A 56,248-nucleotide genomic window follows, 5' to 3' on the forward strand; every position below is an offset into this window, starting at 1 on the left:
GTTCACAGCGAGCATGAATCCGATGATCGGCGAGTAGGTCGTCATTCGCCGCGACCATATCGACGATGTCGCGCGCGAGATCAGTGGAGCGATCGTCCTCGGGTGCGTCTTGGAAGCTGACCGCGTGACATTTCGTAGTGACGCCGGCCGCGACGTTCGCGCGGTCGGCGGCGTCGAGTGCAAGCGAATCGGCTGTTCGAGCGCCGGAACGTGGAAAGACGTGGTCTTCGATATCGTCGCCATGTAAGTCGATGAGGCCGGGAAGGATGTAGCGGCCATCTGCGTCAACAACCGTGTCGGCGTCCGTCTGGCCAGTTTGGTTTGTGGTAATGGCTGCGATTCGATTGTCCACGGCCGTCACGTCGCCTTCGATGACGCCGTTGGGTGTGACGATTTGACCATTCGTGATTGCGAGTGTCGCGACGGATTGCTGGCGACTCACGTCGATTCACCCCCGGTTGGGCGGACATCAACGACGCGCGCGTCGTCTATCGTGAGGACGCGATCAGCGACGCGCTCAACGACATCGTGGTTATGGAAGACGCCGACGACGGCCGTGTCGTCGCCGAGGTAGTCACGGAGAAGCTTCAGGGCATGCTCGCGGGTCTCCGGGTCGAGGGCACTCGTCGGCTCGTCGAGCAACAGTAGTCGTGGGCGTGGCGCGATGCCGCGAGCAAAATTTACGCGTTGGCGCTCACCGCCACTGAATGTCGCTGGATAGGCGTCGAAAAGCTCGCGTGGGAGTTGGAGGCGTTCAAGGAGGCCGCGTGCGGTTTCACGCGCTTGTTCGGGTGAGCTACCGGACTCACGGAGCGGTCGTGCGACGACGTCCACCGCGGGGACGCGCGGGATCTCGCGGAGGAACTGCGAGACGTAGCCGACATCCGTTCCGCGCAGCGAGAGGATGGTACGTTCATTACAGGTCGCCAAGTCGACGACGCTGTCGCCCGTATCATATTCGATGGTGCCGTCAGTCGGCTCGTAGGTCCGATGGAGACACTTCAGCAGTGAGGATTTCCCGCTGCCGGATTCGCCGACGACAGCGAGGAACTCGCCGGCTGCAACGTCGAATTCCACGCTGTCAAGGCCGACGACTTCGCGGCCGTCGACGACGTGCATCTGGAAGCGTTTCGAGAGGTCGGTGACGGCAAGCCGCGGCTGCTCGCCGTCGCTGTTTGTGGACGTGCTCATATTATTGAATTGATGAGAGTTTGGGTGTATTCGTGATGTGGATCTTCCATGACGCGGTCCGTGAGGCCGGCTTCAACGATGCGGCCCTGCCGCATGACGAGCACGCGGTCAGCAAGCAAGCGGACGACACTGAGGTCGTGACTCACGACGACGGTCGCGACATCTTGCTCGCGTTGCAGGCGTCGGAAAGTGTCGAGGACACGCGCCTGTACACTTACATCGAGGCCGGTTGTCGGCTCGTCTAGCACGACCAGCCCGGGGTCATTCGCGATGGCTTTCGCGATTTGGACGCGGCGCTGCATCCCACCGCTGTACGTTTCGGCGGAGTCGTCCATTCGGTCAACCGGGACTTCGGTTTCCTCGAAAAGTCCGCGGACGCGTGAGCGGATATCACCGTAGTGGCGCCAGCCTGCGGAGAGCAGTTTCTCCGCGACATTTCCCCCGCCTGTGAACGAGAGGTTGAGGCCGTCGTGGACGTGCTGGTGGACCATGCCAAGGTGTTCGTCTCGAATCTCGCGGCGGCGTTGATAGTCTGCGTCAAGGACGTCGCCGTGACCGCGAATCGTGGCGGTCCCGGCTGTTGCGTCCGCATCGAGTGCGAGTATCTCTGCGACGCTTGACTTCCCGCTGCCGGATTCCCCGACGATACCAAGGACTTCGCCGTCGCGAACCTCAAAGGAGACATCCGCACATGCAACGACGCTGTCACACTCTGGACAGCGATTTCGATCGTACTCGGGGCCGGTCGTAGCGAGACATGCCGAACAGCCCTCTCCGTAGACTTTCGTCAAGCCATCAGCGTCGAGAAAAGTCAAATATCTTCACCCCCGTCGCCGACAAAACCGTTCGGGTCGATACCCGTTCCCGGACCCCATGCGATATCCGAACGCTCCAGATGGTCGTCCTTGGCACAATCGGAGTTGCGCTGGCGTTTCTCGCAAAAACTCGTGTCATTGCAGGCGAAGCGGCGTTCGCCGTCCTCGCCCTCGACTTCCGTGAGGAACGTGTCGGTGCTCCCGCAGGCGTCGCAAGCCTCCTCGTCGAAGTGTTCGACGCGGAACGAGCGATCCTCGAACGCGAGCGGCTCGACGTCTGTGTGTGGTGGGATCGCGTAGATACGGGCTTCGCGGCCCGCGGCGAAAACAAAGAGATTGTCCGCGTCGTGGAGCTTCGGGACGTCCCAGCGCGGAATCGGCGATGGGTCCATGAGATAGCGGCCCTCAACCATTACGGGATAGCGGGCACCGATGTCCACTTCGCCCCACTGGACGACGCTCTCGTAGAGCGCAACCCACATTTTGCTGTAGTCTGCGTGCGCGTGACGAGTCCGATTTCGGTCGTCGCTTCCGTCGACGCGCCGGAGTGCGTCCGTCACCGGGACCTGGAGAACGAGAATCTGATCGTCGGTTAGTACCTCTTCGGGAATCCGATGCCGGGTCTGAATCACGGATGCCGCCGTAGTGTCCGTCGTCGTCTCGATGTCCGCCGTTGTCTCCGCGAGCCGTCGAATGTTCGCGGCGTTGACGGACGCGTCACTCCCTTGGTCAATAACCTTGAAGACGTCGTCGGGGCCGAGCAGGGAGAGCGACGCCTGAATCCCGCCAGTCCCCCAGCCGCGTGCAAGCGGCATCGCCCGAGACGCGTACGGGACTTGGTGACCAGGAATCGAGATTGCCTTCAGCGTCGCACGTCGCACCTCACGCTTCGTATGCTCGTCGAGGTACGCGTAATTATACCCTTCCAAGCCCTCCGAGGACGGGTCGTGAAGTTCTTCAAGCGACTCGGGTTCGGCGTCAGTCATCGCCACCCACCTCCGCGAGCTCGGCGTCGACCTTCTCGTCCGTCGTGGTGTCGCGCTCCTGGATGGAGCGCACCCGGTCGAGGATGCTTTGGAAAGTCACGTAATGTGGGAGTTTCAGGTGTTCGATGAAGCCGAATGAGTCGAGGCCGTCAACGACATCAAGGACGAACTCAGCGTCCTCAGCGGGCGCGTCGCCGTCGAGTTGGATGGACGCATCAAGCATTGTCATCCCGATGGCCTTGCGTTCGTTCCGACCAAACGTCACACCGTAGCCAAACGCGAAGCGCGCCTCATCTCGCGTCTCGTACGCAGGAACGACGCCCTGACACTCTGAAACGTCCGTCCCAGGGAGCGTCGCCGTTTCACCCGTGTAGGGATGCTTGACTCGCAGCGGGAGGCTACCAACGCGGACCTCGGCGAGCGTCGGATGTACCTGGCCGTAGCCCCGTAGCGCGCTGTAGCCCAGTGCTGTTACCGCACCTGTTTCGCCACGTGAGAGCTCTTGGAGGATTGCATCCCGCGGTGCCGGATGGGACAGCGGTTCTCGCGTTGTGTCCTGTGGTCCGTCCTCCACGTGGTCGTCGATGGCCGCCGTCTCCGGGTCGGCGACAAGTTCCTCCTCGCGAAGCAAGTCGACGACACCCGCGAGCGACCCGGGCTCCTCGTCGTTGATGTCAACGTCGTGTTCAGGATCGAGGTCCCATGCGTCGATCGGGTTGACGGGGTCGTCCTCGCCGTCAAGGTCGAAGTCGAGGAGTCGCTGTGTGTAGTCCTTCGTCCCGCCTAAGATCTGGCCACCGGGGACATCCTTGAACGCCGGAGAGACGCGTCGCTCTACGTCGAGCGCGTCCGTGCTTGGCGCCTCAGCGTACCCCCAGAGCTCTAGCGTGGAGCGGTAGGCACGCAGGAGGAACGCCGCCTCGACAGCATCACCCTGCGCCTGCTTGATGGCGAGCGCCGCGAGTCGCGGGGCGTACAGCCCGCTTTCTCCCATCACCTGTCCGGTGAGGCGGCCGAACTGATCGGCGACTTGGTCGACAGAAACCGTGTCACTCTCACCCTCGATGCGCGTCTTCTCGTAGAGGTCCTCCGCACGTCTGATGACGTCCTCGCCGGCAGAAACCGCGACATACCCCATTTCACGCCACCTCCTCAACGGTGAGGTTCACCGACCGCGGGAATGCGACCAGATGGGTTCCGTCGGTCACGTAGGCGTCGATGCCACGCGGGTAGTCGCTCTGCGCATCCACGAGGGCCACGAGTTCAGCCGGCGGGAGCGCCACTGCGACTCTCCGCTCGCCCGGTACTCCCGGGCCGGAGACGGTAACGTTGGTCGCTGCATCCGACGGCGTCGAGACTGTGTCGACGCGATAGAGGACGGTCGCGCCCTCGCTTGGTTCCTTGAGCGTACCGCGCGACGCGTCCGTGATTGCGCCGTCAGTGCTCCCGTGCACGTGGATGATGTCCGCCGTTTCGAGCGATGCCGCGACGTAACGCCCCTCGTCGGAGAGTGTCTCCCGAACGGCATCGTCGTCCGTGTGGAGCGCAGTCTCCTCATCGACAAGCGTCAGCAACACCGTCCGATCGGCGGGCGATGGTGTAACTTCGTGGATAGTGCCGGGGTGACTCGTCGAATCGACGAGTGCTCGATAGCACGCTTGCGTGTCGTGCACGCGGTCAAAATCATGAATACTCATGCGGGGTCCTCCATCACATCAAAGTCGACCGTCGTCGCCCGACTCTCTGCCCATGCACGTTGGCGGCGCTCGGCGCGGTTGGCGGCGTCGTCAGCGAGCGCCGCGCGGAGATCCCTACTTACAGGGTGGTCGGCCGCGACCGCGGCGTCAACGACTGCACCCGCGAGCGCCTTCCTCTCGGCCTTCCCGGGTACCATCGCAAATCCCTTCACGTCGCTGAGTTCAACTTCGGAAGTCGTCACCAGTACCTCCCCAAGATTGAACGGTTGTCCGGAGACCGGGTCCGTCGCTCGCTGCATCACCAGCTTCGGCGACGGGGACTGCACAACTCGGACGTCAGTCTCGCCGTCGAGAACTGCTTCGGCCCCGTCAAGCAGCGTTGCTGTCTCGCTGGCGGCGATTCGCTCGAAGCGTGCCGTTCGGTCTTCGAGGGTAGTCTCGTCTGTGTCGTTCACGGATATCTGTCGGGTTAGAAGGGCCCTAAGTCTACTCTGGGTACTCTACAGTCGACGCACGATTCCCTGTCTCGAACCCACTATTTCTTCGCTACGTCTGGACTCTAATAGCCGGAAAATGATTTGGTCAGTACTATATCTGAACGTCTGGACGCACCCGGACTAGTGTAACATGGGACGGGGGAATGTCGTCCTACTCGTGACGCGACGTACTATACCCAGACAACGTTCAATGACTGATACAATCGTCTTTGACGTGCATGTCGGAGTCAGAATCCAGCACCGAGGTATCGACGACGTCGAGCCGCCGAGCGTTCGTAGCAACGGGTGGGGCAGCGCTGACCGCGCTCTCCGCCGGCTGCTCGGGGATGACCAACAGTATCGCAGGCGCCTCGAAGACAACGGTCACTGTTCTCCTGACGCCCGCAGAGAGCCCTGCGGATGTCAAGAAGCAGTATCAGCCGATGGTGAAGTATCTTGAGAACTCCGTTTCAGGAATTTCCATCACGGTGGATGTCGCGACGGACTACTCGGCGATTTGGCCCGCGATTCGGAGCGGCCAAGCAAATATCGCCTTTGACGACGTCACACTCATCCAGTTCCCTGATAAGGTGGATGTTCTCGGGACGAGCGTCACTGCGAACACGGCCTACTACTTCTCGATGCTGCTTGTGCAGGCTGATAGTGATATCCAGTCGCTCGACGACCTCCAAGGAACGTCCATTAGCTTCTGTGATCCCCTTTCCACGAGCGGTTCCATCTATCCACTGTCCGCGCTCAAACAGGCTGGCCTTGACATCGGCGACGCCCCAACCGGGAAGCCGGTCGACTTCAAAGGTTCTTGGTCGAACCACGACACAAGCCTACAGCAACTCTTCAACAGGGAGAAACTCGATGCAAACGCCAACAGCGGCAAGTTTGGAATCCCGCATATGGAGTCGATTCCGAAGCGCGTCAGGGAGCATTCGGCGTTCCGCGACCAGGTAAACACGAAGTCTCCCTCGCTTCGTGCGGTTTGGGTTTCGGAGAAGGTGCCGAAACAGCCGGTCATCACGCACTCTTCGTGGAACCCGCCGGCGCGCTCAAAGATTCGTGACGCTCTCGCAACCATGACGAAAAGCGACCTCGAACAGTACATGGACGGGAACGTCTCGTTCCCGTTCACCTCGATGAAGAAGACGTCCATCGACGACTATCAGCCGGTCATTAATCGAGTGAACGAACTCGGCCTGAAGCTTCGGTGACCCTTCGATGCTCGAAGTTACGGACCTCACGAAGCATTACGGGGATGTCCGGGCGCTCGAAGATGTCTCGTTTACGCTCAACGACGGGGAGTTCACGGTGCTTCTCGGGCAGTCTGGCGCGGGGAAGTCGACGATGCTCCGCTGTCTGAACGGCTTGACGTCGCCGACAGCGGGGTCGGTGGCGCTCGATGGGGCGACTCTCGACAACTCGCGTGAGGACGTCGCGATGGTGTTCCAGCAGCACAATCTTGTTGAGGGGTTCTCGGCGTATACGAACGCGCTAACCGGGTCGCTCGGCCGCCACCCTTTCCTGCGAAGCGTGCTCCAGCTTGTCGGTCGCAAAGAGAAACTTACGGCTCTGGACGCGCTTGGTACTGTTGGGTTGCTCGATGAGGCGGACCAGCGTGTCGCCACGATGTCTGGTGGCCAACAACAGCGCGTTGGCATCGCCCGCGCGTTAGTCCAGCAGCCCGATCTCTTGCTCGCCGACGAGCCGGTGGCGTCGCTTGACCCGGGGAGTGCGGAGACTGTCATGCATTACCTGAAAACCGCGGCGAACGAATACGACATCACGACGCTTGTCAGCCTTCATCAGGTGAATATTGCCGCGTACTTCGGCGACCGCTTCCTCGGCCTGAAAGACGGCGAACTCATCTTCGACGGTGGTCCGGAAGAGTTGACCCCTGGAGTCGTGGACGAACTCTACGGAGACGTCGAAACTGTTGCGCTCGCCGAAGAGACGGCACCGGACCGGAAAACGACCACAGACGTGACGGAACCACGTCTTCAGGAGGTGCGTCCGTGACTCTCCACCCCGAAACTGAGAGTGACGAGGACGACGAACTAACGCCACGAGAGAAGCTGTCCGAGCAACATCAGCAGCGTCGGTACCGTCTCCTCAGGGGTATTGTCGGTGTGATCGCACTCATTGTAATTCTCACATTTGCGTACGGGCAGGTTGGTTTCTCCGTTCGTGAACTCATCAACTACTGGCCAGAGTTCGTGACCGCGGCACACGATTACTTCCCGACGACGACGTACTTCGGGATTGTGCCCTTCCTCGACTTCGGGCGATACTGGCAATTCATCGACGCCGCGAATCTCTTCTCACTCTCTGTCGTCACTGTTTCAATGGCTGTCGGTGGGACAGCACTCGGGATTCCAGGTGCACTCTTGCTCGGTACGCTCGGCTCCGAGCGCGTGACACCGTTCCCACTGAACTTCGTCTTTCGAGCGTTGATGAGCACGATTCGTGCGATTCCCGCGCTCGTCTGGGCGCTCCTCTTCATTCCTCTTGGTGGCGTCACGCCGTTTACGGGTACGCTTGCCATTGCGGTTGATACAATGGGGTATCTCGGGCGGCTATTCACGGACGAACTTGAGGAGATAGAGTCCGGCCCCATCGAGGGCGTGGAGTCAACAGGGGCGAATCAACGACAGACGGTCTTCTTTGGGATGCTAAGCCAGGTGTTCCGTCAGTATATTGCGTGGGTGCTGTTCATCCTCGAATTGAATGTTCGTGTTGCGATTACGCTTGGCCTCATCGGGGCGGGCGGCCTCGGCTACCAGTTGATGATTCAGCGCCAGACGTACCAATACACAAATATGATGGCGGCGGTCATCGTGACCATCCTCCTTGTCAGTAGTGTCGAAATCGTCAGCCAGCGCGTCCGCGCTCGCCTTCGCAACGACAAGGAGGCACCAGGGACACTCGAATATCTTGCCGGGATGCCCGACCGGTTTGCGCAAAGTGTATTCCGATGAGCTACCACGTCGAGGACCACGGCTCCGATCAGACGCCGACCGTTAGCCCCGAACCTGCCATCCATCCCGACGCCCGCGTTGTCGACAGTGACCTCGGCGCATGGACTGAGGTCAATCGTGGTGTCCGCATGGTGAACACGACGTTTGGCGACTACAGCTACGCGATGGCGCGCTGTGAGTTTGACCACGCGACCATCGGGTCGTTCTGCTCCATCGCTTCACACGTCCGCGTCAATCCCGTCAACCATCCCATCGAGCGGCCGACAAGCCACCACTTCACGTATCGCTCTGCAGAGTACGGCTTCGCCGAGGCGGACGGCAATACCATCTTTGAACGTCGCCGTGAGAATACCGTCGAGGTCGGTCACGATGTCTGGCTCGGCTACAATAGTGCACTCATGCCCGGTGTCAGAGTTGGGACAGGTGCTGTCGTTGGAACGGGTGCCGTTGTTACGAAAGACGTACCGCCATACACAATCGTCGCCGGCGTTCCCGCTGAACCTATTGACCATCGATTTGATGATGCGACCGCTGATCGCCTTCTCGACATCGCCTGGTGGGAGTGGGATCACGAAACGATCGCTGAGCGCTTCGATGCCTTCCACGACCTCGACACGTTCCTTGACGCCTACACCTGACCACTCGCCCACCAACAGTTATCCCTCCTGTAGCCGTCCGAAACGATGTCTCGATCCCCTCAGATCTCGACGTGTCCGGCATTAAGACCGACGTGGAGTCGTGTCGCGGTCTCTGCCGTATTCACCCAGTGATGGAAGATTCGTTCGATCGCATGCGTCACACTCGCGAGATAGCCATACCCATTCTCGCTATACGCCGTCGTTAACTCAAATAGCTCCGCGAGATCGTGATGGACGTCGCTCTCGACGGCATGTAGTGCCTCCATCCGGTCGAGTTCTGCATCAAAGAGTACTGCTGCGACGTGCTCGTGAATCTGCTCTCCGTCTGCGAGAATGTCAAGGACACGTTCGTGTACCATTCCGCCCGGCGATCGTTCTGTCACCTCAACTGCGTCCTCCACGAAGCATGCACGATCACCAGCAATCTCGAGATTTTTCGCGATGCTTGCGAACGCGCTCGCGACGCGATTTCCCGGCCACGGCGTCGATATTGTGTAGTCTTTTACTGCCGAAAGGGCTGCTGAATACCGTTTGTTCGCCAACCCTTCGAGGTGGTTCGCGCTTGGATCACATGTTTCGTGGTCAACCGCTTGAGCCGCTGCTTGATATTGGTCGAACGTCACTTCGTCGAGCTGCTGGAGTTGTTCGAGGAGGTCGGCTCCCGTCGTCGACTGAGGCCCCGTCGCGTGCTCCCAGAGTGTGGATATATCACCGGCTCGTTGATATACTTCTGACTCGTGAACGACGTACGCCTTCGAAATAACACCGTCTGCTTTCAATTCGCGGAGAATCTCAGACACGTAGTTCGGGCTTAGATCGAGAATTTCGGCGAGTTCCGCCTTCGTATCTGGATGGTGTTCATCAACTGTCTCGATAATCTTCGCGACGGTCGTTGCCTGACTCTGCTCACCTGAGGTTGCGGGCCGGAAGTCCGTCATTACCATATCTTACTCCGACCTTGAGGTTAGCCGATATGCACGGAAATCACGGACTCAACTATATTCCTATAGAGCAGTTCGGACCCCTCATAGCAGACGCTTACCCTATCACGTCAAAACACGCGCCCGTATGGAGACACGTAAGGTCCAGCTCTCCGGCGGAACCACGTATACAGTTTCCCTACCGAAGCAGTGGGCGAACGAACACGGCGTCACGGCTGGCGACCTACTGAGCCTCAAACCACGTGATGACGGCGCGCTTATTGTCCAAGTTCTGGATAATGGACGCGACCAAGCCAGTGCAACCGTCGACGTCAGCGACTACGGACCAGACGAAGTGCGGGTCGCCATCCACGCGCTCTACATTCTCGGCTTTGACCACATTACCCTCCGGCTTGGCGACGACGAGGCGAACCTTCGCGCTGCCCGCGAAACTACCCGACTCCTCGTCGGCATAGAGGTCCTCGAACGCGACGCCGCATCGTTCACCATTCACAGCGTTATGTCCGCTGATCACGTCTCCGTCCGCAAGAGCATCATTCGACTTGAACTCATCGTCGATGCCATGCAACAAGACGCGGTTACCGCCCTTTGCGAAAACGACGCTGACCTCGCAGCCGAAGCTGCCACCCGTGACAACGAAGCTGACAAACTCCACGCACTCCTCACGCGGTGCCTCCGCCGATCACTCGGCGTTTTCGACGAAGTGCAGAAACTCGAGCACGACCGCGCCAGTCTCTTTGAACACTACCAGGTCGCTCGGCAGCTCGAACGAATCGGTGACCACGCCGAGAAAATCGCCGGCCTCTCTACCGACCTCGACGCGTCTAACGGCGAGATTTCCGCTGCAATCCCGTCTCTTGACCGACGGGCTCGCGATATTCGTAACGCCGCCACCGACGTCGTTCTCTCCGACGATCCGGTCGATATCGCCTATGACGCAATCGCCGACTGTGATGCCCTCATTGCCGACATCGACGATCGACGCCGCTCGCTCTACGACCATTCAGATTCTGGTGAAGCCTATACCTACGGAATCGTCCTCGATAGTATCCAACGAACTGCCGAATACGGCGCCAATATCGCAGATATTGCCGTTCAACGCCACTACCGTCATAGCCACTGGTAGGGTGTCTCGACTGGTTGCGTAGTCATGGTTGTACGCGTACGACCTCCCCGTGACTTCAGCGACTATGTTGTGTAGAAACAGGTATTACTGCTTGCGGAATGGGCTTAGGAGTTGGAATCGGCCTTTACACCGTTCAAGTAGAGGGCGATAGCAACTACTGTTACACTCGCACACCTACTGAGCGGCTGTTTCACGCCGAATTCGCGCTATGAAAACCCGCCTCGATGCGGTGAGTGGCTTCGATACGTACAGAGGGTTTAGTGAACGCACCCCCGTGTTCAAAATGGCGCGGGTTCAGACCACACCCCCGCTTGTAGAATGTAGAAATAACTCGGACCACCCTCCCCATGTACGAAATGGAGGTTTGATGTTACCATAACGCCTAGTTGACATACCCGTGACGTCGGCATCGCCTGTCGCTCCCAACCCCTTCGGGAATCCCCGGCGACACCCGCTTTGTCACCCGGATTGATGTCCGATACTGGCGAGCGCGTGGAAACACTTGTAGTGGTCCGAAAACCTACAATACCCCAGTAGCTACTACCCGAGTGTGTCGCCAGTTCGGCGGCAGAAGTGAGACCACTGCCGCCATATTACCTGTCATCCACCCCATCCGTCGGCGACACATCCTTTCAGTCACCACCTCTTAGATCCGATAGTTTTGCCCTTTCAGCAGCCTCGGTGAGTGGCGGTGACTGCATTTTCTGAGCTCAAAAACTCGTCTTTGACGCTGTAAGTCTGTAGACAATTGGGCTTATCCCGATGCCGTCTTGCGTTTACCAAGGCAGTATCGATGGGAAATTGGGAGTGGCTATCGGTTGATCAAGCGGTTCATGGCTGTGACGACGTCGACGGATTTCGGGCTCCGATTCTTCTACTTCGCGTTTGCGTGTCTGTTGTACTCGATTTGGCGAGCAGTCGATTTACTCGTCCAAGTCGAGTTGACGGGTGAGTACGAACGCGCGCCGATTGTGACGGCCGACAATACGCTCACGCTGCTGAAGAAGGAGGCCGGAATCGGATAAGGAGGTACTCTGTCCGGGGCCAGTGCGGATTTCTGAGTGGCAACGCTGTCAGGAATTTCGAAAATCCACCGATTTAGTTGGGAGTGCGATAGGAAGAGACGATTGAGAGGAGATTCGAAGCCGAACTAGTCACTGATTCGTCCGAGACTGCGCATCACAGTCTCGCTAAACCCCCTGTAGTCTCAACTTCCCCGACCTGGACTGTAGTTGCGAACGACAGAAATTGTGCACGGGATCGGTGACCAGTTCCCGGTCGAAATGGCCCCGTACGTGCTTCTCCATCGAGAACTCGAAATCACGACAAACTGGGACGCATACTACTCTCGGAGAATGCATACCGACAGAATCTGTGCATGAGATGTACGCATCTGTCTCTAGTGAAGCCCTCCAGATTAGAGACTAACAGTGGTGAAGCATTCGTTAGGTAGGTATGCTCATCTGACGTAGAGCTTGTTGCAGAGTGAATAGCGTATCTCCGTCAAGCACGAAGTCGAATGAGCTGGTTTGGCTTTGAGGTGGAGATGAACAGCGACTCGTCCACCAAGATGAGTTGCGAAATTCTGTCCGCCTTAACTGACTCCGTCCAGATAGTATCACCAGTTGCAGCGTCGATACACCGTACCTGGGACTGCTTAGAATCCCCTCCCACCGCAGCGTAGATTGTATTCGCACCAACCGCTATCTGTCTGGGCTGGTCCGGGAACGGTTCCGAAGACCACTTCGTTGTCAGGGTGCTTGGGGTTAGCCGGTGCAGGCGATGGTTTTGTACGGTTATTGGCTCTCCGTCTGTCGCTGCGAATCCGAAAATTCCTCGGATTGTGTTGTGGTCAAGCGGGATAATTCGTTTCCCGACGATTTCCCCGCTTGTCGTATCAATAACGGTGATTGACGTGAGTTCATCAGGATACGAAGTCCCCTGGTCTGTGGTCGAGATCGAAGGAAGAAGTCGCGCCAGGTAGAGTCGGGATTCTGTTACCATACTGCCGGTAGGATAGCCCGAGAACTCATAGTGAAAGACGGGCGTCCCATCGTGGGAGAAGGCGTCGACGTAGGTTCGCTGAATCTCTGGTGTGCCGTGCTTTCGAGTGATTTCTTGATCTCTCCGCACAATGCGAATGAGATTCTCCGAAGAGGAGAGGAGCCGGACAGTAGTAACACGTCCTGGTGATGATTGGGAGCGATTCGACGGGATCGATTGTTGCCAACGTACGGTGCCGTTTCGTGTTCCGATAAGATTTCCTTCCTCGTCAGCAGCAGCGATTGTCCCGTTAGTGAAGGCGATATGGGGCCTACTGCTCTGTAAGATGGCTTCCTCTTTTGGGACGTGCCATCGCTGCTCGCCTGTTTTCCGATCAAGCGCGGTAATCGTCGGGTCGGAGTGAATCACGTAGTCCTCGGTAACGATGAGTTGCCGGGTCAATGCGGGTGTCTCCCAAATGAACTTCTCATCGGAGAGGGAGTACGCGAACACGTTTCCATTGTACCCGTAAACGACGTCGCCCACGACACGGATCGGGTCGGCTGCCGAGATCCCGTCGTAGGCTTGACGAGTGAAGGATTGGTGGCGTGGGCCTGATGCAGAGTGGTTTGTGTGGGTTCTTTCTGGATCTGCGGTCTGTGTCGGCCACGCGTTGCTTCCGGCGGGGAGCGAGAGTGGCGTGCCAGAGTTGTTGGATCTCGGGAGCTGAGCGCATCCTGCGAGAGCCGATGAGCCGAGGAGGGCGAGGAGTCGTCGGCGTGGAACTTCCATTTCTTGTATAAGTCTTGAAATGGCTGAACTTTGACTTTGGTGGCCCCGTTCAACATCCTAGTTAAGGCATGACTGTATTTGTCCCGCTACTCAGAACATCGGTCTACTGAATCCCTGTACTTAGCGAGGCTACGCATCACATCGAGGCGGGTTCGTACCAGCGGATTCGGAATGGAACAGCCGCTCAGTAGGTGGGCAACCTTCGTGAGCATTCGATGCAGGTTCAGCTGGCATTCATAATAGATGCGATTAGGGCCCCTTTCTTTACGTCTATTTTACTATGGAATCAGACGGCAATTATTTTCATTATAGGCGCTAAGAGAATAGTAAGTATGGTGGGTGTTTTCCAACTACTGGTAGCTTTCCTCGGTCTCTATATCATATACCAGATGGATGAGATACTTGGTCGTTTCAATCTCGTATTTGGGCCAGAGACCAACGTTGAACCGCCTAATTGGTTTGTTAACTTCGTAAGAATACTAGTCGGTCTCTTCGTGCTGTATCAGCTTCGGCTAGCATTCATAAAATACATCTAATCAATCCCGACTGGGATTCTCACCAACTGCATTTGGCGTGAAACAGCCGCTCAGTAGGAATGTCCACGTATAGGCCAGCACATATGCCACAAATATAAATAAGTCAATAATGGAAATTAACCGCCGACGTATTCTCCAAATGCTCGGTAGTAGCTCAATATTCACTATTGCCGGGTGCTTACACACTGATTCACTACCAGCAATATCCATCTCTAATCAAACCAGTAATAGAATTGATGTTAAATTAGTAGTACGAGATGTAGAGGAAGAAGAGCCAGTCATAGATGAGACTTTTTCGTTAGATGCCGATGGAGATAAATCCTACTCGCAACCATTTGAGACGAGTGGCGAAAAAGAGTTGAGGATAACCGTTAACGGCAACAGAAGTAAACGACACACATGGAATGATAGTCCATCAAGTAGTGGCTCTGTACTAACTGTATCAATACTTGAACAGGATATCAATATAGAGGAAGCGGTTAGCTAATTATTGTACTTACCGAAACTCCGTACTACATCAAGGCGAATTCTTACCAGCGACTCCTGAGTGAAACAGCCGCTTAGTAGGGATGCGGACTTACCGACGTTACTCGACGCATCAGGACGGATTCGCACCAACAGGATTTGGTTTGGGTAGCCACTCACTCGTTTGAACTGCAATCAGCTGATTCAGGGTGCTTCGACGGTGAACCTTGTCGCTATCGCCTCCTCCCCTACGCCCCAGTAGAGAAACCGATACGTCCCCGGTTCGAGTGGCGTACAGACGTAATGGTCGGCGTTACCGGGATTTTCTCGTTCGAGGCCTTCTTGGTTGAACGTGAACGGCCAGTCGTAGCCGCCACCGGGCCTGACAGCATTAACGTCATCAATCCAACCCGGGTTGGGCGTATAGTACACAGGCACCCATTCGTCGCCCTCACGTCGCTGGAAGGTGTACTTGTAGATTGTTCCGACAGAATTCCGTTCGGTACCGACATTCCGGAGCGAGAACGTAATCTCATCGCCAATAGTAACTGTCTCAGTTGTCGCGGTTAGTTCAAAGTCATCCGCCCGCTTGGGATACGACTCACGGGTCAGGAAGCCGATCGGCTCCATCGCTTCGTCGCTACAGCCAACATCTGAGTCCGGTGGCTGCTGAGAGAGGGGTTTGATTTCTGCCTCAACAGTCGTCTGCTGTGGTTCTGTAGTCGTCTCTCTTGTTGTTTCGGAGGTTGATAGGCACCCTGCGGTCAACGAGACAGCAACGGTAGCGTGGAGGAGGACTTTCCGCCGCTTCATACCGAATCGCTCTCTCGGCTTCGGTAAGTGTCTTGTCTACATTTAACGATTAGCTGCATCACCCCTGCTCGTGATTGAGGAATCCAGCAGAGCCACAGAACTCTCTATACTGGTCGGTTGGACGAACTCTTGAGCGTCTCCGGGCTATTCTTCTGTAGTGGTCGCGACTCGCGAGTCTCAGCGCAGCGTCTTTCGACGAATCGCACACCAGCACGTCGAGTGGCCCGCATATGACTCGACGCCGCTGTACGATCGCTCCTCACTCGGTGGGTTAGAATCGGACGTTCGAGTCGTCTCGAGTGTCTGGTTCACGCACCCAAATCATAACTCACTCGAACAGTTCGTCTGCTCGATCCCTCTGGCCTACTTCCGCTTCGAGGCCCACGACCGCTACGGAAGTTCAACACGCTACGAGATGGACACCCTCTTTCGCATGTTCTTGCTGAAGGAACTCCACGGGTGGCAGCACGAAACAGAACTCCGGGGGTACCTTGAGAGCCACCCCGAACTTTGTGAACGCCTGAGATTGGAGTCAGCCCCTCATCAATCGACACTGTGGCGCACCTGGAACGAGCGCTTCACGGGAAATCTTCGGGAAACGATCCAGAAAGCGGCTCGCACGATCCTCATCAAAGCGCAGAAGGCGGCCGTCGCTGTGCCACGCGAACCAGAACGAACCCTCCCGAATCGAGGCGACGACGCTACTGAATCGGACCCAAACGATCAGGCCATCCTCGACAAGGCCGGGAGGGTCACCGACCACATCAGTCGCGTCGTATACCCCGCGTTCTCGCTCGACCGTGGGGAGGGCTGTGAGATTCCTGAGAACGCCTACTGGGGCTTACAGACCTATCTGGGCCTCCGTGAGAACCTAGCGGCTAACGAGGGCGCTCGCAGTTTCATCCACGAGTCGACGCGTGATCGAACACCACTCGGACACGGTCACCGCGACCAGATTCGTGACCTCCCTATCGAGCAGATCCGCGAAATGTACCGACAGGCAGTCCAGCAACTCACCAACGAACTTGCGGGGACGCAGGAGTTCTTCCGAGCTGGAATCGTCGCGATCGACATCACTGAGGACGATCCCTTCACGGGCGACCGAACCGGCCACGAGGACGAGATTATCGGGACGAAGGAGAAGAACGACGAGTACGCCTACCAATGGGCGACCGTCCAGCTGGTCGGCAACGCTGTTCCACTCGTGCTTGATGCCCGCCCAGTTCGACGAGGCGAGTCACGCAAGGAGATCGTCAAGGACCTGCTCAACTCCGCTGAGGACCTCGTTCACGTCGATAACGTGCTAATGGACCGAGAGTTCGACAGTCAACACCTCCTGGAGATGATCAGCCAGCGGGGGCTCTCCTACGTTGTGCCGAAGCGGATGCAGACCAGCGAGAAAGCGCAGGCCAAGCGGTTGCTCCAGCGCGATCAAGACCGGTACGAGACCGACCGGAAGCTCCATCTCGGGAAGAATGAGTGGCACGAGACGACGCTGATCTACCGACGCAAAGAGAACTCTGAACACGACGATCACCGGCAGTACTCGGTGTTCATGTCCAACCGAGGTGGCGGCTTTCTCAGTGAGTACGGCCATCGGTGGGAGATTGAGAGTGGCTATCGGTCGATCAAGCGATTCATGGCCGCGACGACGTCGACGAATTTCGGGCTCCGATTCTTCTACTTCGCGTTCGCCTGTTTGTTGTACTCGATTTGGCGAGCAGTCGACCTACTCGTCCAAGTCGAGTTGACGGGTGAGTACGAACACGCACCGATGGTGACTGCCGATAATACGCTGACGCTGCTGAAGAAGGAGACTGGAATTGGATAGGGCGGTACTCGGTCCGGGGCAATGCAGATTCCTGAGTGGCAACGCTGTCGGGGATCTCGGAAACTCACCGATCTGGTCGGTAGCACGACACGAGAAGATCCTCGAAAGAGGATTCGAAGCGTCCTCCCCTCACAAATTCGCCCGAAACCACGCATTACAGCCCCGCTAAACCCGCCGTAGTCTCAACTTCCCACTACCAAGTTAAGTTGCGAACGACACGAAACGTTCACGACTTCTTTTACCATAGGGAATGTCTGATTAAATACCGGGAGATATACCAAATTCCATTAACTTACACTGCAATGGGCTTCTGTATCCGATTCGATATCGGTTCCATTACGAGAAACAAGTCGTACCCTATCCAATGCCGGATCAACTACAAATCATTATGAGCGAGCAGGACCACCACCATTGTAGTTGATACGACATGGAACCGATTACACTTCGATTACCCACGGACCTCCTCGAAGAGTTGGATGCTGAATCGGACGAAGCTGGATTTAGTACCCGATCAGAATACATCCGCCATCTCCTGTTTCATCGCCCCGACATCAGTCAGATGGCAACAGTGGAGGACACATCTTCGACGACCGAGAGTACCCCCGTTGACGAGTTAGGACAGACCGTCGACGAACTGGCCGACTACCATGATGAGCTCACACAACGAATTAGCGACCTCGAGGAGGAGGTCGAACAGCTCCACCCCAATGACGATCAACTAACAGACTCCTCTCCATCTGTGAGTTCAACCTCGGATGACTCTCTTTCGGATCACCACCCGTCGACGACAGAACAGCCATCAGCTGACGAACTGCGATCTCTCACCAAGTTCAAACAGTGGCTTGACGAGAATGGACCACAAAGTGACGACGCTCGCACTGTATTGCTGGATGCTGCTCAGATCCTAGACAAACAGGGACCACTCAAAGCAAGCGAATTACGGGAGCAATTGTACGACCGCAATCCTGACACGTACGACTCTGCCGGGGCGCTCTGGGCATCCACAGTAGAACGCCTCTACGATGAGCTTCCAGGCTTTGAACGCCCCGAGTACGGAACATATACGTTTGATCAAAGGGCTGATTCTCGAACCACTTGACCCTGAGGCGATTCACCTATAGTAACCGTTAGAAATTTCCGCACAGCAACTGTGATAGGATGTAATGGATCACCTCGACGAGATCTCTGTCGAAGAACTCCAAGAGGCTCTTGATAATGTGGACGGGAAGAAGCCGACAGAGCGCCTGTTAGCCGCGATTGCGTACAAGAACGGTGTTACGCAGACAGATCTCGCTGAGTGGCACGATACCGGTCGGCGAACGATCTACAGCTGGCTCAACCGACTTGACACTGACGAGTCGCTTGAGCAGGCTGTTACTGATGCTAAGCGAACTGGGAGAAAACGAAAACTCTCACAAGCACAGCAAGAAGAGTTCGAACGCACGGTTCACGAACCACCTGAAGAGGTTGGGATCGACGCGCCGGCGTGGACGCCAGCGCTCGTCCAAGAATATCTCGAAGACACGTACGGCGTCCAGTACTCCTATCCGAGTTGCCGGCGGCTGTTGAAAGAAGCTGGACTAACCTATCAGAAACCACGCCGGACAGCCGCCGAAGCCGACGAAGATGAACAAGAAGAATTCCACAACGAACTCACAAAAAGCGAGCAGAGATGGACGCTTCCGTAGTCTGCATCGATCAAACCAAGAAATCTGCACAAGCCGAGCCGCGTGCCGCTTGGTTTCCGCGCGGTACGCGGCCCTTCGTCGAACTCTCCGGACAGCGTGAGTGGACGTGTTTGCTGGACGCGATCACCGAGGACGGTGATCACTTTCCCCCGCTTCAAAAAGTACGTCACCGCCGAACACGCAAAACATTTCATTCTCGCATTATGCGAAGAATTCGAAGATGACTTGCTCGTGGTCCTAGATGGAGCGCCGTACTTCCAGGCGTCGGCGGTCACGGACCTGGCGGCCCGTGACGACCTCGACTTCGTCACGTTACCGTCGTATTCGCCGGAGTTAAATCCTGTCGAGGAGTGCTGGCGGCAGCTGCAAGCCGCGCTGAGCAACCGGTTTTTCGACTCACTCGACGAGCTGACAACGGCAATCGACACCGCTCTCGACCAACTTTCAATCCCTAAAGTAAGCAATTACTTCTAACGTCTACTATAGCTGACAAGACACTACTGCCAATTTTGCTTAGGCGGCCGTCCTTCTCCCCGTCCTGATGTTGAAAGTCCTCATCTTTGGCTATTCTATCGGCGTCCGAAGCTCCCGGAAACTAGATCGGTTGCTTGAACGTGACGTCGTCTTTTGGTACCTTGCCGCCAATCAACAGGTCGTGTCGCACACTACTGGTTTATTCAAAGATTAGCGCTTCTGGGTACAATTACGATAAGCTTACAGTAAACCACTGCTTTCGGGCGAATATGCCGCCAAACGGCTACACGACCGTCACGATCAGCAACGAGACCGCAGCCAAGTTGCCCCGAGTCATGATGCGCCATGACCTGGAATCGATGGCGCTCGCCATCGATCACGCCGCTCAATGTGCGTTAGATCAAGAGAAAATGACAAATGCCGACCTCGCACGACTCTTGCACCACCGGCTTCAACACGAAGAAAATCAGGAAACCGCATGATGGCGTCGCTTTACAGTATACTCACCGTAAATTACTCATCGAAAGCATAAAACACGCTGTTAAATCCCAGAAGTAGTGTGCGACACGACCAATACTTTGTTCAGCATATCCGGTTGCAACTCCGGGTCAGAGAAGCTCGTTATTAAAGGGGGCCTCAGTCCGGTCATGAGTGGCGATTATTCCTTCATCATCACCTGCCAGTAAGTAGAGAATGATTGCATCGTCATGGGTAGCGAGGATAGTTTCGAGTTCACCATAGGCGGTAATTGTTGTTGCCGCAGACATCTCAGCAATTTCGAGGGCGCGAGTTCGGAGCCGTTCAATCCGTGGTAAGAGGTCCTCATTGAGTATCTGTTCATCTATGTACATAATATCAATCGTATCTTGAGTATATCGGAATACAATGCGGAGTGCATCGTTACTGCGGGATCTGATGAGTTTCGTTGCTTCCCGATATATTTCGTTCCGCATATTCCATATACTCCGGAACGCACCAATAGGTGTTAGGTGATTAATTATAATTCGACTATATTTAATAAAATCCTAGACTGCCCGAATAAATCAGGTTGAGAGGAGGACATCAGCTATACAACTCCCAGCCCAATTTATAAAAGCCGGATGTGTGAATGAGTCGTATAGCGAGCCAGTAATGCTTTCATGCCGACCGATCGAACGCCTGCTCACCAATACGTGGCAGATTATGGATAATGAAATCTCTCAGAACACGACTCCAGCGGCAGAACAAGATCAATCAATGAGCCCGTCCATGGAGTCTCCCGACCGTGTGTCCACGGGCATCCCTGGCCTCGATACCGTCCTCAACGGCGGCTTGCGCTCCCAGCGGAGCTATCTGGTCCGAGGCCCACCCGGAAATGGCAGGACGGCGCTCGGCCTCCAGTTCCTGAGCGGCGGCATCGTTCAGTTGAACACACCGTCAACGGAACGCACCGTCGAGATCGTCAAGCTCCGCGGCTCCGATACCGACATGGGGCGCACGCGCTACAGATCACGACTGGCGGCATCGAGGTGTTTCCACAGCTCGTCGCCGACGGCCAGCCCGCCCCCGGAGGAGACGCTCACGTCGGGCGTGCCGGAGGTGGATGAACTCCTCCGGAGGGGGGTGGGGGGATGGCTCGCCCGCGGCACGACCACGATGATCACGGGCCCGTCGGCGCTCACCCCCCCCTTCGGCGAATTCATCGGGACGGTCCGACAGGACATCGAAACCAAAGACGCGAGCGTGGTGATGATCGACGGCATTCCCGGCTTCCAGCAACTCGGCGGCGGGCCGTCCAATGCGCTCGCCCAGTTGGGAACGCTCGTCGAAGTGCAGCGACCCCGCGATTGCGGTGCTCGACATCGACGGGATCACCGGCGCGGTCTGGGAGCGGTGCGAGCGCTTGCAGGACCGCAGCGTCCCCGTAATGACACTCACGGGATCGCCCTCCGAGACGCCCAGAGCCGCGGCGTTCCGCCATGGCGTCCAGACCGTCATGGACAAACCCATGCGGAAAGCCGAACTCAGGGCGTCGATTCGCGCGTTATTGGAGGGCGACACGGACGCATGATCGCCAGCACTGGATGCGTGTACCACCAGATGGATCCCTCAGTCGGCCGTTCCGGAAGTGCGCCGGTCAGTTCTCACCCGTCCTCCGGGATTTGTCTATGACACGGACGCTCCTCGTGATCGAAACCGAAGAGAACCGGGAGGCGTTGACCAAGTGGCTGGCGGCCCAGGACGGGTATGAGCCCGTACACCCCGACGGTGACGCGCCATTCGAGTGCGAGTTCGATCTCTGTATCATCGACGATCCCTCGTTGTGCCGTCACCGCGATGTACTGGTGGCTTGCCAGGAAGACGTCGAGCCGGTCTTCCTGCCGGCACTCTTGGTCCGATCTCGATCCGGCGAGGGAGTCGACGCGATCGGATTGGATGCTGTCGACGAGCAGATTGACTCGCCGATTCAGAAGGACACCTTGGCGTACCGTCTCGAAAACTTGGTCGAACGGCGTGCCCTCTCGCGCCGGCTCGCGACGCAACTCGAAGAGACCACGAACCGTTACCAGAAGATCCTCCAGGCCGCCAACGATGCGATCATCGTCTTCGATCCGGCGGAGAAAACGCTGTTGGAATGTAACTCGACGGCGCTGTCGTTGTTCGGGTATTCGGCCGAGGAACTGGCCTCGATGGATCTGGGTCGCGAGCTAATCACCGCCGAGCAGGAGATGTTCGAGACGTTCCTCGAATCGGTGAACGAACAGGGGCACGGCTGGACGGATCGGTTCACCTGCCGAACGGCCGCTGGAGATGAATTGAGGACGGAGATATCGGCGTCCGTGCTGGAGGTCAACGACCGTCCACACGTTCTACTGAGCATCCGTGACATCACCGAGCGAAAACGGGAACACGCCCGGCTGACAACCCTCTTCGAGAACTCGTTGGACGCCATCGCTGCGGTCGAATTCGTTGACCGTGAGCCGATGATTCGGGCGGTCAACCCAGCGTTCGAGGAGACGTTCGGCTACGACGCCGACGCGATTGTTGGCGAAGCAGTCGTCGATGCGTTAGTCCCGCCGGATCGCGCCGCCGAACTTGCCGATCACGCTGACCGCGTGCTCGCGGGCGACCATATCACTACCGAGGTGCGGCGGGAGACGAAACACGGGGCGCGAGAGCTCCTCCTCCGGGCCGTGCCCATCGAACGCGAGGCGCGGGTGAGCGACGCGTACGCCGTCTACACGGACATTACCAAACGCAAGCAACGCGAACAGCAACTCCAGGTGCTCAACCGGATTCTGCGACACAATCTCCGCAACGACATGAATCTCATTCAGGGCCATGCCTCCAACCTCGTCGACGAGCTAGCCGGGAGGGATGCGGCGGCCGACGCCCGCAAGATAGAGGAGACGGCTGCGGGACTCGTCGAAATGAGTCAGAAGGCCGATAAGATAAACAAACTCTCCCAGCGAGGCGGCGTGTCTCACCGGGCCGACGTCGTCAGTATTGTCGAAGACGTCTCCGAAACGGTGCAGGAAACATCCCCTGACGCCGACATCGCAACAGAACTGCCGGAATCGGTGATAGTACTCGCCCCCACACAGCTCGATGTTGCCATACGTGAACTCTGTGAAAACGCGATCAAACATACCACCGACCGAACCCCGGAGGTAACGATTTGCGTCTCACCAGCCGACGCATCGTCAGGTTCCATCGAAATCGAGATCCTCGACAACGGTCCGGGAATCCCTGAAGATGAGCGGGCTGTGCTTGCGGAAGGAGGCGAGACGCCGTTCAGGCACGGCAGTGGCCTCGGGCTGTGGATGGTCAACTGGATCGTCGCCAGCGTGGGCGGCGAGGTCGACATTACGGATAATGAGCCGCACGGCAGTATCGTCACGCTCACCCTCCGGCCCATAACCGATAAGTAACCGGGCCGAGTTCGAATATAAAAGATCGCTTCTGATTACCTATGGATGCGACTGAATTTGAGACGGAATCGGTGACTGTTCTTGTCGTCGATGATGAGCAGGGGCTTGCTGATCTCTATGCGGCGTGGATAGACGAAGAGGAGTCCTATAGTACGCGCACCGCCTACGACGGCGAGCAAGCGTTCGACCGGATCGACGAGACCGTGGATCTCGTCTTGCTCGACCGACGGATGCCGGGCCTGTCCGGAGACGAGGTGCTCGAAGCAATCCGTGACCGGGGATACGACTGCCGCGTCGTGATGGTGACAGCCGTCAATCCTGATTTCGACGTACTCGAGTTGCCGTTCGACGAGTACGTCGTAAAACCCCTCGATGAGGAGGCCATTCACGATGTCGTCGAGCGGATGCTCGCGCGGACGAACTACGACGAGCAACTTCAGCGGCTCTACGCGCTCACGTCGAAAAAGGCCGCGCTGGAGGCCGAAAAATCCCAGCAGGAACTCGACCAAAGCGACGAGTTTGCTGCCCTGGAGTCGGATCTCGAGGAGCTCCAGAGCTCGCTCGATGAGACAATTGCCGACTTCGAGGAGGAGGAGGACTTCGATGCCACGTTACAGGGCCTCCCGGGTGACCGGAATTCTGACGAATGAGGATGAGCGGTCGATGGACTGACGTCACAACGGCTGGGTTCCTGGGGCGCATCTTGAGACCGACACTAAGACAGGTGTGTCCGATGAATCGTTCCCATAATTGATTTATGAGTATGACTCAAGTAGGCACATATGCAGACCGATTTCTCGTCAGCCTTCTCGACGCTCGCGGATGGATTCGACGCTGGAATCCAAGCCGCGGCTGCAGCCATCGAGGAGTTGGCGGGGAGTCGGGTCGATTTCTGTCAGGTTTTTTGTGCGGATGCGTACGAGTACGAGGTCCTGCTGCGTGGGATTCGTGACGTGCTCTATGAATTCGGGATCAACCAGGGGCAGCAGTACAAGATGCGGTGGCCGAGCGCGGTCGAGGGGGCGCGTTACACTTCGCGGTGGAAATCCCGGAGAGAACCGTGCTCCGAGTTATGTACGGCTCTCGTGGAGAGCAGATCTCGTCGGCCCGCGAGGCCGCGCGTGAAGCGGTCGACCTCGCCGGCGACATCCCCCCCCCTTGACTGGCGGATTCGTCTACGACGTGCCTGCCGGGCGATCATCCTCGAGGACGACTTCGCTGAGGCGGTCACCGCCATCGACGATGAACTGGGAGTTCCGTTTACGAGCTTCGAGACGTACGGCGAGCAGTGTATGCAGCTCAGGCAGTTGAGTGGCTTTCACAACACCACGACGGTCATCATGCTCCTTCCAGAATGAGGCGCGCCGATCTTGTCGCCCGGTTCAGCCAGGCCGTTGACGTCGAGAAGGCCGAATCACTGGTCGACAAGGGCGCGCGAACGGTCGGCCTCCCGTCCACCGAGACATACACCAGCCAGAACGTCGCGGACATCTGTGAAGCCATCGAGCAGCAAACCGAGGGGTACCTCCGTCTCCTCGCTACCGAGATTCGAGTCTCCGAACGGACCCAAGAGCGGTTCGACGCCCTGCTGGAGCAGGTCACGGACCCGGTCGTGACCGTCCGATTTGAGGACGAGACACCGGTCGTCGCGGCGATGAATCCGGCGTTTCGAGAGACGTTCGGCTACGGGTCCGCAGCTATCGACCAACGCCTCGATGACCTCATCGTGCCCGAGGACGTTGCCGAGCCGGTCGAGCCGTGGCTCAGCCCGCATACGGGCGATGGCCAGGAGGCCCAACGGCTGACCGACGATGGCGAGCGCCGGACGTTCCTGCTCCGAACGGTCGTCGTCACTCGGGAGACCGGTCGAGTCGAAGGCTACGGTATCTACACGGACATTACCGAGCGCAAGGAGCCCGAACGTCGGTACGAGGCGGTGTTTAACAACACGTACCAGTTCATGGGGCTCCTAGAGTCCGACGGAACGGTACTCAAGGTGAACGAGCCGGCGCGCGAATTCGGTGACCTCGCTCCCGAGAAGGTCGGCGGTCGGCGCGTATGGGAAACGAGTTTTATTGCGTGGTCGGAGGTCACCCAGGCTCGGACAATGCGGGCCGTCGAGCGGGCGGCGACCGGTGAGTTCGTTCGACACGAACTCGAAGTGATGGGTGCCGATGGGAAGGCCACCATCGACTTCTCGGTCAGACCGGTCCTCGACGACACGGGAGACGTCGAACTTCTCGTTATCGAAGGCAGGGACATCACCGGGGAACGTCAGCGTCGAGCGCGCCACGAGCGCCAACGCGAGGCGCTCGTCGAGCTGGCGACAGACCAAGCGGTCGCGACCGGCGACCTAGGGACTGCCCTCCACAGGATTACGGAAACCGCCGCGGACGTCCTAGATGTCCCCCGTGTGAACGTCTGGATGGTTGAGGACCAAGGCGGTGCGACGCTCCTCGACTGCGTCGACCACTACGATAGGACGATGGATGCGCACACGAGCGGGATGGACCTTGCGACCGAAGAATATCCCGAGTATTTCGAAGCGCTGGAATCCCACCGGGCCATAGACGCGGTCGATGCCCGCTCCGATCCGCGCACGGCCGAGTTGACTGACGATTACCTCGAGGTCCACGATATCGGTGCTGTGCTGGACGCCACCATCCGGTCGGTGGGGGAGACCATTGGAGTGGTATGTCACGAACATGTCGGTGGAACCCGCGAGTGGACCGACGACGAGGTCGACTTCGCCAGCGACATCGCCGACATCGTCCACCGGGCGCTCCGCAATCACGAACGCAAGGAGCGTAAGCTCGAACTGGAGCGGTACGAAACGATGCTCAACCGGGCCGGCGACATCGTCTACGCGACCGACCCAGACGGGTATCTCACCGCGGTCAACGACGCGGCGACGGCGTTTCTGGGCTACTCCCGCGAGGAGGTCGTCGGGGCCCACGTCTCGCTCGTCATGGACGACACCGACGTCGCCACCGGCGAGGCGATCATCCAGGAGCTGCTCGCGGACGAGGACCGCGACGAGGGAGTCTTCGAGATGAATCTCGTCACCAGAGACGGCGAGCGGATTCCGTGCGAGGATCACATTCAAGTGTTGGTCTCGGATGGTGAGTTTCAAGGGGTCGTCGGCGTCGTCCGGGACATTACGGAACGGAAGGAGTACGAGAACACCCTCGAAGCGCTCCACGCGACGACGCGTGCCCTCTTTCGATGTGAGACCAGAGATGAGGTCGCCCAGCAGACGGCGGCCGCAGCGAAATCCGTCCTCGGGTATCCGACCAACGTGGTTCGATTGTGCTCGGCCGACGGGACATCCCTTCAACCAGTGGCCGTCACCGAGGACGCGAAAGCGGTATACGGTAAACGGCCAACCTATGCCGTCGGCGAAGGGCCCGTGGGTGAAGTGTACGCGTCGGGGCGTACCCGCGTGTGCGAGGATGTCCAGCAGCTCGATGACGGGTTCGATCGCGGCGATGCGCGAGCAGGGCTCTACGTGTCGCTCGGGGAGTACGGTGCGCTGAGCATCAACAGTAGGGCGGTTGACGCGTTCGACCAGACGGACGTCCAGCTCGCCGAACTGCTGGCCACAAACGTCGAAGCCGCGCTCGATCGCGCCGCCGACGAACGGGAACTTAGAGAGCGCACACAGGAACTCCGCCGGCAAAACGAACGGCTCGACAAGTTCGCGAGCGTGCTCTCACACGACCTCCGGAATCCCCTGAACGTCGCGCAGGGACGCCTTGATCTGGCCCAGCGCGAGTGCGACAGCGAGCATCTCGACTCAGTCGCACAGGCACACGACCGAATGGACACGTTGATCCAGGACGTGCTGACGCTCACCCGAGAAGGGCGTTCTGTCGGAGAGACGACGACCGTCAGCGTGGCCACGGTCGCGGAAGCGGCCTGGGACCACGTCGAGACCGACGAGGCTACTGTGGAAATAACCGGAAGTCAGGAAATCAAAGCCGACGAGAGTCGGCTCAGACAGCTGTTCGAGAACCTGTTCCGAAACGCGGTCGAACACGCAGGCAACGCCTGTACGGTGTCCGTTGGCACCCTCGATGATCCACCAGGGTTCTACGTTGCGGACGACGGGCCGGGCATCCCGCCCGACGAGAGCGATACCGTGTTCGATTCGGGGTATTCGACGGCGAGCGAGGGGACCGGGTTCGGTCTGTCGATTGTGAAACAGATTGCCGAGGCCCACGGATGGGAGGTTAATGTGACGGCTAGCGACCGTGGTGGTGCTCGCTTCGAGATTTGTGGCACGTCGTCTGCCAATCAACAAGACGACTGAGAGGAGATGGTGCGAGAGCGCTACTCGCATATTGAGGCTGGTGAATTGGGAATATCGCCACCGACGCGCTCACTGAGGTAGATAGATAACGTACCTCTGCTCGTCGCAGGTGAGTGGCTATTCAACAGAGCATAACGCTCAGATTAGTCGGGAAGATCGGGGACGGCATTGAGCATGGCAGCTGCCCGCTCTCGAAATCGAATCGTTCGTGTTCCGACAGTGACCTGGTCGTCGTCTCCTACGATTGTGGCGAAGCATTCCCCAAGATCATAATAATAATCATCTGGACGACACTTTTCTTTAAGCTGGCAGCGGTAGCCATGTTTGGGATTGGTCTGCGTCCCGCGGAGCGTGACGACTGTTCGTGCCCAGCGGAGTTGTGTGTCGAATGGCGTCGCGGCAATCCACTCGGGGACGTGAACGTTACGTCCGGCTTTCTCACCGAGCGGTGCGTCGAGTACTGCTACAAGAAACCGGCCAAGAGTGGAGGCGTGATCCATCGGCCGGAGTTCTGCACTTCGACTGGGCTCTGTATCGTGTTCTCGTTTGCGAGAGACGGTCACGTCGACGCCAACGGCGTCGAATGCGGCGGCAGCAAGCTTCCGTGGATCGTCGGTATCGACAGCCAGCCGTGGGACGTACGTCTCAGCAAGGATAGAGCCTCCGGCAAGAACCCACCCATGGAGGACGCTGAGAGCGTCGAACACGCGATCACCGGGCTGTGCGTCGAGCCATCCGTTTACGTCCGCGACTTCGACCGCTCGTGCGGGGTCAGGTTTCGAGCCGTTGAATCACGGCCGGATGCGATCTCGCGGGAGGTCGAGCGCGCTGCTCGCGGCTGATGAACCCTTGTTCGGATACTTGCCACGCCATTGCTGAACACGTTGGAACTCTTCGACACGTGCCCAGCCATCCCGGTTGTTTATATCGGTATACGTCCGAGCGAGGGCTTTCGCACGGTCGGTACGGGATGCGAGTGGAGGTGGAGGGGGGGGGTGCCGCCATATTAGGTAAGTGGAAGATATAATCACGGATTGACATCCTCCTCCGCGTAAACGCGGAGGAATCCCGAGCGGTGGGAGTTTCAGGTTTGCAGTCCAATCACCGGACTTCCAGGCCTTTCGGACACGGGTAGTTCCACGGCATCGGACTGGTGGACTGCTAGCGGTGCCAAGCCGCCGTTACCCCTATCCTCATCCGTGTACGGCGTCCCGATGTTGTTTTTGCCACGGGGACGCCAGCAGGATTCAACAGAGTCGGGGGTATCGTGTCGCGTGCTTTGAGCAGTCGGCACGTCGGCATACCCTTCGAGGCTGTGGCGTTCACCGACTCACATTCTTCGCGTCCTTTTAGGGCTACAAACGAAACTGGAAATTCTGGGAGCTCGTGAGTGCGCAAGCACCACGAAAACCGGACGAGATCGACTTACCGAGTGACCATCGCTCGAACTACTGACAGATACCGTGAAGATACGCGAAAATGAACAGCGCAGCCGCTACTGAGTCGGAGAACCCGGCGTGAGAAAAGCGTTACCCGAACTCTCGGAGGAAGTCGCCTAACGCCCGCACGAACGTCTTCGCCGTGATCACTGGCGGCGACCGGACCGGCTCATCGAGCGCGACCTTAATCAGATAGTCTGTGAGCCGCCACAGATTATAGATCAGCGTCGACAGCGCGAAGTTACACAGGCGCAGTCGGTAGTCCGTCGACGATGTTTTCGGCAGAAAGTCCTTGATCGACTTGTACTGGTTCTCGATGTCCCACCGCCGACTGTAGCCGTTCACCACGCTCGCAATTTCCTCCGGCTCAACGCGGTCCTTGTTGGTCACGAACACTGCGTAATTCCCGTCAGCGTCGTCGCGTGTGCTCGGCGCGTAGAGGAACTCCGCCTCGTGATGAACGTCGCCGTCGATGCCCAGCGGAACACCGTGTTCGACGGCCTTGTCCGCCGTGGGATGCGCTTGGACATCCTGGATCGCTGCTAAATCGTCTTCGTATCGCGGGACCGGCGACAGGTACGTGAGCCCACGCTCGTCAACGTTCGCGTACACGCGATTGGCGTAGAACCCACGGTCGAACATCACCATATCCAGATCGACGAACTGCTCGGCGCGGTCGAGCAATCGGCTCACTAAGTCAGCCTTTGAGTACGATGGTGAATCGTCACGCTCCCACGCAGAATCCTCTTTGACCGGCTCGATACCGAGGACAATCGGTGCGTGGTCGCCAACAAGCGTGATGGTGGCGTACTTGTAGCCGCGTTTGTACTCGCCGTCCTTCTTGTAGCCACTCACCATCTTCGGATAGTCCGGCTTGGCGACACCCGCTTCTTTGTCTTCCCACGGCCAGACGTGGAACTGCTCGTGGGTGATGTCGATGGCTGCAACGGTCTCCCGTGAGTCGAAGGGATCGTCGCCGCGAATTGAATTGATGATGTTCTCCGTGGCGGCGTTGAATGCCATCATAATCGCGTCCCGAATCTGGTCGATCTCGGGTATCGAATCATCGTCCTCGAAATCCGCGAACGTGAGCTGCCCGTCTGACCCCTCGGGCGTGGCGATTTTCTTGATTGCCCGCAGGAACGTTGAGTCATCGCAGGTGAGGTCGTCGTCGGTGAGCCAGCCGTACTCGGCTTCTGAGTGGGCACTGCCGTTGTTCGCGCAGATGCTCGCGAACATATCCAAGATTACCTCGTCGGAGTACGACTTGTGGGCCGCTCGGTGCGTGTCGAACTCGGGGATGACGTGTTTGCGAGCGAGCGTCAGCGTCTTCTGGGCTTTCTCTTTCGCTCTTGTGTAGCACATTGTTGATTTCAGAGAGTCGCTTTGACGGCGTATTTGAGCGCTTCTCGTCCTGGTTTGCGGTAGAGTTCTCGTCTGAGTTGGAACGCTCGGAGATACTGTGTGAGGCGGTCTTTTGAGATGCCTCGATGCGGCGAGAGCCACCGTCGCGCCAGCGACGCGTGGCTCTCGCAGGTGTTCACGTGGACCGTGTCGTCGGCGTACTCACCGTCTCCGTGAACGACGTATTCGCGGTCGAATGTTTCGTCTTCTGTAAGCGGATCGTACGCGCAAAATCCGTCGGTATAGACGGTGAGAGGCTCCTGCTGGCGGTCAGTCAGCGGGAGCCGGATCGTCGATTCATCTGCGGATTTCGCTGGCACAACGTACCGCTGCTCGGTGCCACGATCCACGAGAACGAACACAGGCGGTTTGTCTTGATCATACGTTCCGCGTCCGCGTCGAGAGAGGCCGCGAGAGCGCGACCAGCGGTCGCGCTCGCGGCCTTTCAATCCGGCAGAGACATAGAACTCGTCAATTTCAACCGGGCCACAAAGATCGAGTGACGGCGCGTTGAGCGCTTCGGCGAAGCGCTCGACACGCCTATGGATCGTTTTGTAGGTGACCTCGATTTCGCACTGTAACTGCCTGAGGCTCGTGTTAAACCGCAAAAACGCATAGATCGAAAACAACCATTTGCGGAGTGCGATCTTCGAGTGAGCGAAGATCGTGCCGGTCTTATCGTTGAATGTGCGGTCGCAATCCTTACAGAGATACCGCTGAAACTGCCGATAGCTGCCGTTTCTGACCGTTCGGTCAGAACGGCAGCGGGGACAAGTCACACCGTCACGCCAGCGAACCTGTTGCAGCAGGTCCGCTGCGACCGATTCCGACCCAAACACATCCAGCGGAATCATTCGTGTCGGACACCGCTGACGCGGTGTCCTTGTCCTCTTCGACTCAACAGCGGCAGCTCAGCAGTATCAACAATCTCCTACAGAAGAGCGTTCTCTTTTTTGTACTCGCTCGTGCTCTGTGACTTCTCTTCCTCGGTTTCAGTTGGGACGGACGGCACGAGAGCTTCTGTGAGGACATTATTGTCGAGCGCGACTTGCCGGACGCCAGCCACAGTCCGGTTGAGGACTTCTTGGGTGTCATCGCTGAATTGTGCGTGCGTGTACGAGAGTTGCTGTTGAGTCGGCGTCTTCTCGAGGTCAGTAATATCGAAGTGGAAGCTCTTGACGAGGGTTTGCTTCCGACCGAGCTGTTGCGCTAATTCATTCTGTGAGATCCCACGGATCCCTTTGAACAGGAGCGTGCGAAACATTTCATCGGTCTCGAAATCGGCCTTGTTCTGGTCGCGGGCGTCCTCGAGGTCGTCAACTGGAATCGAGAGCTGGCGAATGACGTCCCAGAGGTGGTCTTCGCGCTCACAGAGCGTCTCCGCGTGCACGATGATTGACTGGGCGACCGCCGACGGGTCACTCGTCATTATCCCGCCTCCGAGCCGAGCTACTGCACTGGTAGCGTGGCGCTAGCCAGATTGTGGAGTGATTCAGTCCCAGTGTAGCACTGCTGAGATAGCGAATATCGGTATAGAATAGAGTAAAATTAGGGTCAGCCATTAGCGTTGGTAGTCTGTCTAGGGCTTGTCACTGCGGATGTATGAAGGGGTGTGCAGGCTGTAATTGAAGAATTGGTTGTGGCTAAAATACGGTATAGACTGAATACCGGTGTGAGTTATCTATTGGTTGGATTTATAGTGGCTGGTGGCGAATGCGTGGATACGATGGGATTAGACGACCTGGAGGGGTTTCTCCGGCAGAAGGGCGCACCGGAACTCGTCACGGAGATTGGGACAGGAACAGCGACGTTTAACGCACTCGTCGACGCGGTTGCGGTGAGTTCTTCGACAGTGTCCTCACGGTTATCCGAGGGTGTTGAACGCGATATTTTCACGGTGAGCCACAGGCCGACTGAGCATGGAACCGAAAAGCGGTATAAGCTCACAGTGCTTGGACGGCGAATCTATGATTGGGCAGAACAGACGGAATTCGAGCGGAAGGTTCGAAAACTGCGTCGGCTGCGTCACGAGCGTGATACGTCGTTCGAGCAGCTGATCGGGAAGCTCAACCGAGATATGGAGATCCGCAAGATGGTCGCGGATTCGGACCCCTTGGAGGGCGAGGATGTTGACCTGTCAGAGGGCGCATCATTCGTACCGAAAGCTCCGTCAGAGGAAGAGCATCGTGAAGCCAAATTCGAACGCATGGAAGAATCACTCAAGCCTATTGCGGACGATCAAGCCGAAGAGAGTAGTGAGTGAAGACGAACTCCTGAACGCTAAGTACAGATAACTTATTTACCATTTCCAATCTAAGGCCGGAGTATGATTGATTCCCCACATTTTAGGGGTTTCATCGGCTTTCTCGCCGTATTACCACTCTCAAGACATGTTTGAAACGTGGGCCACGAGATTTTCTGATTCCCGAGTACGGCGATTTTGGATACTTGGCCTTGCTGCATTACTCCTACATACTGTCCTCGACCCGCTGCTCACGTATCTTGCAGTGAATGTCCTGGACGTCGGTGTTGAGACGAATCTGTGGTTAGCGACCTATCTCAATCAAGGTCTGACCACGTTCATTGGTATTCACTTCCCGCTCTATCTGGGTTCGCTTCTTATGATGAGCGTATTCACGTGGCTGTTTTCACGAGCATCCGAGTCTGAGGCTACGCAACTATACTGGCTCTCGATCGGCACATGGAGTGCCATCATCCTCTGGGGGATACTAATTGTCGGCAACAATCTCTGGGTACTACTACAGAGCATTTGATGACAGCCGCAATCGGCACAGGCATCGCGCTTAAGTCAGTGCCTGAATAAATCCTGATATCCGTGGACTTCTGGGACGATAACAGAGCAGTCACCGTGCAAATCGGGGCGATACTGCTATTCGCCACGCTGATTATTGCGATGTCTATCTACCAAATGACGATCGTCCCCTCGCAGAATGCGGAAATTGAGTACAAGCACAGCCAAACCGTGCAAAACCAGATGACTGACGTGCGGAATAGCATTCTGCGAGCCGCTGGCACCGGGACCATACAGCCAGCTTCAGTGACACTCGGCACACAATACCCGACACGAGTCTTCTTAGTGAACCCCCCACCAGCAACAGGCACGCTCCAAACCTCAGACGCGGGAGCGATTCAACTGACGAACGTCTCCGCGAACAATGCGGAGACGAACGATTTCTTCGAAGCTATCGGGGGGACGTGGAATACGTCAACAAAGACGCTCTCGTATGAGCCAAACTACCACGAGTACGATAACGCGCCAAGCATACTCTATGAATCGTCGATTCTCTCGGTCTACCATCCAGACGCTGAGAATTCCCCCGTAATCCCAGTCTCGGGGCAAGTACTCGTCAACGAGGAGAGCAACACCATCACGTTGGTAGCGTTGAATGGATCGCTCAACACCGCCCAGTCGGGCTCGGTAAGTGTTGACCCAGTCTCGTTGAGTGCGCCATATGAGCCAGTGGAAATCACTCCCGAGGGAGACGCGGAAACAATGACACTCACGATTCCCACAAAGGTCTCACCTGACTTGATGGAGACCCGGACGAGTCTTACTGATGTCTCTCCCGGCCCTCGCAACGGAACTGTAAACATTACGCTGCGGGGTGACTATACGCTGCGAACCGCAAAAATCGGTGTTGGGAGCGACACTACGGAACCTGGTCCACGGTATCTAACAACGAGTGAAGATACTGTAGTCCAACCGAATGAGGAATTCACAGTCTCCGTCCGAGACAAATTCAACAACCCGGTCGGCGATCAAAATGTAACTGTGACTGCAAACGGCTCTGTGGTGGGAAGCACCTCGAAACGAGTGAGTCAATCAGGCGAAGTGACGTTTACCTATACTGGGTCTGGCGAGGATGTGAATATCTCAATCCCTGGCAGTGGAGAAGAACACAAAGTCATTTTTGAAGGAAAAAGTGGGGGCGGTGGGGATGGTGGGGACGGTGGGGACGGTAGCGTCGACCGTGCCGACATCGCGTTTGTCGATTCGACGAGTGGGACTCTAAAAACGGTCGGGGCGTCGGGTACGATAACTACCTACGCGGCAGGTGGGAACGTCGAGACAGTTGGGTCGACGATCAGCGTGGACGCGAACAGCGCGATTGAGGTGACGTTCGTTGACACCAGCGGGAACATCAAGTACATCGACAGCAGCGACAGTAGTCCGACGACTCTCTTGAGCAGTGTGAGCGCCAAGAAGGACGGCATCGCTGCGGGAACGTGGCAGGGTAGTCCGAAGTCGGTGTTCTTCGCGAACAACAACGACGAAGACGGCCTGTACCGGAAAGCTCCCGGTGGAGAACGTCAACTAGTTGCTGCGTTCCCGCAGACGCTGAGGGCAGTCGTTGGAATCGGGGACATCGATAGCGACGGTAGCGACGAAATCGCCGCGGTGACGAACGGGCAAAAGATTGCCATCTTGGACGACGACGGCAGTACGTACGTGTCCGAGCATCAGCCTGCGTCGAGCAGCGGCCTGGCAATCGGGAGTGTGGCGGACTACAACGGTGACGGACAGGAACGAATCGCAATTGTGGACGGCAGTAACAACCCAGTGCTGGTGGGGTGTGGAGCTAACCCTGGCGGCAAGTACAAGTGTAACAGCAAGTGGGGTGGAACGACTACGTTGTCCAGTGCTGGACAGGCGAAGAAGGCTCCGTTCGGGAAGGGTGACATAGACGGCGATGGTCGGCCCGAGCTGGTGTACGCCGAGAATATCAACAGTCCGGCGGAGTTGTATGGCGTGAGCGTGTCGGGAGACACGGTTTCCGACGAGGCGTATGTCACTCGGAGCGACGGGACGCGAATCAAGGTGGTCGTCGCGAAGGGAGTCTCCGAATACGTGGAACCACTCTCGCCATTGCCCTTTGGGAAGATGTTGTCCGCCGGGTAGAGCTGACGTTGTCGAAGCGTAGCGGGTAGGAGTGACGCGGCAGCATCACCTAGTATGCCCCTAGCCATATAACTCCCACATGACGACTCCTTTTTCGTGTATTAATCGAGCGAATTACCTGTTAAAGTCGCATCCCTACTGAGCGGCTGTTTCACCGTAGATAGTATTTGACCAATAGAATTTCCACAGAGGTATGTTTCCTAATTGGTGGTTTGTAGAAATCCAAACGCCGAATCTGTGCCGACTGGTCTTTCGGATACTGCCTCGTTACGTGGGCGGATAGGCCGCCTCCGAAGGACGGTTCGGAATCCGCTCCGTTCCGACCGATTCCTACTTGCGAATAGGCGTGCCTGTCACTTAAACGTCAGCGTCGGAAGATCAGGGGAGGTTGTCCAACGTTGAACCTCTCCCAAGTGACGGCGCGTATCCACGGCGTGAACGCCGTGGTATTGCGAATATTCAGCGTATAACAAGGGCGGTGAGTGGTTCCTTCATCTCCGTACAAAGCCGGAGGTGGAGTCTGACACGGTGGATCAGGCAACGACCGGGCACCCGACGGTCCTCGGCGTTCACAAGAGCAAAGCTCTTGTGCAGCCCATCAGAAATCTTTGATTTCTGAGGACGTTGACCTCAACGTGAACCAACTCGCTGTCACCTCGACCGGCACGTTCTGGAGTGGTCACGAATTCGACCACTGGCGACGGGAGTACGAGAAACGGCGTGGTTCGCTCCAACAGTGTGGGAGCCGTCATGCCCACGAAAACATCCAAGCGGTCGGTCGCAAGGAGACAGGTCGGTTCACGATGATGCTCCACCGGATTGCCAATGGCATCATCGAGGAAGCCACCGAAAACGGCTGTACGGTCATCGCCTTCGAGGAGTTGACCGGCATCCGCGACCGCCTCTCCGGTGCGTCGTGGGGGCACAAGTGGGCCTTCGATTAGTTGTACGAGTACGTCGAATACAAGACCGAGTTGTATGGCATCGACGTAGAGCAGGTGGACCCGGAGAACACGTCACGGCGGTGTTCGCACTGTGGGTTCACCCATCCAGACAACCGCAATGGTGAGGAGTTCGTGTGCCTGAAATGCGGGTACGAGAACCACGCCGACTACAACGCCGCAAAGAACGTCGGTTTACGCTATCTCCGTCGTAACCAAACTGGGGACGGCGGAGGCATGCTCAAAAATCAAAGATTTTTGGCATGCCACTGAGCTTAGCTCAGTGAGCACACCCGTAGGCGTGCGCTTGAATCACGGGATGTTGAACGCGAACGGGGAGTATGAACCCCCTGCCGGAGAGTCCGGCCAGAGCGGGAGTCCACGCGAAAGCCCCCCCCCTCAACGAAGCGAACGGCGATAGCGCGGAACGGAGTTCCGCGGACCATTCGAGCGGGCCTCCGGCCCGCGAGAAGAAACCGTGAGCGAGTAGGGTGGGGTAGTTTACTCGGTCCGTTCGAGGTGAGCGGCGATGGCTTGAAATCGCTCGTCCATGTCTGTCGTTTCCGCGTGACTGAAGACGGAGGTCCCGTTCGTCCACGCACGTTTGATCCCGACCCGGTTCCGGATTCGCCAGAGGGGGAGCGACTCGTACTGCTCGTCGAACCACTCCAGCATCCGGTTGGCCTCACCGTCGACCTCGATTCGGTTGACGACGAGCCCGACCGTGTCGATGTCGACACCGTATCCGTCCTCGAGCGTATTGACGTGCTCGAACAGAATATCCATCGCGTGTCGGGACGCCTCTTCGGGTAACGCCGGGATGAGGACATTTCGACAGGCGAGGAGCGCGTTGTCCGTAAGTAGCCCCAGCGATGGGGGTGCGTCGACGACGATGTAGTCGTAGTCGGCGTGTAGCTCGTCCAGGGCCATCCACAGCCGCTCACGCCCGCGCATCGCCGTCTGCAACTCGGACTCCGCATTGAACATATCGATGTGGGAGGGGAGCACATCGAACTCTTCGTGTGAACGAATCACCGCGTCGATCTGCTGTTGCGCGTCGAGATCCGTGAGTATATCGTACAGGGAGACCCCGTCGTCGGTGTAGGACGCATCGAGACCGAGTCCGACCGTTCCGTTCCCCTGTGCATCGAGGTCGACGAACAGAACGTCGTGCCTGCGGTCGGAGAGGGCTCCGGCGACGTTGATCGCAGTCGTCGTCTTCCCCACACCGCCTTTCTCGTTCGCTACGGTCAGTCGCTGGGCCATATATATCTCTCGTGTTTTCGACGCACCGCTACAGTTCCTCTTTCATGTCGCCCCGACGATAGCGTTCTAGGAGCTCGTAGCCCGTGACGGTCCCCGTCTCGTCGAGCGTGATCTCGTAGCGACCGATGATGTCTTGGGTATCGGGTACGGCGTTCCGTTCGACGACCTCGACGACGGTCCGCCAGCCTTCGTCGTTTGGCTCGGCTTTGATGATTCCCTCGAACTGGTGTTCTAACAGGTCCTGTGCCGCCTCTCGTGCTCGCTTCTGCGCATCGGCGAGAGTGAATGAATCGGCCGACGGCGAGGACTCCCCGTCGGACGCTGGTGGTGTCTCGTCGTCCTCGTCGCCTTCTTCGCGTTCAGATTGATCGTTTGCTGGATCTGCCATGCTTCTATGTAGAGACCCCGGATATTAAGAAAGGCCGACTTCCATGTCGTCGATCGCGGATTCTATCTCCTCGCGCAGCTCGCGAACGTCGCTCCGCTGGGCAACCTTCGATGCCAGCACGTCGGTACAGACGTCGGTCAGGACGGCCTGGTCGACGGTGTCGACGGTGGTGGCGCCTTCGGCAGCCATGATTGCGGCCCGGGTGCCCACGGTGATATCGAGCCGCTCGCGGAGTTCACGCAGGACCTGCACGATGTCCTCGACGTTCGTGCCGGTCGACCCGTCGACGTGCGCCCGGACGATCTCGATCTCCGTGTCGAGATCGTAGAAGTCCATGTAGATCCCGATGAGGCGGTCGAGCAGGGCGTCTTGCGGCTCGTGGACGCCGGCGTACTCGACGGAGTTCGAGGTCAGGATGGTTCGGAACTCGGGATGCACGTCCACGTACCGGGATTTACCGCGTTTCCCCGGCAGTTCGAGCACACCCTCCTCGAAGACCGACAACAGCACGTTGTTCGCGACGGGCTTGGTTCGGGAGAACTCGTTGTAGACCAGCGTCGCCCCCTCTTGCACGGCGAGCGTCAGGGGGTTGTCAACCCACCGGTCACGGATGATGTCCTTGCTCTTGACGACGTTGTGGATGAACTGGTCGCGCTCCGAGATACGCTCTTTTTCGGCGTATTCGCCGACGAGATCGCTGGTCGTGAGTTCGGCGTCGCCGTTGATCCAGACGACCGGCCGATCGCGCTCGCGCGCGACGTGCATCGCCAGCGACGTTTTCCCACAGCCGGTCGGTCCGATCAGGTGAGTGGGTCGTCCGACGTCGAGCCACCGCTCCATCCGCGTTTCGACTCGATTGACCGATTCGGTCTCGACGAAGGACTGTTCCTCCGGGACGAACCCCTCGTCGATATGGGCGGACGACTCCTGACGACGAGCGCCGTTCTGTCTCTCGAGACGCTCGATCTCCTTATCATCACGGCTCTGCGATCGCCCCTGTTTCTTGTCGCCGCGTGAGGAGCGGATCTGCGACCCTCGGACCTTGCGCTTACGGGACTCGTTCGTCATGCTTGATCATCCGGCCGAAGGGGGATGTCCTCACCGTACTCGTCGCGGTAATCCTGAATCGTTATATCGTGGGTCTGGAGATGGGGCTCCGTGATGGCCTGATAGTATTCGCCGCACACCCGGCACTGTACCATGTCTTCCGGCGCTGCTTCCTCTGTCTCCTCCTCTGCGTCCCCCGCTTCCGCCTCGTCTGTCGCGTCCACAGGACTGCTTTCTGCGTCCGGAGCCGTCGTTTCAACTTCGACCGGCTCTGTCTCTTCGTCCTCGGTACCGGCGGATTCTCCGCCAGCTTCGTCTGGAGGGACCGCTGCTTCCGCGTCTACGTCCGCTTCATCCTCCACGGGTTCGGCTTCCGCGTCGGCGGCGACTGCCTCGGCCGTGATCTCGTGGCCGTAGAAGTCACGGGCGAAGGCAGCGAAGGCGTCCTCAGTCGTTGCAAACTCCGCTCGAAAGTCGCCGATTTCCTGCTGGAAGTCATCGATCGCCTCGAGCAGTGCTTCTACCTCCTCGCCATGGAACTCCTCTCGGTACGCTGCGAAGGCGTCGGCGGTAGCGTCGAAGCTGTCGCGTTGGTCTGCGGTGGCAGCGTGGAATAGGGTGATCTCGGCATCGAAGTCATCAGCGTAGTCGTCAAATGCGTCGTGCACGGCGATGAATTCCGCTCGCAGGTCGTCGATTGCTGCAAACAACTCGGAGATATCACGGAGCGCAGCGACATCGGCTGCGAAATCGTTTGCGTATGCGTCGAACGTCTCGTGGGTTGTGTTCATCTCCGTGCGGAGCGCCTCAATCGCAGCCAGGAGATCGCCGATATCTTGTTTGTCTGCGACATCTGTCGAGAAGGTGTCAGCATACGCCTCGAACGCGTCCTGGAGTTCACGGATCACGTCCCGCTGGGCGTCAATATCGGCACGGAGGTGGTCAACCTCAGCGGCGAACTCGTCACCATAGGTGTGAAATGCGTCTGTCGTGCTGGTCATCTCCGCCTGAACGTCGCCGATCGCCTCAACGAGGTCATTGACCTCGTCTTGTTGTGCCGCGACATCAGCTGCAAACTCGTCAGCGTATGATTCGAATTCGTACTGTGCCGCCGCGAATTCCTCGCGGGCCGTACTCATCTCGTCGCGTTTGTCTGTGACACTCATGGGTTTAGTGTGTATCAAAGAAGGGTGTTAATGGTATGGTGTGCAATCTACTCACCTCTCTTACGCCGGGCCGAAGGGGAGGTCTGTGCGTCAGGCCTCGGGTGCCGCCTCGGCGCCGGCGGTAAGTTCGGCTTGTTCGATCTTGGCGATTTCTTCTGCGTAGTGGAGGAAGGTGTCCACCGAGGCGGCGACGACCCGCGCCTCGACGGTCAGGATTTCGATGCCGACAAGCGACACGCGAGCCCACACGTCCACGACGACACCTTTGTCCAGTACGCGATCCAGCACTTCTGCCAAGCCTGAGGAATCTGGCTGCGCCATTTGCATTCACAACTGTACTCGCCCGTCACAAAATAGTATGTATAGTTTCAGTAGTCGTTTCACCACCCGTTTCATCTCCTGTAATGAGTCGTACTTCTAAGTAAGGGGAGCATAAACATCTCTGTAAGGTCGGTATGCAAAGAAATCCTCACCTACCAGTCGTGAGTGCTCTCCCGCCAACGACTGGAGAAACGTAATGAGTTCATTCAGTCCAGCTCAACCGCCCACAGACCACACCGGGCTCGCGCTGTTCCCGCGCGAGATCAGCCAGTTTTTCACGGGTGATACCGGGCAAACGCTCCTCGTCAACGGCGCACCAGGCACGGGCAAAACCTTGTTCACGATCCGCGGTCTCGATGTGTTGAACCGGGATGGTGATGTCCTCTACGTGTCCACACGCGTTGATCAGGAGACGATTCACGAGATGTACTTCGACGATCACTCCTCACTTGACACAACCGCGATTCTTGACCTCTCCCAAGACCCATTCGAACTCCCACTGGACGTAGACGTTCCATTCGAGAAACTCGATCTGGATTCGCTCCTCGAATGGATCCAAGAGATCAATGCCGCGACCACGCAACTCACAATCGCATTCGATAGCTGGGAGCTCATCTACGAGTACTTGGCGACGCGCCACGACGACCCCCCTGACATCGAGACAGTGACGAATCAACTGGTCGTTCTTGCCCGCGAAGAGAACATTCGTTTGATGTTGGTGTCAGAAACAGCGGCGTCTGCATCGCTTGAATACATCGTCGATGGTGTCGTCACCTTGGAGGTTGAAGAGGACGACCGCGGCCGAACGCGTCGGCATCTTCGCTTGGAAAAGCTTCGGGGTGTTCGGATCGGTAACCGCTTACAGCCGTTTACACTTGCCGACGGCCAGTTCCAAGCAATCACGCCAGTCGAATTACCAACCATCCGAACAGGAACCGGGAATGGCACGTGGGAGCCCCTGTCGAATTCGAAGGCGAAATTCTCGACTGGCATCCGTGATCTTGACCGGATCCTCTCGGGTGGCTACAACCGCGGCAGCGTCGTTCATCTCGACCTCGGACCCGATCTGTCTCGTGACGCGTGGAGCGTGTTGACGCTCCCGACGATTCGTAACTTCCTTGCTCAGGAGATGGGCGTTGCGGTTGTCCCACCCCGGGAGGGCAGTCCCGGCTTACTCCACAACGATCTCAATACGGTGCTCTCTCCACAGGTCTTCAATACCTACTGCCACGTGTTCGAAACATACGCTGGCCCCTCTGACGATGCAGATCGGTACGACCAACTGGACACCGATGCGTCCGCTGCTGAGATGGCAGCGACAACCACAGCGGACGATGCAGCGACGCCGGCACATGAGACAGATGAGCAGGCCGATGAGCCACGTTCGATGGATGCAGGTACAGGAGGTGACCAGTCGCATCCAATTGATGACGACCTTGAGTCACCCATAGAAGGCGGGCAACTCGCGTACGAGCCATACATAGCCTACATTGAACAGGTTCGAGCAGAAAGTGAAACCCCGTTGTTGCACGTGATCAGCATGGACACGGCGCAGGAGGCGTTCGAAACCCGGCTGGGTGACTTTGCGAATTATGTCGCTCTCCACAACGACCTGACACTGCTCATCACCAAGCCGGGTACTGAACTCCGCACGCGAGCGGATCGGGTTGCCGATATGCACTTCCGGCTGGAACGGTCCGGTGACGCCATCATCCTGTATGGCGAAAACCCGTTAACGCCTCTGCTCGGCATCGGCATCAACCAGTCAGAGTCGATCCCTGAAATCACGCTCACGGAGATGGTCTAACAATGGACGACCTGCTGGAGGAACTCACCGCGGACATCAACGCCGACGCCACAATCTCGGTCACAGTATCCGATCTCGAATCGGTGATCGACTCCAACGGTGCATCAGTTCACGACGACCAGCCGCATGATGAGGGAGCGGCGCAACGGTACACGGATACGCCGCTGACTGATGACGCGGTCGCTACGATAGACGGGTGGCTTGACAATGACCAGCTGCACACGATCAGTGATGAGATCGTTACCGAACACATCGACGCGATTCTCCTGCTCCTGATCGCTGCGCGCGATGGCGCCTGCGGCAAAGAACTGTTACAAGATATTCGGCGAGTGTTTGGGACAGACCTGAGTCCGGGCACAGTATATCCGCATTTAAGTGACCTTGCAGACGACGGTATTCTTGAAATGCAAAAATTGAGCAAGCGCAAAGTGTATCGCCTCCCCGATCCTGACGCAGCATTCACCCGAGTAGACCACGCGGCCGATCAGTTGCTGCTGTTTTCGTTCGTCCTCAAGGCAGCCCTGACCGATTGCAAAGCCAATCAGTCACAATCCCACCGGAGTGAGACCGATGAGTGAGAACCTGTACACCTACGGCATCATCAAACAGCAAGACCTCGAATTAGATGTCGAAGGCGTCGCTGGCGCAGACCGGATTTACACGGTCGATTACAAGACGCTCTCGGCCGTCGTCTCCGAGATCGACACGACCGACCCCGAGCGCACCGACGAGGACGTGGAAGCGCACAACACCGTGCTTCAAGAGGTGCTGGAGTACGACGGGGGGCACACCGTCGTCCCGATGAGTTTCGGGATGGCGTTCAAAAACGCGCGCACGCTGAAGGGCGTGTTGCGCGGGGCGCGACGCGCGTTGCGCAGTACGCTCAACGATATTGAGGGGACCGTTGAACTTGGGGTGAAGATACTTGCGCCTGCTGACGACGCAGTCCCTCAGGACGACGTCCAAGCCACCGTCACAAACCAGCTGGCAGACCTGAGCATCAACGAGACTGAGAACGATCTGTTCACCGACCGCCTGATCGTCAACAAGTCGTACCTCGTGGACCGCGATAAACGCGACGCCTTCGACTCTGCAATCGACGACGTCGAAGCGGAGCACGACGACCTGACGATCCAGTACACGGGGCCGTGGCCTCCCTACAATTTCGTGGACATCCACATCGGTGCGGAACAACAACAAGGAGGGTGACACTGCATGTTCATCGTTGACGACCTCTTCGTGAGTCCGTTCTTCTCGTTGCTGGACATCCTCCAGACGATGGCGCTCAACGAGATGTACGACACCAAATCGATTCGAGACGACATCAAGGAGAACCAACTCCTGTACGAAGTCGGTGAACGGTCCGAGGAGGAACACCAGCAGCGCAAGCAAGAACTCGAATCGCAACTGGAGATGGCCGAGCAGATCCAAGAGCAGATGCGTGACCGCATGGAGGTCAAGAAATAATGGTGCCCGACGAAAACGACGGCGCGCCCGACGACCAGCCGTCTCGGCCCAGCGGACTGCTCGACCAATTACGCACGCTCGTCGAGACGCTCGCCGACATCGAAGAGGAGGGCGGTCACCGACACGAGTCGGGCCGTATCGACCGCGGAAACATCCGAGTCAATTACGACTACGACGTTTCTATCGGGCTGGGAAAAGCAGACGGGTCGTCTCACGACGAGGGACTGTCGTCCGAACGGTCCCGTTCCGAACAGCGAACCGGTCAGCGAGGGATGACAGACGATCCGATTCACGTCGAGACCCGTGAAGGAACGAACGGCGACGAACTCGTCGTGATCGCAGATCTGCCTGGCGTGACGGACGACGACATCGACGTCGCACTCGATACCGACGAGCAGGCACTCACGCTACAGGTCGACGACGACGTGGTCGAGCGAGTCGTGCTCGACCGGCCGGATGTGGCGATCACCGATATGACACTTAGAAATCAGATCCTCGAAATTCGGCTAACGCGAACATCGGACACCGATGGAGGCGAACCCACATGAACGACAAACAACAGCAGAAACACGAGCAGAAAGTACGACAGGCACGGGTAAAGGCGCAGATCAACCGCGACAAGGCTCGGCGCAAGCTGCTTCGGCAGCGCGAGAAACTCGCCCGGCGTCGGACCCGCAACCGGAAACAGTCGGAAACCCGGCGTGGCGATTCCGACGGCGACGATACCGACGGGGAGACGGTCGAGAATCCAGCGGGTCACTCGACGATGCCGTCTCAGAAGTCAAACGCGGAGAACGCGGCACGCAACTCCCACTCGACCGTCCCGAAGACTCCGAAGTACTCGGATATGCCGGCTCGAGAGCGATTGTACGGCCGGCGGCTTCACCGGAGAACGGCCGATGGAAACTCGGAGGCATCCGCTTCGTCGGACGAGAGTCCCACCGAGGATGAGGCGAACGATGAGTGATCCCAAACCGACGCGCTCGCAGGGCGACCTCGCTGAGATGCTGGAGATGTTGCTGGACAAGGGGGTCGTCGTCAACGCCGACATCGCGGTCAGCGTCGGCGACACGGAGCTCCTCGGCATCGAGTTACGGGCCGCGATCGCTTCGTTCGAGACGGCGGCCGAATACGGACTCGAGTTCCCGACGGGGACGGATATGAAGCGCGTCGAATCCGCCGCGGATATCTCACCGGACCAGTCCGACCCAGCGTCGGAAACCCAATCGGAGACCGAATCGACGAACCCACTGTCGGACGATTCGACGCCGACGGCGTCCACGTCGACGGAGGAGACCGAGTGAGATGGAACTAGGGCTTGACGGCGACGAGGACGACCTGCAAGGCGGGCTCACGGCGCTGGTCGTGACTGTCGTCGAATTGCTGGTCGAGGCCCTCGAACAAGAAGCCGTACGTCGGATGGAGTCCGGGTCGCTCTCGGAGGAGGAAATCGAACGACTGGGGCGACAATTACAGGCTCTCGAAGAGGAGCTTGAACGACTGAAACAGCAGGAGGACATCGACGCCGAGGTCTCCGAGTTCAAGGATGACCTCGACCACGTGATCCGCGACGCTATCGAACAGCTCTCCAAACACGAGACGCAGTCACGTCGCGGCTCGACGGAATCCCAGCGTGATAACGCATGACTGACCACCGTCCCAGCCCGGAAGAAGAGCAGACAGCGACGAACGAGGAACGGACGATCAGCGACGGCCGCTATCTATACTGCGTGGTCGATACCACGTCGGCGGAACCGGCGACCCTGTCCACGACTGGCGTCGACGACAACTCCGTCTACGTCGTTGAGGTCAATGGCGTGGGCGCCGTCGTCCACGATTGCGAGACGGTCTACGAGACGGAAGACCTCGAACAGGTGAAGCGATGGCTGCTCACACATCAGCAGGTCGTCGATGCGGCGGGCGACGCGTTCGGGACGCCGCTGCCGATGCGATTCGACACGGTCCTCGAGGGCGGTGATGCGAGTCTCGAGCGGTGGTTGGAGGGCCACTACGAGGGTATTCGCGACGAGCTAGCGTCGTTCACGGGGGTGTGGGAATATCGTACCAATCTGTTGTGGGATTCCGCTCCGTTCGAGGAGACCATCGCAGACCAGGACGACCAGCTCCGAGAACTACGACAGCGCAAGCAACAATCCGGCGCCGGGAAGCGGTTCCTCCTCGAGAAACAATACGATCAGCGGCTCCAAGAGCTGAAACGGGAACGACAGACGGAACTAGCAGAGCAACTGGAAGAGGCTATCACTCCGGTCGTGAATAACCTGACCGAACAGGACACAAATACGCCGCTGCACGACGAACACTCGTCCGTCGAGAAAGAACAAATCGTGCGGTTCGCCGTTCTCGCGGACGAGGACGACGAGACCGCTCTCGGTGATCGATTGGATACAATCGTCGAACACGAGGGAGTAGAGATTCGATTCACGGGGCCGTGGCCACCGTACACGTTCGCGCCAGATATCGGTGAATAATGGAGCCAACGAAAGACGAGACACACGCGATAGTCGAGTTCGTCGACGTGTTACTGCGCGAGGGGGCCGTGATTCAAGCGGATGTGATCGTGACGGTCGCCGACATTCCCCTGATCGGCATCAGCCTCCGGGCAGCAATCGCTGGCATGACCACCATGACGGACTACGGCATGTTCGAGGAGTGGGATGCTGCGCATCGACAACGGCAGGGCGAAGCGTTCACGACCTCATCTCGCGCCGGTCAGCGAGAGGAGTGATTTGAGGTCGTATGGCACGAGAATACGACGTGTTGCGAATATTGGGGAATAATGCACAGGTTCAGCGGAGATTCCTCACCCGTCTGAGGGTTCTCTTGCAGCCCTGCTCACGAGTGAACTCTTGGTTTCTCTCAGAACGCGAAGAAGAATTCAGTCATCACTGTCATCGCAGATGATCTCTCGGAACTCGTCGCCGAGGGTGTCGTGATTCTCGTGAAGGATTCACAATCGAAAAAATTGGCCCTTCTGTCGGTTGAGGCCAGAATGGAAGTGGTTTGGATGACAGACTGGCCTCAACTTCAGAGCGTTCAGCGGACTTCAAAGGTCTTCACCAATAGTCAATTACTACCACACTGTTCAGCTAGCAGACCTACGTACCGGCTGACTCAAACAGAGCGAGTTGAACCTACCCTCCTGCGAATTAGTTGTTGGCACGCTCACGCGACCGAAAGACTGGAATCCTTCCAACCGAACGCAATTGGAAGGCTGCTATATCTCATACCGAGCAACCTCGCGGCTCCCGCACTCCGAACACTGCTCGGACGCTGAAGAACCGCTGGCTCCACACCGGCGACACTCAAAAACCACCACAGACCCACTCGGAGACGAGAAAAACCGCTTCAAAACCCCGAACATACGGTATTATTCTGGGTCGACGACGTCCCGGCAGTCAGGACATTCCGCCCACACACCCGACGTGTACTCGATCAAAACGTGGTACGACAGTATCTCACCACCACAGTGCGGGCACTTACCAAGATGGCGATTCTGTGTACTCATATGAGTCGACAAGTGGAAACGAGGGGGGAGCGTGTGACTGGAGCTCAACCACCCCTACAATCCCGTGAGAAGTGAAGACTACATATAACTCAGGGAACCACTGAACGTGGAACGACTGGTGGTATTCGGCTGGTTGACACTCACGGTCATTGGTGGAAGTAGCACTACGGAGGAGACTCACCACCCAAGTGGTACGTACAGATACCGCAGAGCACAGAGACAGACCGCTCCCTCCGTCTAATCCTCACTCTCGTCGTCGGTCTCCTCATCCAATTCAACAAGGTCGTCTTCGAGCCGTTTTCGGTGGGCTGCTTCCTGATCGCTCTCTGACGGTGGCTCAAGGCCCCCAAGGGCCTCCTCTGGTGGGATGGTGTCCTCAGGAATGGCGGGTGGGTTTCGCTCATGTTCGTAGCCGATGATCAACTTATCTCGATTGAGTCGCCCGATGAGTTGTTCGATGTCGGTCGCGCGCTCCCGCTGAAGCCGCTGCAGTTTCCGGACTGTCTTGTCCACGTCAATCTCCTGAATACGGTCGTGGACGCGGGTCCCGACGCGCGTGAGTTCGTATCGTTTCTCCGTCCCGTGATCAGTCGGGCGATGCGTGATTTCGATTAACTCCTTCTCGACGCCGTCTTGGAGTCGTGTCGCGACCGTCGACGAACTGACCAGGACGGCGTCCTCGATATCCTGGAATGACGCACTCCCGCGCCCGATTTCGACGACGATTTCGAGTGCTCCCTTCGTTCGGAGAAACTCCTCGATGAGCCCGTGTTCCATTGCTAACGAAGCAATGGCACTCCAAGAGTATAAATCAAACTAATTATTGACTTGGAGTGATTCACCGTCTATACTGATTCTTGAATTCGCCCAATTCGTAATTCACAGCGCGCATACCGATTGATGGGGCCGCCCTGATAACAGGAAGATAGATGCGACGCTTCGCCCTCCAACTGCCTCACGACTGTGATTCACAGTAATATTTGGCGCGCTCACAGATGGATCAGGTACGAACGTCTCTCGTAAAGCAAGCCGACGAAATCATTGATGCGGACACAGATTGGGTCACATTCGCTGACCAGCTGGACGTGCAGACGTACCGGTACGGAGACGCGCACCCGGACTGGCACGATGGCACCCCGTTCCGCCCGATGTTCCTCGCCTACCTCTGGGCGACCGTCGAGCAAGAATCACTCAGCGGAATCCCTGATCGGCTGGCAGACCGCCCGGACTTAGCCGAGACCTTCGGGTTTGCGCCTGATGACCTGCCATCGGAAAGCACGTTCAAACCGGTTCGGCTACACGACCGCTTCGACGCCCTGCAAGCAACGGTCACTCGATCCGCAGACCAGATTCGGACGCTTGCTGCGGAACGTGGCGCACCACTCGGGTACCAGCTTGGAAAGACTGATGCAGACGCGGGGTCCGAATCGGATCTGTCGAATCGTACTGAGCAACGCTTGTTACGGAAGAAAGGCCGGGAAGTGCTCGATGAGTTGAAGACGGTTGCCATCCCGTCACTATCGCTTCCACGTCCGGATGAGGCGGTCTACGAGAAAGACGAGTTACTCGTCTTGGAAGCGATTTCCGCGATCAAACGGTCGGCAGCGAACGGTGCAGGCGAGATAATGGGTGATCTGAAGAATCCAGACCCAGAGTTGGATGACCCATTCTATGAGGATGGCCCGTCTGGGGAGACACTGCTTGAGGCGATGAAGCAGATGTCGGTCGAGCAGATTACGACCGTGATGAACTTCGCGTTACGGAAGACGTACACGCGCGCGAAACCGCGCCTCCATGAACTCGAACACGAGAACGGATCACGGTTCGGGGTGCGAGCGAAGATTGCGCTGGATATTACGTACGTCGCCTATTACGGCGATCGGGATGAGATGGTGTGGATCCAAGGCGCACCCGAGGACAAGGAGTACGACTGGTGTCACAAATTCGCCACTGTCGTGATTGTTGGAGAGAACACGCACTATACCGTTGGAGTCTGCCCGCTCGGGAGTACTGACTACGCCGATACGCACGCGTACGCCGGCACGGACAGCTCATACTATGTCGGTGATGTCGCGCGGCGACTCCTCTCGATCGCTGAGGAGTATGTGAACATCCGGATGGTGTACGCCGACCGGGAGTTCCACGCTGCGGACGTGATTTACACGCTCGAAGCGAAGGGGGTGAACTACGTGATTCCCGCCGTGAAAAACGACCGCATCGGGCGTATGTGCGATCGGTTCGACCAGTTGAAACGCGGGTATGATGAGGCAGATGATACGCCGCTGTACGTGAACACGGATGTCTCGATGTACGGGCCGGTGAAACACGACGTCTCGAACACGGAAGTATCCACGAACGTCGTGGTGCTGCCACCGGATGACGACGACGAGACGCACGAGTCTGGGTCACCCCAGCCGTTTCTGACGAATCTCGAGGTGAGTGATGAGCTTGCGTTGGATCGGCGGGCGGCGAGGAATCGAATCGAGAAATACAGTGATCGGGGTGCGATTGAGACGTCGTACTCGTCGATTAAGGATATAGCAGCGTGGACGACATCGAAAGAGATTGAGGTCCGGTGGTTCCACTTCGCGTTTGGCTGTATCGTCTACAATATGTGGCTGCTGGTGGACTTCCTGACCCAGGAGCGAATTGGCGTGATTGAGACGCGGACGAAACCGCGAATCACGCTGTCACGATTCTTGGAGTGGCTGGATAAGGAGCTGGTCACACTCATTTAACGCTCGGTTCGGGGCAGCAGGTCGTGAGAGCCATCAGTAGGTAGCCACTCGTTTTTCGACCGTATTGTGGGCGTTTAGCAAGTATATTAGTTTCTTGGTAGTTCAGGTCGGTGGGTTTCTCCGGGAGAGGGCTGTTTTTGATTGTGATTCTGCGTTTCTCGTGAACGTTTTCACCGACATTCGCAGCTCACGTACCAAATTTTGATATAGCGGCATATAGTTTATAATTTGCCTAGATCGCCTAATCTGCGGATAGGGGCAGAGAAACCGCCGAATTAGCGGGATTCTAGCGTTCATCTTGTTGGTCGTGATTACCCCAATAATCACGGCCACTTTGAAGTACCCCGCCGCCGTCGGGTAAGCACGAAACGTGGAACCGCACGAAGAGAATCTCTACCCCCGGAAAAACTCGTGAACAGAACCATTCACCAGTCTATGTTGAGAGTCCTGTCGATAAGACCTAATAGCTTCTAATACAAACCAATACTCAAGATGCCCATCTCGAAAGACAGGTTTCGTTCTATTGACGAAGATGGACCGTCGCTCCCCGATCTCGCACCGGACACTACTCAGGGTGCGGTCTATCGCTTCCTCCTCGAGCACGCTGACCAGGCGTTTCGCCAGCGAGAGATCGTCGACGCCGTCGACGTTCCGGAGGGAAGCGTCGGCCCCACGCTCAAACGCCTCGAGGAACACGGCCTCGTCGAGCACCGCGATCGGTTCTGGACGATTGCCGACGCCGAGCATGCAGTCGCATCGGCAGGGATGCACGGCGCTGCTATGGCCGACGACGTCGACGGTGGATTCTCCGACGACGACGTCGAGGCCTGGATGGAGACCGCCGTCGATCCCATTGATTCAGCGACCGAGCAGGACGACGAGGAGTCGTGATCCCGGATGGCTGACCGCGGAACTGTTCTCTGGGCGCCCGATCCGTTCAAGACGGACGGCGGAAACCCCCGTCCATGGTTAGTCGTCTCCGGCGGACGGATGCCCTATCCCGACGAGGAGTCGATCGCCGTCGCGTTCACGACTCAGTCCCATCACGCGGGCAGTTTCGCTGTGCCGAGCGAGGCGTGGATCCGCGGGGAACCAGGTCAGCAGAGCTTCGTGTTGCCCTGGACTGTCGCCACGCTGAAAGACGACCTTCACGTCGTCGGTCAGCAGGGATCGATCACCGACGAGTTCACTGAACAGGTCACGACAGCCACGATCTCCTACTTGGACAACTCGGAGGCTTCTGACTCGTTATGATCGACGATACCACCGGCCAGGAACCCGCAGAGCGGCCATTGCGAAGCTCCTTCGAGCGCTATCTCCAAGATAAGGGGAAAGGGCGTGGGGGCGACGGCGGGAACTACCGACGCAACGCCGCCCGCGAGCTCGAGCGGTTCGAAGAGTGGGCCGTCGGCGACCGCGGCAATGACGACTGGACCGGGATCGTCCCCGCCGATGTCGACCGCGACCCCACCTTCGAGGACCTTGACGAACGTGTCTTCCGGGAATATGCCCGACATCTAGCCGGTGATCGAGGGCTCAAACAAAATACTGTACAAACCTATTACCGCTATATCTCTGCCTGGTGTGGCTGGTGCGTCAACGAGGGCTACCTTGAGGCCCACTACGCTCAGCGGGCGAGCGCGATGGCTCCACTTCCGGAAGATGACGGTCGAAAGCCCGGTGATCAGCAGGCCTGGACGTCCGCGCAGCGCCACGCCCTTACCCGCCACGTCGACGAGAAAGCACGTGACGCTATCGAGACGTTCACGACACTCTCGGATGATGCTGATCCACTTGACAGACAGCGAGCGCGCTACGAGGCGCTGAAGGCGGCCCGTGACCGTGCCCTCGTGTTCGTCCTCGCGTACACGGCTGTCCGCGTGGGTGAACTCCTTCGGGACCCGAACGACCCGCGCCGGCGCGGGGTCCGGTGGGAGGAGCTCTCGCTCGAGGACGGAAGTATGGACGTCTACCGGAAGAAACAGCAGTGGGACGCTGCGAGTCTCCCTGACCCGGTGATCTCGCCGCTGCGGAGCTACCGCCAGTTGATGGATCCGCCAACGGACCGCTGGCCGGTGTTCCCGACGTTCGATCAGCGGACGTTGGCGGGGCTCGTTAGGGACGAGCTGGCTGACCGAGGGGAACACCCGGATACGATCGACAGTCGACGGGGCGAGTACGCTCGAGACTTTCTACTGGCCCTCGATGAGGACGTTCGTCCGCCGTCGATCACGACGGACGGCGCACGATCGATTCTCCAGCGACTCTCTGAAGCAGCGGGAATCGATATCGACCATCCGAAACACGATTATCTCGCTCCGCATGGCGGTCGCCGCGGGATGGGTGAGGTTCTCGTTCGAGCATTTGGCTACACGGTTGCAGCTCGATACTTGGATAATTCCGAAGAGATGGTGCGAGACCGGTATTCCCATATTGAGGCCGGCGAACTTGGCGATGTTGCTACGGAAGCACTGTCTGAAATCGATGGGTAGTGGGAGGGGGTCTGGAGCGAATCCGTTCTCAGTGTGCCATCCACCCGCCATCTACACTAAGTTGTTTGCAGAACTTAACCCCTATTTAAACTAAACCAAAATAGCCAATTTCAAAATAGCCTATCTGTAGTTGCTCTATTCGGAAGTATTATTCTCCCGTACGTCCACGACCCACTATGGAGCACTTCGTGAACCGGGAAGACGAACTCTCGCGCTTACGGGGCTGTTACGAATCGGACGACGCTGAGATGGTTGTCATCTTCGGTCGTCGACGTCTCGGAAAGACGCAACTCGTCCAACACTCTCTGAACGACCGTGACGACGCCGTCGTCTATCAGGCGACCGAGACGACATCACAACTCCAGCTCGACGAATTTGTCGACGTCGCCGCCGAAACCTTCCCCGGAATCACGGAGATTAAGCAGAACTGGGAAGCACTCCTCGGGTACCTTAGTGACCAGGACGCCATCATCGTCCTTGACGAGTTTCCGTACCTCATCGACGCCGATAACAGTCTCCCGTCCGTCATTCAGCGTCTCTGGGATCATCGACTACAGGATACTGCGGGGACGCTCGTACTCGTCGGTTCCTCGATCAGTATGATGGAAGAAGCAACGCTCCTTGGAAATAGCCCGCTGTACGGCCGATTCACGGAGAAACTTGATCTGCGACCACTCGACTTTGCCGCCACTCGGGCGTTCGTTCCGGATGACTACACCTCCCAGGAACGCGTCTTCGCCTGGGGCATCTTCGGGGGCGTGCCATACTATCTCGACGGCGTTGATCTGAATCGAGACCTGGGAACGGTGCTTACCGAGGACGTGCTCTCACAGAAGGGGTATCTTCACAACGAACCCGAGTACGTTCTCCGCACCGAACTCACGGATCCGAACCGCTACTTTGCGATCCTCACCGCGATAGCTGCGGGAAAGACGACGTCGAACGAGATCGCACAAGCCGTTGGTATCGACGGTAAACAGATTTCGACGTACACACAGAAATTGGAGCGATTACGGCTCATTGAGCGCGAAGTTCCAATTACCGAACAGAAAGCGAAGTCTCGTCGAGGCCGCTATCGACTCCTCGATCCGCTCTTCCGGTTCTGGTTCCGCTTTGTCTATGGAAACGAAGATCGTTACGAACGCCTCGGTAAAGATGCCTATGAGGCGGTCATCGAACCGGAGCTCCCTGACTTTGTCAGTCAGGACTTCGAAGCGCTCTGCCGAAGCGCGCTTCCGGGCCTGTATCCGGAGCAGACGTTCCTCGACATCGGTCGTTGGTGGTACCAAGAACACGAAGTCGATGTCGTCGGCTTCTCCACCGACGGCACGATGGTTGTGGGTGAGTGCAAGTTCACGAACGCTCCCCTCGACTATGGTGCACTCGCGTCGCTCGAAGAGCACGCTGGGGAGATCCGTTGGACGCCCGATAGCGGTGGCAATGTCGACACGAAGTACGCGCTCTTCACGCGAAGCGGCGTAACACAATCGGTTCAGGAAGCCGTGTCAGACCGGAATGATCTGCAAGTGTTCGATATCGGTGACGTGACAGCGCACGCTTAAGATCGATTATAGCCCCTTGTGGTGGGGAGTCTTTTGTTATCCGGGATAGAACGTCTCGCTATGGCGGAGTCTACGCGTTCTATACTGGGTCAGTCGAACGCTGAACGCCCTGATGGTGAATATGCGTTAGTCGCAGGTCTTTATCGGCGGTCAAGGAGAATACCCCGGGGCTTGACCCCGGGGATGAAGCCGACAACTCGTGACACAAACCATTAAGTCGAAACATCACTAATCAAGAGACAGCGATGGAATACAGCCACCGCTACCAAGCCTACCTGACACAAGAGGTAGCGGACAGGCTGGAACACCATCTCAGCGTTCATCGCCAACTCTACAACCACGTCCGCTGGGACTACGAACAAGCCCCAGAAGACGACAAGCCGAGCGAGTACGACCAGAACAACAAACTCCCCGAGTGGAAACGGCGGTGGCCTGTGTTCGGTGGGCTGCACTCGAAAGCCGCACAAGTCACCGTCGCACGCTTCCATCGCAACCTCTCGAACCTTCGCAAGAAGAAAGAGAAGGGGTACAACGTCGGTTGTCTCAAACGGCAAGCACCCACCGAGTATCGAAGCGTGACGTACAACCAGTCCGGTTTCGACCTCGATGAAAAGAGGGGCCGCGACAGGTTCGCTTACGTCCGTTTCAGCAAGATTGGGTGGGTCAAAATCCGTTACCACCGCCCGATTCCTGACCACGCCACCATCAAAGAAGTCACCATCAAGAAAGAGACGACCGGCGAGTGGTTCGTCTCCTTCGGGTTAGAAACCGACGACGCTGACCTGCCCGAGAAACCCGACGTAGACTCGCTGGATGCGAGCAACAGCGTCGGGATTGACCTCGGCATCCAGAACTACATCCACACGTCGGACGGCACGACTGTGGATTGGCTTGACCTCGAAGACGACTACGAACGACTCCGACGCGAGCAACGCAAACTGTCTCGCAAGGAGAAGGGGTCAAACAACTACGAGAAACAACGCCGAAAAGTGGCGAAGGTGAAGCGTCACATCAAGCGGAAGGTGCTGGATTACCAGCACAAGATTACGACGTGGCTTGTCCGCGAGTACGACGCCATATTCGTCGAGGACTTGAACGTGAAAGGGATGCTCGAACAGTCGCATAACGCTCGCAACAAGCAGGATGCGGCGTGGCGACAGTTCATCACTTTGCTCGAATACAAGGCCGACCTGTACGGCTGTCACGTCAAGCAGGTTGAACCAGAGGGGACGACGAAAGAGTGTGCTCGGTGTGGCGTAGAGACAGCGAAACCGATCTGGGTCAGGGAACACTCCTGCCCGAGTTGTGGGTTCGAAACCGATCGGGATGCGAACGCGGCGATGAACATCCTGCAACGCGGCTTTTCCGAGTTATGGCTGGGATGGCCCGAAGACACGCCTGTGGAGACTGTGACCGCTACGGACATAACTCACGTTGAGTCCGTGTCTGCAAGTCACGTCGTGGAAACGGGAAGCCTCGGGGTCGAACGGAAGACTTCGTCTTCCGTGATGACGAGACGCGGAGCGTCTCGAACCACTTGACCCCGAGGCGATTCATATGGCTGCTCTCGCCGCTCCAGAAGTTGTCCTCGCTGTATCGCTGGTCGTCGCTGACGCTGCCGTTTCTACATAGGCTTGCTTATCGCCGTGACGATCGTGACTGCCGTCGCTGGATGGATCGTATCACGGACGCCTGGGATAGCGGCCATCCTTGGCCGTTATGATGCTGTCTGGTTGCTTGTCGTGCTGCCGTTCAGTTGGTTTGGTGGCGCTGTCCTCTGGGCCGATTCACCTGATATCGCGGCCCCACTCGCAGTGATCGGGACGGCTGGCGGAATGCTGTTCGGGATTATGCTGGTGGCAATGAGTCGAACGCGACACGCAGACGCTGCCCTTGAGGATGCGATCCAACTCGTAGAGTGGGAAGCGCGGTGGCCACGCCGGTGGCGGCGGATTGCTGGCGGTGTCTCGATCGCCGCGTTTACCGCAGCACTATCGGGATCCTTGCTGCATTCGTATTCGATTCCGAGTTGGGGTGGCGGTTATACTATCTACTGTTCGTCGGCGTGGTGCTGATGAACGTGATGAACCCGCGAACGTTT

The 56,248-nt window shown here is 57.7% G+C and carries 55 protein-coding genes and 7 pseudogenes (1 of these 62 running past the window's edge); 40 read left to right on the forward strand and 22 right to left on the reverse strand.

All coding sequences use genetic code 11. The annotated features are described in order from the left end of the window. The 7 genes in view from BLV25_RS12270 to phnG are tightly spaced (at most 1 nt apart) and all read right to left on the reverse strand, a layout consistent with a single transcriptional unit that may run on beyond the window. Positions 1 to 442 carry the 5' portion of an alpha-D-ribose 1-methylphosphonate 5-triphosphate diphosphatase gene (locus BLV25_RS12270; RefSeq protein WP_218128638.1) on the reverse strand. Its footprint begins 722 nt before the window's first position, so only the first 442 of its 1,164 coding nucleotides appear in the window; the start codon lies at positions 440 to 442; its stop codon lies off the left edge, out of view. Continuing rightward, entirely contained in the window at positions 439 to 1,191 is a 753-nt protein-coding gene (locus tag BLV25_RS12275) for a phosphonate C-P lyase system protein PhnL (protein WP_092733681.1), read from the reverse strand. Before BLV25_RS12275 ends, BLV25_RS12270 begins: the two co-directional genes overlap by 4 nt. Next, positions 1,188 to 2,006: an ATP-binding cassette domain-containing protein gene (locus BLV25_RS12280; protein WP_092733684.1), complete on the reverse strand. Its 819-nt coding sequence runs from the start codon at positions 2,004 to 2,006 to the stop codon at positions 1,188 to 1,190. The genes BLV25_RS12275 and BLV25_RS12280 overlap by 4 nt, the downstream gene beginning before the upstream one ends. Next, positions 2,003 to 2,992 carry an alpha-D-ribose 1-methylphosphonate 5-phosphate C-P-lyase PhnJ gene (locus BLV25_RS12285; RefSeq protein WP_092733687.1) on the reverse strand — a complete coding sequence of 330 codons (990 nt, stop codon included), beginning with the start codon at positions 2,990 to 2,992 and terminating at the stop codon, positions 2,003 to 2,005. The genes BLV25_RS12280 and BLV25_RS12285 overlap by 4 nt, the downstream gene beginning before the upstream one ends. Continuing rightward, positions 2,985 to 4,130, reverse strand: a complete 1,146-nt coding sequence (locus tag BLV25_RS12290) for a carbon-phosphorus lyase complex subunit PhnI (RefSeq protein WP_092733690.1) — start codon at positions 4,128 to 4,130, stop codon at positions 2,985 to 2,987. Before BLV25_RS12290 ends, BLV25_RS12285 begins: the two co-directional genes overlap by 8 nt. 1 nt (position 4,131) lies before the next feature. After that, positions 4,132 to 4,689 carry a phosphonate C-P lyase system protein PhnH gene (gene phnH, locus BLV25_RS12295; RefSeq protein ID WP_092733693.1) on the reverse strand — a complete coding sequence of 186 codons (558 nt, stop codon included), beginning with the start codon at positions 4,687 to 4,689 and terminating at the stop codon, positions 4,132 to 4,134. Beyond that, positions 4,686 to 5,144 carry a phosphonate C-P lyase system protein PhnG gene (phnG, locus tag BLV25_RS12300; protein ID WP_092733696.1) on the reverse strand — a complete coding sequence of 153 codons (459 nt, stop codon included), beginning with the start codon at positions 5,142 to 5,144 and terminating at the stop codon, positions 4,686 to 4,688. Before phnG ends, phnH begins: the two co-directional genes overlap by 4 nt. A 260-nt stretch (positions 5,145 to 5,404) precedes the next feature. On the opposite strand from phnG, the gene BLV25_RS12305 reads away from it, so the two are divergent. The 4 genes and pseudogenes from BLV25_RS12305 (at position 5,405) to BLV25_RS12320 (ending at position 8,790) form a co-directional block, all read left to right on the forward strand. Continuing rightward, on the forward strand, positions 5,405 to 6,388 hold the full coding sequence (locus BLV25_RS12305) for a PhnD/SsuA/transferrin family substrate-binding protein (protein WP_218128639.1): 984 nt from the start codon (positions 5,405 to 5,407) through the stop codon (positions 6,386 to 6,388). A gap of 7 nt (positions 6,389 to 6,395) precedes the next feature. Then, positions 6,396 to 7,237 (forward strand): annotated as a pseudogene (gene phnC, locus BLV25_RS12310) (phosphonate ABC transporter ATP-binding protein); the annotation flags it as partial. 12 nt (positions 7,238 to 7,249) lie between these two features. Beyond that, positions 7,250 to 8,152 carry a phosphonate ABC transporter, permease protein PhnE gene (gene phnE / locus BLV25_RS12315; RefSeq protein ID WP_176819495.1) on the forward strand — a complete coding sequence of 301 codons (903 nt, stop codon included), beginning with the start codon at positions 7,250 to 7,252 and terminating at the stop codon, positions 8,150 to 8,152. Next, positions 8,149 to 8,790: an LbetaH domain-containing protein gene (locus BLV25_RS12320; protein WP_092733705.1), complete on the forward strand. Its 642-nt coding sequence runs from the start codon at positions 8,149 to 8,151 to the stop codon at positions 8,788 to 8,790. The genes phnE and BLV25_RS12320 overlap by 4 nt, the downstream gene beginning before the upstream one ends. A 59-nt stretch (positions 8,791 to 8,849) precedes the next feature. On the opposite strand, the gene BLV25_RS12325 is transcribed toward BLV25_RS12320, so the two are convergent. Then, positions 8,850 to 9,728 (reverse strand): winged helix-turn-helix domain-containing protein, encoded by an 879-nt coding sequence (locus tag BLV25_RS12325; RefSeq protein ID WP_176819491.1) that lies wholly within the window; start codon positions 9,726 to 9,728, stop codon positions 8,850 to 8,852. Between the two features lie 130 nt (positions 9,729 to 9,858). Here BLV25_RS12325 and BLV25_RS12330 point away from each other — a divergent pair, with 130 nt between their 5' ends. Together BLV25_RS12330 and BLV25_RS17920 are read left to right on the forward strand one after the other, a co-directional pair. Further along, a complete protein-coding gene (locus BLV25_RS12330) occupies positions 9,859 to 10,857 on the forward strand; it encodes a phosphate signaling complex PhoU family protein (protein WP_092733711.1) in 999 nt (332 codons plus the stop codon). Between the two features lie 788 nt (positions 10,858 to 11,645). After that, a pseudogene (locus tag BLV25_RS17920) lies at positions 11,646 to 11,882 on the forward strand (transposase); the annotation flags it as partial. A 478-nt stretch (positions 11,883 to 12,360) separates the two neighbouring features. Here the strand turns inward: BLV25_RS17920 and BLV25_RS12340 are convergent. Next, on the reverse strand, positions 12,361 to 13,386 hold the full coding sequence (locus BLV25_RS12340) for an outer membrane protein assembly factor BamB family protein (protein WP_176819492.1): 1,026 nt from the start codon (positions 13,384 to 13,386) through the stop codon (positions 12,361 to 12,363). A 461-nt stretch (positions 13,387 to 13,847) separates the two neighbouring features. Here BLV25_RS12340 and BLV25_RS12345 point away from each other — a divergent pair, with 461 nt between their 5' ends. After that, positions 13,848 to 14,168: a hypothetical protein gene (locus tag BLV25_RS12345; RefSeq protein ID WP_143114436.1), complete on the forward strand. Its 321-nt coding sequence runs from the start codon at positions 13,848 to 13,850 to the stop codon at positions 14,166 to 14,168. Positions 14,169 to 14,277: 109 nt separating this feature from the next. Beyond that, positions 14,278 to 14,655 carry a hypothetical protein gene (locus BLV25_RS16820; RefSeq protein WP_143114437.1) on the forward strand — a complete coding sequence of 126 codons (378 nt, stop codon included), beginning with the start codon at positions 14,278 to 14,280 and terminating at the stop codon, positions 14,653 to 14,655. Between the two features lie 182 nt (positions 14,656 to 14,837). On the opposite strand, the gene BLV25_RS12350 is transcribed toward BLV25_RS16820, so the two are convergent. Further along, positions 14,838 to 15,446, reverse strand: a complete 609-nt coding sequence (locus BLV25_RS12350; RefSeq protein WP_143114438.1) for a hypothetical protein — start codon at positions 15,444 to 15,446, stop codon at positions 14,838 to 14,840. Between the two features lie 157 nt (positions 15,447 to 15,603). Here BLV25_RS12350 and BLV25_RS17925 point away from each other — a divergent pair, with 157 nt between their 5' ends. The 6 genes and pseudogenes from BLV25_RS17925 (at position 15,604) to BLV25_RS12365 (ending at position 19,921) form a co-directional block, all read left to right on the forward strand. Further along, positions 15,604 to 17,277, forward strand: coding sequence for a transposase (locus BLV25_RS17925; protein ID WP_092733727.1), 1,674 nt, complete (start codon positions 15,604 to 15,606; stop codon positions 17,275 to 17,277). A 559-nt stretch (positions 17,278 to 17,836) separates the two neighbouring features. Then, a complete protein-coding gene (locus BLV25_RS16825; RefSeq protein ID WP_143114439.1) occupies positions 17,837 to 18,376 on the forward strand; it encodes a hypothetical protein in 540 nt (179 codons plus the stop codon). A gap of 64 nt (positions 18,377 to 18,440) precedes the next feature. Then, positions 18,441 to 18,965 (forward strand): IS630 family transposase, encoded by a 525-nt coding sequence (locus tag BLV25_RS17930; protein ID WP_256335718.1) that lies wholly within the window; start codon positions 18,441 to 18,443, stop codon positions 18,963 to 18,965. After that, a pseudogene (locus tag BLV25_RS17935) lies at positions 18,950 to 19,439 on the forward strand (IS630 family transposase). Before BLV25_RS17930 ends, BLV25_RS17935 begins: the two are co-directional and overlap by 16 nt. Positions 19,440 to 19,506: 67 nt before the next feature. After that, on the forward strand, positions 19,507 to 19,653 hold the full coding sequence (locus tag BLV25_RS18170) for a transposase (protein ID WP_143114440.1): 147 nt from the start codon (positions 19,507 to 19,509) through the stop codon (positions 19,651 to 19,653). Between the two features lie 55 nt (positions 19,654 to 19,708). Next, positions 19,709 to 19,921 carry a hypothetical protein gene (locus tag BLV25_RS12365; protein WP_092733730.1) on the forward strand — a complete coding sequence of 71 codons (213 nt, stop codon included), beginning with the start codon at positions 19,709 to 19,711 and terminating at the stop codon, positions 19,919 to 19,921. Positions 19,922 to 20,047: 126 nt separating this feature from the next. Here BLV25_RS12365 and BLV25_RS12370 read toward each other — a convergent pair whose 3' ends face one another. Continuing rightward, positions 20,048 to 20,392: a hypothetical protein gene (locus BLV25_RS12370; protein ID WP_092733733.1), complete on the reverse strand. Its 345-nt coding sequence runs from the start codon at positions 20,390 to 20,392 to the stop codon at positions 20,048 to 20,050. Between the two features lie 295 nt (positions 20,393 to 20,687). Between BLV25_RS12370 and BLV25_RS17940 the strand changes: the two are divergent. Beyond that, a pseudogene (locus BLV25_RS17940) lies at positions 20,688 to 20,843 on the forward strand (ATPase domain-containing protein); the annotation flags it as partial. Between the two features lie 77 nt (positions 20,844 to 20,920). Here BLV25_RS17940 and BLV25_RS17945 read toward each other — a convergent pair. After that, positions 20,921 to 21,121, reverse strand: coding sequence for a hypothetical protein (locus BLV25_RS17945; protein ID WP_256335725.1), 201 nt, complete (start codon positions 21,119 to 21,121; stop codon positions 20,921 to 20,923). 149 nt (positions 21,122 to 21,270) lie between these two features. Here BLV25_RS17945 and BLV25_RS17950 point away from each other — a divergent pair, with 149 nt between their 5' ends. From BLV25_RS17950 to BLV25_RS12400, 6 genes are all read left to right on the forward strand, one after another. Next, positions 21,271 to 21,489, forward strand: coding sequence for a response regulator transcription factor (locus BLV25_RS17950; protein ID WP_256335726.1), 219 nt, complete (start codon positions 21,271 to 21,273; stop codon positions 21,487 to 21,489). 97 nt (positions 21,490 to 21,586) lie between these two features. Continuing rightward, positions 21,587 to 23,350 carry a PAS domain-containing sensor histidine kinase gene (locus tag BLV25_RS12380; protein WP_176819493.1) on the forward strand — a complete coding sequence of 588 codons (1,764 nt, stop codon included), beginning with the start codon at positions 21,587 to 21,589 and terminating at the stop codon, positions 23,348 to 23,350. Between the two features lie 41 nt (positions 23,351 to 23,391). Next, positions 23,392 to 24,000: a HalX domain-containing protein gene (locus tag BLV25_RS12385; RefSeq protein WP_092733740.1), complete on the forward strand. Its 609-nt coding sequence runs from the start codon at positions 23,392 to 23,394 to the stop codon at positions 23,998 to 24,000. 132 nt (positions 24,001 to 24,132) lie between these two features. Next, positions 24,133 to 24,708 (forward strand): hypothetical protein, encoded by a 576-nt coding sequence (locus BLV25_RS12390; RefSeq protein WP_092733743.1) that lies wholly within the window; start codon positions 24,133 to 24,135, stop codon positions 24,706 to 24,708. Continuing rightward, entirely contained in the window at positions 24,705 to 27,662 is a 2,958-nt protein-coding gene (locus BLV25_RS17680) for a PAS domain S-box protein (RefSeq protein WP_092733746.1), read from the forward strand. Before BLV25_RS12390 ends, BLV25_RS17680 begins: the two co-directional genes overlap by 4 nt. A gap of 113 nt (positions 27,663 to 27,775) precedes the next feature. Continuing rightward, the gene (locus BLV25_RS12400; protein WP_092733749.1) at positions 27,776 to 28,504 is read left to right on the forward strand and encodes a hypothetical protein; all 729 of its coding nucleotides are present in this window, start codon (positions 27,776 to 27,778) and stop codon (positions 28,502 to 28,504) included. 687 nt (positions 28,505 to 29,191) lie between these two features. On the opposite strand, the pseudogene BLV25_RS12405 reads toward BLV25_RS12400, so the two are convergent. The 3 genes and pseudogenes from BLV25_RS12405 to BLV25_RS12415 form a co-directional block, all read right to left on the reverse strand. Continuing rightward, positions 29,192 to 30,448 (reverse strand): annotated as a pseudogene (locus BLV25_RS12405) (transposase); the annotation flags it as partial. A 26-nt stretch (positions 30,449 to 30,474) separates the two neighbouring features. Next, positions 30,475 to 31,359, reverse strand: a complete 885-nt coding sequence (locus BLV25_RS12410) for an IS1595 family transposase (protein WP_092733752.1) — start codon at positions 31,357 to 31,359, stop codon at positions 30,475 to 30,477. A gap of 86 nt (positions 31,360 to 31,445) precedes the next feature. Continuing rightward, positions 31,446 to 31,934 (reverse strand): annotated as a pseudogene (locus BLV25_RS12415) (ISNCY family transposase); the annotation flags it as partial. 297 nt (positions 31,935 to 32,231) lie between these two features. On the opposite strand from BLV25_RS12415, the gene BLV25_RS12420 reads away from it, so the two are divergent. The 3 genes and pseudogenes from BLV25_RS12420 to BLV25_RS12435 form a co-directional block, all read left to right on the forward strand. Next, positions 32,232 to 32,768, forward strand: a complete 537-nt coding sequence (locus BLV25_RS12420) for a hypothetical protein (RefSeq protein ID WP_092733755.1) — start codon at positions 32,232 to 32,234, stop codon at positions 32,766 to 32,768. A gap of 573 nt (positions 32,769 to 33,341) precedes the next feature. Further along, positions 33,342 to 35,426 carry a VCBS repeat-containing protein gene (locus tag BLV25_RS12430; protein WP_092733761.1) on the forward strand — a complete coding sequence of 695 codons (2,085 nt, stop codon included), beginning with the start codon at positions 33,342 to 33,344 and terminating at the stop codon, positions 35,424 to 35,426. A 465-nt stretch (positions 35,427 to 35,891) separates the two neighbouring features. After that, positions 35,892 to 36,849: pseudogene (locus BLV25_RS12435) on the forward strand (RNA-guided endonuclease InsQ/TnpB family protein); the annotation flags it as partial. 19 nt (positions 36,850 to 36,868) lie between these two features. Here the strand turns inward: BLV25_RS12435 and BLV25_RS12440 are convergent. The 5 genes from BLV25_RS12440 to gvpA form a co-directional block, all read right to left on the reverse strand. Then, entirely contained in the window at positions 36,869 to 37,633 is a 765-nt protein-coding gene (locus BLV25_RS12440) for a ParA family protein (RefSeq protein WP_092733764.1), read from the reverse strand. Positions 37,634 to 37,661: 28 nt separating this feature from the next. After that, complete coding sequence (locus BLV25_RS12445; RefSeq protein ID WP_092733767.1) at positions 37,662 to 38,021, reverse strand: gas vesicle protein GvpO; 360 nt, start codon at positions 38,019 to 38,021, stop codon at positions 37,662 to 37,664. 24 nt (positions 38,022 to 38,045) lie between these two features. Beyond that, positions 38,046 to 39,089, reverse strand: coding sequence for a gas vesicle protein GvpN (gene gvpN / locus BLV25_RS12450; RefSeq protein WP_092733770.1), 1,044 nt, complete (start codon positions 39,087 to 39,089; stop codon positions 38,046 to 38,048). Beyond that, entirely contained in the window at positions 39,086 to 40,234 is a 1,149-nt protein-coding gene (locus tag BLV25_RS12455) for a MucR family transcriptional regulator (protein WP_092733773.1), read from the reverse strand. Before BLV25_RS12455 ends, gvpN begins: the two co-directional genes overlap by 4 nt. 90 nt (positions 40,235 to 40,324) lie before the next feature. Next, on the reverse strand, positions 40,325 to 40,555 hold the full coding sequence (gvpA, locus tag BLV25_RS12460) for a gas vesicle protein GvpA (protein ID WP_010890519.1): 231 nt from the start codon (positions 40,553 to 40,555) through the stop codon (positions 40,325 to 40,327). A gap of 196 nt (positions 40,556 to 40,751) precedes the next feature. On the opposite strand from gvpA, the gene BLV25_RS12465 reads away from it, so the two are divergent. Genes BLV25_RS12465 through gvpM form a run of 10 tightly spaced genes read left to right on the forward strand, consistent with a single transcriptional unit; the run spans position 40,752 to position 46,575 of the window. Further along, on the forward strand, positions 40,752 to 42,362 hold the full coding sequence (locus BLV25_RS12465; RefSeq protein ID WP_092733776.1) for a gas vesicle protein GvpD basic region 2 domain-containing protein: 1,611 nt from the start codon (positions 40,752 to 40,754) through the stop codon (positions 42,360 to 42,362). Between the two features lie 2 nt (positions 42,363 to 42,364). After that, positions 42,365 to 42,940 carry a PadR family transcriptional regulator gene (locus tag BLV25_RS12470; RefSeq protein ID WP_092733778.1) on the forward strand — a complete coding sequence of 192 codons (576 nt, stop codon included), beginning with the start codon at positions 42,365 to 42,367 and terminating at the stop codon, positions 42,938 to 42,940. After that, positions 42,933 to 43,571, forward strand: coding sequence for a gas vesicle protein GvpF (gvpF, locus tag BLV25_RS12475; RefSeq protein WP_092733857.1), 639 nt, complete (start codon positions 42,933 to 42,935; stop codon positions 43,569 to 43,571). Before BLV25_RS12470 ends, gvpF begins: the two co-directional genes overlap by 8 nt. Positions 43,572 to 43,577: 6 nt before the next feature. After that, positions 43,578 to 43,829, forward strand: coding sequence for a gas vesicle protein GvpG (gene gvpG / locus BLV25_RS12480; RefSeq protein ID WP_092733781.1), 252 nt, complete (start codon positions 43,578 to 43,580; stop codon positions 43,827 to 43,829). Further along, complete coding sequence (gene gvpH / locus BLV25_RS12485; protein WP_092733784.1) at positions 43,829 to 44,377, forward strand: gas vesicle protein GvpH; 549 nt, start codon at positions 43,829 to 43,831, stop codon at positions 44,375 to 44,377. The genes gvpG and gvpH overlap by 1 nt, the downstream gene beginning before the upstream one ends. Beyond that, complete coding sequence (locus BLV25_RS12490) at positions 44,374 to 44,796, forward strand: protein gvpI (protein WP_092733787.1); 423 nt, start codon at positions 44,374 to 44,376, stop codon at positions 44,794 to 44,796. Before gvpH ends, BLV25_RS12490 begins: the two co-directional genes overlap by 4 nt. Further along, positions 44,789 to 45,133 carry a gas vesicle protein GvpJ gene (gene gvpJ, locus BLV25_RS12495; protein ID WP_092733790.1) on the forward strand — a complete coding sequence of 115 codons (345 nt, stop codon included), beginning with the start codon at positions 44,789 to 44,791 and terminating at the stop codon, positions 45,131 to 45,133. Before BLV25_RS12490 ends, gvpJ begins: the two co-directional genes overlap by 8 nt. Position 45,134: 1 nt before the next feature. Then, positions 45,135 to 45,476 carry a gas vesicle protein K gene (locus tag BLV25_RS12500; protein ID WP_092733792.1) on the forward strand — a complete coding sequence of 114 codons (342 nt, stop codon included), beginning with the start codon at positions 45,135 to 45,137 and terminating at the stop codon, positions 45,474 to 45,476. Next, complete coding sequence (gvpL, locus tag BLV25_RS12505) at positions 45,473 to 46,318, forward strand: gas vesicle protein GvpL (protein ID WP_092733796.1); 846 nt, start codon at positions 45,473 to 45,475, stop codon at positions 46,316 to 46,318. Before BLV25_RS12500 ends, gvpL begins: the two co-directional genes overlap by 4 nt. After that, positions 46,318 to 46,575, forward strand: a complete 258-nt coding sequence (gvpM, locus tag BLV25_RS12510; protein ID WP_092733800.1) for a gas vesicle protein GvpM — start codon at positions 46,318 to 46,320, stop codon at positions 46,573 to 46,575. The genes gvpL and gvpM overlap by 1 nt, the downstream gene beginning before the upstream one ends. Before the next feature lie 642 nt (positions 46,576 to 47,217). Here the strand turns inward: gvpM and BLV25_RS18245 are convergent. Then, a complete protein-coding gene (locus tag BLV25_RS18245; protein ID WP_455429065.1) occupies positions 47,218 to 47,355 on the reverse strand; it encodes a DUF7837 family putative zinc-binding protein in 138 nt (45 codons plus the stop codon). A 237-nt stretch (positions 47,356 to 47,592) separates the two neighbouring features. Further along, the gene (locus BLV25_RS12515; RefSeq protein ID WP_092733804.1) at positions 47,593 to 48,132 is read right to left on the reverse strand and encodes a hypothetical protein; all 540 of its coding nucleotides are present in this window, start codon (positions 48,130 to 48,132) and stop codon (positions 47,593 to 47,595) included. A 218-nt stretch (positions 48,133 to 48,350) separates the two neighbouring features. Here BLV25_RS12515 and BLV25_RS12520 point away from each other — a divergent pair, with 218 nt between their 5' ends. The 6 genes from BLV25_RS12520 (at position 48,351) to BLV25_RS12545 (ending at position 55,688) form a co-directional block, all read left to right on the forward strand. Beyond that, a complete protein-coding gene (locus tag BLV25_RS12520) occupies positions 48,351 to 50,093 on the forward strand; it encodes a transposase (RefSeq protein ID WP_092733807.1) in 1,743 nt (580 codons plus the stop codon). A gap of 492 nt (positions 50,094 to 50,585) precedes the next feature. After that, positions 50,586 to 50,984, forward strand: a complete 399-nt coding sequence (locus BLV25_RS17955; RefSeq protein ID WP_256335720.1) for a helix-turn-helix domain-containing protein — start codon at positions 50,586 to 50,588, stop codon at positions 50,982 to 50,984. Positions 50,985 to 50,990: 6 nt separating this feature from the next. Beyond that, a complete protein-coding gene (locus BLV25_RS12530) occupies positions 50,991 to 51,347 on the forward strand; it encodes a hypothetical protein (protein WP_256335721.1) in 357 nt (118 codons plus the stop codon). Then, entirely contained in the window at positions 51,344 to 52,585 is a 1,242-nt protein-coding gene (locus tag BLV25_RS12535) for a phage integrase SAM-like domain-containing protein (RefSeq protein WP_092733813.1), read from the forward strand. Before BLV25_RS12530 ends, BLV25_RS12535 begins: the two co-directional genes overlap by 4 nt. Positions 52,586 to 52,761: 176 nt before the next feature. Continuing rightward, positions 52,762 to 54,147 (forward strand): ATP-binding protein, encoded by a 1,386-nt coding sequence (locus tag BLV25_RS12540; RefSeq protein WP_092733816.1) that lies wholly within the window; start codon positions 52,762 to 52,764, stop codon positions 54,145 to 54,147. 245 nt (positions 54,148 to 54,392) lie between these two features. Beyond that, a complete protein-coding gene (locus BLV25_RS12545; protein ID WP_092733819.1) occupies positions 54,393 to 55,688 on the forward strand; it encodes an RNA-guided endonuclease InsQ/TnpB family protein in 1,296 nt (431 codons plus the stop codon). Positions 55,689 to 56,248 lie beyond the last annotated feature (560 nt).

The sequence above is a fragment of the Halopenitus persicus genome, from assembly GCF_900107205.1.
GTDB classification, from domain to species: domain Archaea; phylum Halobacteriota; class Halobacteria; order Halobacteriales; family Haloferacaceae; genus Halopenitus; species Halopenitus persicus.

What these genes read in the sequence shown, in the direction of transcription:
- BLV25_RS16820 (WP_143114437.1), top strand. Translation starts at nt 14,278, where the DNA reads ATGGAAATTAACCGCCGACGTATTCTCCAAATGCTCGGTAGTAGCTCA.
- BLV25_RS12380 (WP_176819493.1), top strand. Translation starts at nt 21,587, where the DNA reads ATGACACGGACGCTCCTCGTGATCGAAACCGAAGAGAACCGGGAGGCG.
- BLV25_RS12520 (WP_092733807.1), top strand. Translation starts at nt 48,351, where the DNA reads ATGGATCAGGTACGAACGTCTCTCGTAAAGCAAGCCGACGAAATCATT.
- BLV25_RS12530 (WP_256335721.1), top strand. Translation starts at nt 50,991, where the DNA reads ATGGCTGACCGCGGAACTGTTCTCTGGGCGCCCGATCCGTTCAAGACG.
- BLV25_RS12350 (WP_143114438.1), bottom strand. Translation starts at nt 15,446, where the DNA reads ATGAAGCGGCGGAAAGTCCTCCTCCACGCTACCGTTGCTGTCTCGTTG.
- BLV25_RS17930 (WP_256335718.1), top strand. Translation starts at nt 18,441, where the DNA reads ATGGATCACCTCGACGAGATCTCTGTCGAAGAACTCCAAGAGGCTCTT.
- BLV25_RS12465 (WP_092733776.1), top strand. Translation starts at nt 40,752, where the DNA reads ATGAGTTCATTCAGTCCAGCTCAACCGCCCACAGACCACACCGGGCTC.
- BLV25_RS16825 (WP_143114439.1), top strand. Translation starts at nt 17,837, where the DNA reads ATGGCAACAGTGGAGGACACATCTTCGACGACCGAGAGTACCCCCGTT.
- BLV25_RS12290 (WP_092733690.1), bottom strand. Translation starts at nt 4,130, where the DNA reads ATGGGGTATGTCGCGGTTTCTGCCGGCGAGGACGTCATCAGACGTGCG.
- BLV25_RS12470 (WP_092733778.1), top strand. Translation starts at nt 42,365, where the DNA reads ATGGACGACCTGCTGGAGGAACTCACCGCGGACATCAACGCCGACGCC.
- BLV25_RS12445 (WP_092733767.1), bottom strand. Translation starts at nt 38,021, where the DNA reads ATGGCAGATCCAGCAAACGATCAATCTGAACGCGAAGAAGGCGACGAG.
- BLV25_RS12515 (WP_092733804.1), bottom strand. Translation starts at nt 48,132, where the DNA reads ATGGAACACGGGCTCATCGAGGAGTTTCTCCGAACGAAGGGAGCACTC.
- BLV25_RS12330 (WP_092733711.1), top strand. Translation starts at nt 9,859, where the DNA reads ATGGAGACACGTAAGGTCCAGCTCTCCGGCGGAACCACGTATACAGTT.
- phnH (WP_092733693.1), bottom strand. Translation starts at nt 4,689, where the DNA reads ATGAGTATTCATGATTTTGACCGCGTGCACGACACGCAAGCGTGCTAT.
- BLV25_RS17945 (WP_256335725.1), bottom strand. Translation starts at nt 21,121, where the DNA reads ATGAATTCGCCGAAGGGGGGGGTGAGCGCCGACGGGCCCGTGATCATC.
- BLV25_RS12490 (WP_092733787.1), top strand. Translation starts at nt 44,374, where the DNA reads ATGAACGACAAACAACAGCAGAAACACGAGCAGAAAGTACGACAGGCA.
- BLV25_RS12305 (WP_218128639.1), top strand. Translation starts at nt 5,405, where the DNA reads ATGTCGGAGTCAGAATCCAGCACCGAGGTATCGACGACGTCGAGCCGC.
- BLV25_RS12385 (WP_092733740.1), top strand. Translation starts at nt 23,392, where the DNA reads ATGGATGCGACTGAATTTGAGACGGAATCGGTGACTGTTCTTGTCGTC.
- BLV25_RS18245 (WP_455429065.1), bottom strand. Translation starts at nt 47,355, where the DNA reads ATGAGTACACAGAATCGCCATCTTGGTAAGTGCCCGCACTGTGGTGGT.
- BLV25_RS12500 (WP_092733792.1), top strand. Translation starts at nt 45,135, where the DNA reads ATGGAACTAGGGCTTGACGGCGACGAGGACGACCTGCAAGGCGGGCTC.
- gvpN (WP_092733770.1), bottom strand. Translation starts at nt 39,089, where the DNA reads ATGACGAACGAGTCCCGTAAGCGCAAGGTCCGAGGGTCGCAGATCCGC.
- BLV25_RS12345 (WP_143114436.1), top strand. Translation starts at nt 13,848, where the DNA reads ATGCAGGTTCAGCTGGCATTCATAATAGATGCGATTAGGGCCCCTTTC.
- BLV25_RS17680 (WP_092733746.1), top strand. Translation starts at nt 24,705, where the DNA reads ATGAGGCGCGCCGATCTTGTCGCCCGGTTCAGCCAGGCCGTTGACGTC.
- gvpH (WP_092733784.1), top strand. Translation starts at nt 43,829, where the DNA reads ATGGTGCCCGACGAAAACGACGGCGCGCCCGACGACCAGCCGTCTCGG.
- BLV25_RS12370 (WP_092733733.1), bottom strand. Translation starts at nt 20,392, where the DNA reads ATGCGGAACGAAATATATCGGGAAGCAACGAAACTCATCAGATCCCGC.
- BLV25_RS12275 (WP_092733681.1), bottom strand. Translation starts at nt 1,191, where the DNA reads ATGAGCACGTCCACAAACAGCGACGGCGAGCAGCCGCGGCTTGCCGTC.
- BLV25_RS12285 (WP_092733687.1), bottom strand. Translation starts at nt 2,992, where the DNA reads ATGACTGACGCCGAACCCGAGTCGCTTGAAGAACTTCACGACCCGTCC.
- BLV25_RS18170 (WP_143114440.1), top strand. Translation starts at nt 19,507, where the DNA reads ATGTTGAAAGTCCTCATCTTTGGCTATTCTATCGGCGTCCGAAGCTCC.
- gvpA (WP_010890519.1), bottom strand. Translation starts at nt 40,555, where the DNA reads ATGGCGCAGCCAGATTCCTCAGGCTTGGCAGAAGTGCTGGATCGCGTA.
- gvpG (WP_092733781.1), top strand. Translation starts at nt 43,578, where the DNA reads ATGTTCATCGTTGACGACCTCTTCGTGAGTCCGTTCTTCTCGTTGCTG.
- BLV25_RS12325 (WP_176819491.1), bottom strand. Translation starts at nt 9,728, where the DNA reads ATGACGGACTTCCGGCCCGCAACCTCAGGTGAGCAGAGTCAGGCAACG.
- BLV25_RS12420 (WP_092733755.1), top strand. Translation starts at nt 32,232, where the DNA reads ATGGGATTAGACGACCTGGAGGGGTTTCTCCGGCAGAAGGGCGCACCG.
- gvpL (WP_092733796.1), top strand. Translation starts at nt 45,473, where the DNA reads ATGACTGACCACCGTCCCAGCCCGGAAGAAGAGCAGACAGCGACGAAC.
- BLV25_RS12410 (WP_092733752.1), bottom strand. Translation starts at nt 31,359, where the DNA reads ATGATTCCGCTGGATGTGTTTGGGTCGGAATCGGTCGCAGCGGACCTG.
- BLV25_RS12535 (WP_092733813.1), top strand. Translation starts at nt 51,344, where the DNA reads ATGATCGACGATACCACCGGCCAGGAACCCGCAGAGCGGCCATTGCGA.
- gvpF (WP_092733857.1), top strand. Translation starts at nt 42,933, where the DNA reads ATGAGTGAGAACCTGTACACCTACGGCATCATCAAACAGCAAGACCTC.
- gvpM (WP_092733800.1), top strand. Translation starts at nt 46,318, where the DNA reads ATGGAGCCAACGAAAGACGAGACACACGCGATAGTCGAGTTCGTCGAC.
- BLV25_RS12455 (WP_092733773.1), bottom strand. Translation starts at nt 40,234, where the DNA reads ATGAGTGTCACAGACAAACGCGACGAGATGAGTACGGCCCGCGAGGAA.
- BLV25_RS12440 (WP_092733764.1), bottom strand. Translation starts at nt 37,633, where the DNA reads ATGGCCCAGCGACTGACCGTAGCGAACGAGAAAGGCGGTGTGGGGAAG.
- BLV25_RS17955 (WP_256335720.1), top strand. Translation starts at nt 50,586, where the DNA reads ATGCCCATCTCGAAAGACAGGTTTCGTTCTATTGACGAAGATGGACCG.
- BLV25_RS12540 (WP_092733816.1), top strand. Translation starts at nt 52,762, where the DNA reads ATGGAGCACTTCGTGAACCGGGAAGACGAACTCTCGCGCTTACGGGGC.
- BLV25_RS12365 (WP_092733730.1), top strand. Translation starts at nt 19,709, where the DNA reads ATGCCGCCAAACGGCTACACGACCGTCACGATCAGCAACGAGACCGCA.
- BLV25_RS12545 (WP_092733819.1), top strand. Translation starts at nt 54,393, where the DNA reads ATGGAATACAGCCACCGCTACCAAGCCTACCTGACACAAGAGGTAGCG.
- gvpJ (WP_092733790.1), top strand. Translation starts at nt 44,789, where the DNA reads ATGAGTGATCCCAAACCGACGCGCTCGCAGGGCGACCTCGCTGAGATG.
- BLV25_RS12320 (WP_092733705.1), top strand. Translation starts at nt 8,149, where the DNA reads ATGAGCTACCACGTCGAGGACCACGGCTCCGATCAGACGCCGACCGTT.
- BLV25_RS12390 (WP_092733743.1), top strand. Translation starts at nt 24,133, where the DNA reads ATGCAGACCGATTTCTCGTCAGCCTTCTCGACGCTCGCGGATGGATTC.